The following is a 57671-nucleotide window of genomic DNA, read 5'->3' on the forward strand; positions in this document are numbered from 1 at the left end:
GGCTATAGCTCAGCTGGGAGAGCGCCTGCATGGCATGCAGGAGGTCAGCGGTTCGATCCCGCTTAGCTCCACCAATTCTGCCAGGGCCTGCGTAAGCAGCCTGCACGAAGGTTCACGTCCCCTTCGTCTAGTGGCCTAGGACACCGCCCTTTCACGGCGGTAACAGGGGTTCGAGTCCCCTAGGGGACGCCATTTTTACCCGCGTTTTGCGGGACTTCAAAGGCTCATTCGCATATTGAATGGGCCTTTTGTTTTTCTCCTTCCGAAAAACATCTGCTGCACGGCCGGCAGCAGATTTTGCTTGCCAATAAATATTACGAGCATAATATTACGCTCATAATGTTTTCGAGAGCCGGCCATGAGCGACAAGAAGAGCAAGACCCGCGAGCGCATCCTGGATGCGGCCTGCAGCGCCCTTATCCAGCACGGCCCCGCTGAACCGAGCGTGAGCCAGGTAATGAGCGCCGCAGGGCTGACGGTAGGTGGGTTCTATGCCCATTTCGACAGCAAGGATGAACTTATGCTGGAGGCGTTTCGCCAGTTACTGGGTGAGCGACGTGCATTGCTCGCCCAGGTGGACCCCAGCCTCGATGCCGAAGGGCGGCGGGCCCTGGTAGCGGCCTTCTACCTGTCGCGCAAGCACCGCGATGCCGAGGAGCATGCCTGCCCGCTGCCCAATGCCTTGAGCGAGATGCAGCGTTTGCCGGGTGCCTTCCGTGAGGTGCTGGCCGAGCACATCGAGCTGATCACCGCGCAGATGGTCGATCGGCCCGAAGACATCGACAAGGCCATCGCCGACCTCGCCTTGATGGTTGGCGGCCTGGCCCTGGCCCGAGCCCTGGGCGGTACCGAGCTGTCCGACCGGATCCTGCGTGCCGCCAAGTCGGCGGTGATCTGAACCACCTCCCCTGGAGCAAGCCATGACTACCCTGAGCTGGATTCGCGGCGTCAACGCAACCCTCGGCCGCCTGGCCCCCGAGCATGTCGCCGGGAGAATGCGCCGGGCCTTCATGACCCCGCGCAATTTGCCCCCGCGGCAGTGGGAGCTGCCGCTGCTGGCCAGGGCCGAGCGCATCACACTGCGTTTCGGCTTGTCGGCCCTGCGCTGGGGCAAGGGACCGACCGTGTTGATGATGCACGGTTGGGAAGGGCGTCCAACGCAATTCGCCGCGCTGATCGACACCCTGGTGGCCGCCGGGCATACGGTGGTCGCCCTGGAGGGCCCGGCCCATGGTCGCTCTCCAGGCCAACAGGCGCATGTGGTGCTGTTCGCCCGTGCCCTGTTGGAGGCCGCTGGCGAATTGCCACCGCTGCGGGCCGTGATCGGCCATTCCATGGGGGGCGCCAGCCTGCTGCTGGCTTTGCAATGGGGCTTGCGTACCGAGGCGGCGGTGAGCATCGCTGCGCCGGCGCAGCTATTGGGTGTTCTGCGTGGCTTCGCCCATCGGCTAGGGCTGCCGGCACGCGCCAGGGCGGCCTTCATTCGTCAGATCGAACAGGATGTCGGCGTGCAGATTTCGCGCCTGGACGTCAGCGGCTATCAGCTGGACGTGCCCGGGCTGGTGGTGCACGCCAGTGACGACCCCCTGGTGCCGGCCAGCGAGGCCCAGTTGATCCACAAGGCCTGGTTCGACAGCCGCCTGATGGTGCTGGAGGAGGGTGGGCACCAGCGTGTGCTGGCCGACCCGCGGCTGAACGAGGCCGTGCTCGAGCTGCTGGCCCGCACCGCGATCGGCGCACGGCAAAGCGCCTGAGATCCGGTACACTCTGCCCGTTCACTGACCAATGGGAGCGGGCATGAGCTGGGACCTGGCATCGCCATTCATCATCGACCTTCGCGTCGGCGCCGAGGACATCGACGGCCTCGGCCACGCCAACAACGCCGTCTACGTCACCTGGCTGGAGCGCTGCGCCTGGCGGCATTCCCAGCGCCTGGGGCTGGACCTGGCCGAATACCGGCGCCTGGACCGCGCCATGGCCGTGGTGCGCCACGAAATCGACTACCTGGCCGCCGCCTACGAGGACGACGAGCTGCAACTGGCCACCTGGATCATCGACTGGGACCAGCGCCTGCGCATGACCCGCCGCTTCCAGCTCAAGCGCCCCCGCGATGGTGTCACCGTGCTGCGCGCACAAACCACCTTCGCCTGTATCGAGCTTTCCAGCGGCAAGCCCAAGCGCATGCCAGCCGAGTTTCTCGACGGCTACGGCCCGGCGCTGATCGGCGCCTGAACGCGCTGTCTTTTTTGCTAGACTGCCGCCTTTTTGCGCTGAGACCCTGAAATGCAAATTGCCCTGGCCCCCATGGAGGGGCTGGTCGACAACATCCTGCGCGACGTCCTGACCCGGGTCGGTGGCATCGATTGGTGCGTCACCGAGTTCATCCGTGTCTGCGATCGCCTGTTGCCGCCTTCGTCGTTCGACAAGCTGGCGCCGGAGCTGCGCCAGGGCGCACGGACCGCAGCCGGGGTGCCGATGCGCGTGCAACTGCTCGGCTCCGACCCGGCGTGCCTGGCCGATAACGCGGTGCTGGCCTGCGAGCTTGGCGCGCCAGTGATCGACCTGAACTTCGGCTGCCCGGCCAAGACCGTGAACAAGTCACGCGGTGGCGCGGTGTTGCTCAAGGAGCCGGAGCTGCTGCACGCCATTGTTCGTGAAGTGCGCCGGGCGGTGCCGGCACACATTCCGGTAACGGCGAAGATGCGCCTGGGCTTCGACAGCCCGGACGGCGCCCTGGAATGCGCCACGGCCTTGGCCGAAGGCGGTGCCGGGCATTTGGTGGTGCATGCCCGGACCAAGGTCGAAGGCTACAAGCCGCCGGCTCACTGGGAGTGGGTGGCGCGGGTACAGGATGTGGTGAAGGTGCCGGTGTTCGCCAATGGCGAGATCTGGAGCGTGGACGATTGGCGTCGTTGCCGTGAAGTCAGCGGAGCCGAGGACATCATGCTCGGCCGGGGCCTGGTCTCGCGGCCGGACCTGGGCCTGCAGATCGCCGCTGCGCGCGATGGGCGGGACTATCAGCCCATGAGCTGGGACGAGCTGCTGCCGCTGCTGCGCGAATTCTGGCGCCAGGCCCAGGCCAAGCTGTCGCCGCGCTATGCGCCGGGGCGGCTGAAGCAGTGGCTGGCCATGCTGACCCGCAGCTATCCTGAGGCGGTGGCATTGTTCGCCCAGTTGCGGCGCGAGGATGACTGCCTGCGGATCAGTGGGCTGCTCGGGGTTGGCGTGCAGGCATTCGATGAGTGCGTTGCCTGACCGGCCCAATCCAAGGCAATTGCTTCACGGAGCTGGCGCACAAAAAATTTTGCTCATGCCTCTTGAAACCGTCTTGTCGGCCCCTATCTCTTGAGTACGCGATGCCGAAGTCGGGTCGCGTAGTGACTTAACTTGCTGAATCTCAGGAGTTCATGACCATGACTACCGCTTTCTCTCTCGCACCGCTGTTCCGCAATTCCGTCGGCTTCGACCGTTTCAATGACCTGTTCGAGTCCGCGGCACGTAACGAGGCGGGTAGCAGCTACCCTCCCTACAATGTGGAAAAGCACGGCGATGACCACTATCGCATCGTGGTTGCCGCAGCCGGTTTCCAGGAGCAGGACCTCGACCTTCAGGTCGAGAAAGGCGTCCTGACCGTCACCGGCGGCAAGCGCGACAACAGCACCGAAGGCGTTACCTACCTGCACCAGGGCATTGCCCAGCGCGCCTTCAAGCTGTCCTTCCGCCTGGCTGACCACATCGAGGTGAAGGCCGCGGGCCTGGCCAACGGCCTGCTCAGCATCGACCTGCTGCGCATCGTGCCGGAAGAAGCCAAGCCCAAGCGCATCCCGATCAATGGCGAACAGCCTGCGTTGAACTGAGTTCGGCTCAGTGAAGAAAGGGCACCTTCGGGTGCCCTTTTTGCGTTTCTGGGACGCGCCTCAATAATCCGCCGGGGTCTCGATCAATATCTGGCGGAACTCTATCAGCGGCAGTGGCCGACTGTGCAGGTAGCCTTGGTACAGGTGGCAACCCTGGCGCTCGAGGAATTCCAGCTGCCCGGACTGCTCGACCCCTTCGGCGATCACCGCCAGGTCCAGGCTGCGGGCCATGGCCACGATGGCCCGGACGATCTCGGCGTCGTTCGGGTCGTTGGGGGCGTCGCGCACGAAGGTCTGGTCGATCTTCAGGGCATCCACCGGCAGGCGCTTGAGGTAGGTCAGTGAGGAGTAGCCTGTGCCGAAGTCGTCCATGGCAAAGCTCACCCCATAGCGTTTGAGTTCGCGCATCTTGCTGATGGTGTCCTCCAGGTTCTGGATGACGATACCCTCGGTGATCTCCAGCGTCAGCATGCTCCGTGGCAGGCGGTAGTCGTCCAGGCTGCGCAGCACCCGTTCGACGAAATCGTTCTGGCGGAATTGCCGGGGGCTGATGTTGACGCACAGGCTGAAGTCGTCGGCATCGATCAGCCCGTCGGCCAGCATGCGTGCGCAGGCATCACAGGCTTCGTCGAGAATCCAGTTGCCAACTTCGAGGATCAGGCCGCTTTCTTCCAATACCTGGATGAACTGCGCCGGAGGTTGCTGGCCCAGCTGAGGGTGATGCCAGCGCAGCAGCACTTCGGCGCCGACGATGCGGTTGTCGCGGGCATCGACCTGGGGCTGGAAGTGCAGGGCAAGCTCGCCTCTGGCCAGGGCCAGGCGTAGGTCGGTCTCCATGCGCAGGCGCTCGCTGGCCGCCTTCTGCATGGTGGTATGGAACAGCTGTGTGGTGTTGCGCCCCGAGTCCTTGGCCCGGTAGAGGGCGATATCGGCACGTTTGAGCAGGTCGGCCGGGGTCGCGCCGTGGTCGGGAATCAACGCCACGCCGATGCTCGGCGTCACCTGCAGGCGCTGGCCGTCCAGGGACATTGGCTCGGCGAGCAGCTCGCGCAGGGTGTCGGCCAGGTCGCGGACCTTGTGCTCGACCTGTTCGCGGCTGCCCTCCAGGCCGCTGAGCAGCACCACGAACTCGTCGCCGCCCAGGCGCGCCACGGTGTCTTCCAGGCGAACGCTGGCCTCCAGGCGGGCGGTGATGATCTTGAGCACGGTATCGCCCACCGGGTGGCCGAGGGAGTCGTTGATGTGCTTGAAGTGGTCCAGGTCCAGGAACAGCAGGGCGCCGCGCAGGTTGTGACGCTTGAGCAGGGCGATCTGCTGGCTCAGGCGGTCCATCAGCAGGGCGCGGTTGGGCAGGTTGGTCAGTGGGTCGTGGTAGGCCAGGTGGCGGATCTGTGCCTGCGCATTCTTCAACTGGCTGACGTCCCGGGCGGTCAACAGCAGGCAGTCGGCTTCGTTGAGGCTGAGCGGTTCCACCGAGACCTCCACGGTCAGGATGTCACCGCGTTTGTTGCGCCCGAGCATTTCCCGGTGATGCACCCGGCCATGCTCCTTGAGCTCGGTCAACAAGGCGGCGCGTTGCTTCTCGTCGGCCCAGATGCCGATCTCATAGACGCTGCGGCCGATCACCTCGGCAGCGCTGTAACCGGTCAGTCGGCAGAAACCATCGTTCACCTCCAGGTAGCGGCCCGTCCTGCGTTCGGTGAGGGTGATGGCGTCGGGGCTGGAATGGAAGGCCTTGGCGAACTTTTCCTCGCTGGCCTTGAGCGCTGCCTCGGCGCGCTGCTGCTGGGTGATGTCACGCAGCGTCGTGACGCTGCAGGGGGCACCGTCGACCGTGATCAGGCAGCTGGAAATCAGGCAAGTGAGGGCGGTGCCGTTGCGGTGATTGACCACCACTGCCACGTTGCTCAGGGCTTTTTCGCGGATCACCCGCTCGATGCGCTGCGCGCGGGCGGCCGATTCGGCCCATAGGCCGATCTGCTCGGCAGTGCGGCCGATTACCTGGTCGGCGCTCCAGCCGAAGGTCTGGGTGAAGGCGCGGTTGATCTCGATGAACTGGCCACTGTCCTGGCGGGTCACGCAGATCGGGTCGGGGCTGACCTGGAACAGGCTGGCGAACTTTTCCTCCGAGGCCGTCAGACGCTGTTCACGTTCCACTTGATCGGTGATGTCGAGCAGGGTGCCGGCCATGCGCAGCGGGTTGCCTTGCTCGTCGCGGTACAGGCGGGCGCGGCTTTCGATATAGCGCGAGGCGCCGTTCTCCAGTTGCACGCGATAGGTGATCTGGTAGTTGCCCGCCGGCCCTTCGCGCAGGCTGCGGTAGGCCTGGCGCATGACGTTGCGCTCCTGCTCGGGCACGCCCTCGAAGAAGGCGTCGAAGGACTCGTGGAACGGCACCGGTTCCAGCCCGTGCAATTGCGCGGCGCGGGCCGAGCCATAGAGCATGCCGCTGGGGATGTGCCAGTCCCAGGTGCCCAGTTGCGCGGAGTCCAGCGCAAGGTCCAGGCGCTCCTGGCTGTCCTTGAGCGCCTGTTCGGCGCGCTTGCGTTCGCTGGTGTCGACGAAGGTGCTGAGCAGGTACGTCACGCCCTCGAGCTCGATGCTCTGGGTGCACAAGATGCCGTCATGGAGCTTGCCGGTACTGGCCCGGAACTGCACTTCCAGGGTCAGCGGGCCGCCGTTGCCGCGGGTATTGTCCAGCACTTGGTGGCGCAGGTCAGGGTTGACCCACAGGCCCAGCTCCAGGGTGGTCTTGCCGACCACCTGGTCGCCCGGCCAGCCGAACATGTCCTCGAAGTGCTGGTTGACCTCGTAGATCATGCCGTCGTGGCGGCGGGTCAGGAGAATGGCATTGGGGCTCAGGTGAAACAGCGTGGCAAAGCGCTTTTCCGAGTTGATCAGCGCGGTTTCCCGCTCCCGTTGGCGGGTGATCTCACGTACCACGCCGATCATCTGCGGGCGGCCGTGGTGGTCGTGGGTCAGGCTGCCATTGATCTCCAGCCAATGCAGGCTGCCGTCCGGCCAGCGGATGCGGTGGCGCATGGCCTGTTCCACCGGCTCGCCATTGACCACGGCCTGGAACACCTGGCGTGTGCGGGCGCGGTCTTCCTCGGGCAACAACTCGAGGTAGTCGATATCGCGGGGCATCGGCCGCTGCGGGTCGAAACCGAACAGTGCCTGGGTGGCGCGGGACCAACTGACCCGGCCGCTTTCGATATCCCAGAGCCAGGCGCCGAGACGGGCCCCATTGAGCGCGGCCAGCAGTTGCGGGGCGTTCTGCCAGGTCTGCTCCGACTCCTGGGGATCCGCCGCGTGGATGCGCGGCAGGCGCGGAAAACGGTTTGCTGATTTTGGCATCGATACCAGACCTTTGGCGGATGACGCGTCCTTGAAGAAGGCCGACCGACCCGGGGTCAGGCGGACCCCGCGTGACTGTCGAGCAAGGCCATGAACGCCCTGGCCGCATTCGACAGCGTGCGTTCCGTATGCAGAATGTAGCCTAGCTGGCGAGACAGCTGTATGCCGGGCAAGGCGATGGATGCAACCTGTTCATCGAGCATGGTGCGCGGTAGCACGCTCCAGGCCAGGCCGATGGACACCATCATCTTGATGGTTTCCAGGTAGTTGGTGCTCATGGCGATGTTCGGTGTCAGCCCCTGGCTTTCGAACAGCCGCTGGACGATGTGGTGGGTGAAGGTGTTGCCGCCGGGGAATACAGCCGGGTGGCGGGCCACATCGGCGAGGCCGACCTGCTGGTTGCTGGCCAAGGGGTGTTCCGGTGCTGCAACGAAATCCAGGGCATCGTCCCATACCGGCACTGCCCGAATCAGGTGATGAGGCTCGGGGGCAAGGGTGATCACGGCAATTTCCGCACGGCCATGGAGAATTTCATCGTAGGCCGCTTCCGAATCGAGGAACTGAATATCCAGCGCAACGCCGGGGTGCTCCCGGGTGAAGGCCCGTAACAGCGGGGGCAGGCGGTGCAGGCCGATATGGTGGCTGGTGGCCAGGGTCAGGCGACCCGTGACTTCGCCGGTCAAATTGTTCAACGCCCGTCGGGTATCATCCAGTACGTTGAGGATCTGGTAGGCGCGCGGCAGCAGGGCCCGGCCCGCCTCGGTCAGTGTCACTTCGCGGCCCAGACGGTCGAACAGGCGTACGTCCAGTTGCTGCTCGAGCCCGGCGATGCGCTTGCTGATGGCTGGCTGGGTCAGGTGCAGGCGTTCACCGGCCCCCGAAAAGCTGCCGGTCTCGGCGATGGCGATGAAAGCGCTGAGGTTAGCCAGGTCCACGGCATCGAATTCCTATTGGTTATCCAAAGCATAAAAATTATGAATTTGAGTTATTCAATCTAACGCCATAGCATCGACCGTACAAGCCAAGGGGTTATTGGCATAGAAATACGCTGATGAGGAACAGTCTGATGGCTGGCAAAACGCTCTACGACAAACTCTGGGAAGCACATGAAGTCAAGCGACGCGACGATGGTTCGTCCTTGATCTACATCGACCGTCACATCATCCACGAAGTGACCTCGCCCCAGGCCTTCGAAGGCCTGCGCCTGGCCAACCGCAAGCCGTGGCGCATCGATGCCAACATCGCCACCCCGGACCACAACGTGCCGACCACGCCCGAGCGCAAGGGCGGCATCGATGCCATCGTCGACCAGGTGTCGCGCCTGCAGGTGCAGACCCTCGACGAGAACTGTGACGAGTACGGCATCGTCGAATTCAAGATGAACGACGAACGCCAGGGCATCGTCCACGTCATCAGCCCTGAGCAGGGCGCCACCTTGCCTGGCATGACCGTGGTCTGCGGCGACTCGCACACCTCGACCCACGGTGCCTTCGGCGCGCTGGCCCACGGCATCGGCACCTCCGAGGTCGAGCATGTGCTCGCCACCCAGTGCCTGGTCGCCAAGAAGATGAAGAACATGCTGGTGCGCGTCGAAGGCACCTTGCCTGCCGGCGTGACCGCCAAGGACATCGTCCTGGCCGTGATCGGCAAGATCGGCACCGCCGGTGGCAATGGCCACGCCATGGAGTTCGCCGGCAGCGCCATCCGTGAGTTGTCCATGGAAGGCCGCATGACCATCTGCAACATGTCCATCGAAGCCGGTGCCCGTGTGGGTCTGGTGGCTGTGGACGACACCACCGTCGCCTACGTCGAGGGCCGCCCGTACGCGCCCAAGGGCGAGCAGTGGACGCAGGCGGTGCAGGCCTGGAAGGGTTTGGTCTCCGATGCCGACGCGGTGTTCGACACCGTGGTCGAACTGGACGCCTCGCAGATCAAGCCACAGGTCAGCTGGGGCACCTCGCCGGAGATGGTCCTGGCCGTCGACCAGCGCGTGCCGGACCCGGCCGCCGAGCCTGACCTGATCAAGCGCGGCTCCATCGAGCGAGCGCTCAAGTACATGGGCCTGGCCGCCAACCAGGCGATCACCGACATCAAGCTCGACCGCGTCTTCATCGGCTCGTGCACCAACTCGCGTATCGAAGACCTGCGCGCCGCTGCCGAGATCGCCAAGGGCCGCAAGGTCGCGGCCAACGTCAAGCAGGCGCTGGTGGTACCGGGCTCCGGCCTGGTCAAGGCCCAGGCCGAGCGTGAAGGGCTGGACAAGATCTTCATCGAGGCCGGTTTCGAATGGCGTGAGCCCGGCTGTTCCATGTGCCTGGCCATGAACCCGGACCGTCTGGAGAGCGGCGAGCATTGCGCCTCGACCTCCAACCGCAACTTCGAAGGCCGTCAGGGCGCCGGTGGCCGTACCCACCTGGTCAGCCCGGCCATGGCCGCCGCCGCCGCAGTGACCGGCCACTTCATCGATGTCCGCGAGTTGATCCAAGGGAGCGCAGCATGAAAGCCTTTACCCAGCACACCGGCCTTGTCGCGCCATTGGATCGCGCCAACGTCGACACCGACCAGATCATCCCCAAGCAATTTCTGAAGTCGATCAAGCGTACCGGCTTCGGCCCCAACCTGTTCGACGAGTGGCGCTACCTGGACGTGGGCCAGCCCTACCAGGACAACAGCAAGCGCCCGTTGAACAAGGATTTCGTGCTCAACCACGAACGCTACCAGGGAGCCAGTGTGTTGCTGGCACGGGAGAACTTCGGTTGCGGTTCGAGCCGCGAGCACGCTCCGTGGGCGCTGGACGAATACGGCTTCCGTAGCGTCATCGCCCCGAGCTTCGCCGACATCTTCTTCAACAACAGCTTCAAGAATGGCCTGCTGCCGATCATCCTCAGCGACGAGGAAGTCGACGAGCTGTTCAGGCAGGTCGAGGCCAACCCGGGCTATCAGCTGACCATCGATTTGCAGGCCCAGGCCGTGACCCGTCCGGACGGCAAGGTGCTGCACTTCGAGATTGACGCCTTCCGCAAGCATTGCTTGCTCAACGGCCTCGATGACATCGGCCTGACCCTGCAGGACAGCGACGCGATCAAGGCATTCGAAGGCAAGCACCGCGCAGCGCAGCCTTGGCTGTTCCGTGATGCCTGAAGTGTGCAGGTGACAGTACCGGCCTCTTCGCGGGTAGATCCGCACCCACAGGTACAGCGCAGGGTTCGACACCTGTAGAGGTCCTGTGGGAGCGGGTTTACCTGCGAAAGGGCCGGTGCAGGCAGCAAGAAACCCAAAGGATCGAGACATGACCAGCACCCAACACACCGATGTTGTCCAACGCCAGTTCGGCGAACAGGCCAACGCCTACCTCAGCAGCGCCGTGCATGCACAGGGCAGTGAATTCGCCCTGCTGCAGGCCGAGTTGGCGGGGCAGGGCCATGCCCGTGTACTGGATCTGGGCTGCGGTGCCGGTCATGTCAGTTTCCATGTCGCTCCGCTGGTGGCCGAAGTGGTTGCCTACGACCTCTCCCAAGCCATGCTCGACGTGGTCGCCCGTGCCGCTGCCGAGCGCGGCCTGGCCAATATCACTACCGAACGCGGCGCCGCCGAACGCCTGCCGTTCGCCGACGCCGCGTTCGACTTCGTCTTCAGCCGCTACTCGGCCCATCACTGGAGCGACCTTGGGCTGGCCCTGCGCGAAGTGCGCCGGGTGCTCAAGCCGGGCGGCGTAGCGGCCTTCATCGACGTCATGTCGCCAGGTAGCCCATTGCTCGACACCTACCTGCAAACGGTGGAAGTGCTGCGTGATACCAGTCACGTGCGTGATTACTCCGCCGCCGAATGGCAGCGCCAGGTCAGCGAGGCGGGCCTGCATGTACGCAGCCATACCCGTCAGCCGCTGCGCCTGGAGTTCGGCAGCTGGGTCGAGCGCATGCGCACCCCCGAGCCGATGCGCGTGGCCATCCGCCAGTTGCAGCAAGCCATGGGCGAAGAAGTGCGGCAGTATTACCAAGTCGAGGCCGATGGCTCGTTCAGCACGGACGTGCTGGTGTTGTGGGCCGAGCGTTAAGAACTTTTCGGTGTGGCCCGCTTGGCTGCACCGTGTGAATGGATAGAGGAAAGCATGAGCAAGCAGATTCTGATTCTCCCAGGTGATGGCATCGGCCCGGAAATCATGGCCGAGGCCGTCAAGGTGCTGGAGCTGGCCAACGACAAGTTCCAGCTCGGCGTCACCCTGGAGCACGACGTCATCGGCGGTGCCGCCATCGACAAGCACGGCGTGCCGCTGGCCGACGAGACCCTGGAGCGCGCACGCAAGGCCGACGCAGTGCTGCTCGGTGCGGTGGGCGGGCCGAAGTGGGACAAGCTTGAGCGCGACATCCGCCCCGAGCGTGGCCTGCTGAAGATCCGCTCTCAACTGGGCCTGTTCGCCAACCTGCGTCCGGCGATCCTCTACCCGCAACTGGCCGATGCCTCCTCGCTCAAGCCGGAAATCGTCGCCGGCCTGGACATCCTCATCGTCCGTGAGCTGACCGGCGGCATCTACTTCGGTGCTCCGCGCGGCCAGCGCGAACTCGAAGGCGGCGAGCGCCAGGCCTACGACACCCTGCCGTACAGCGAAAGCGAAGTGCGCCGCATCGCCCGCGTCGGCTTCGACATGGCTCGTGTGCGCGGCAAGAAGCTGTGCTCGGTGGACAAGGCCAACGTCCTGGCCTCCAGCCAGCTCTGGCGCGAAGTGGTCGAGGACGTGGCCAAGGACTACCCGGACGTCGAACTCAGCCACATGTACGTCGACAACGCCGCCATGCAGCTGGTCCGTGCACCCAAGCAGTTCGACGTGATGGTGACGGACAACATGTTCGGTGACATTCTGTCGGATGAAGCTTCCATGCTGACCGGTTCCATCGGCATGCTGCCGTCTGCGTCGCTCGATGCCAACAACAAGGGCATGTACGAGCCGTGCCACGGCTCGGCCCCAGACATCGCCGGGCAGGGCATCGCCAACCCGTTGGCGACCATCCTGTCGGTGTCGATGATGCTGCGCTACAGCTTCAACCAGGTGGCTGCCGCCGACGCGATCGAGCAGGCTGTCAGCCGGGTGCTGGACCAAGGCCTGCGTACCGGCGACATTTGGTCGGCCGGGTGCAGCAAGGTAGGTACGCAGGAAATGGGCGACGCAGTAGTCGCAGCGCTGCGGAATCTGTAATCTCTCTGGCCCGCCATCGTCTTCCCTTCGATGGCGGCCCACTTTTAGCAAAGGTGTAGTTGCGATGAAACGTGTAGGTCTGATCGGTTGGCGCGGTATGGTCGGTTCCGTGCTCATGCAGCGGATGCTGGAGGAGCAGGATTTCGACCTCATCGAGCCGGTGTTCTTCACCACGTCCAACGTGGGTGGCCAGGGTCCGAACGTGGGCAAGGACATTGCTCCGCTCAAGGACGCCTATAGCATCGAAGAACTCAAGACCCTCGACGTCATCCTGACCTGCCAGGGCGGCGACTACACCAACGAAGTCTTCCCCAAGCTGCGCGAAGCCGGCTGGCAGGGCTACTGGATCGACGCCGCCTCGTCCCTGCGCATGCACGATGACGCGGTGATCATCCTCGACCCGGTCAACCGCAAGGTCATCGACCAGCAGCTGGACGCCGGTACCAAGAACTACATCGGCGGCAACTGCACCGTCAGCCTGATGCTGATGGGCCTGGGTGGCCTGTTCGAGGCGGGCCTGGTGGAGTGGATGAGCGCCATGACCTACCAGGCGGCCTCCGGTGCCGGCGCGCAGAACATGCGTGAACTGATCAAGCAGATGGGCGGCATCCACGCGGCGGTGGCCGATGACCTGGCCAACCCGGCCAGCGCCATCCTCGACATCGACCGCAAGGTCGCCGAGACCATGCGCGGCGAAGCCTTCCCGACCGAGAACTTCGGCGTACCGCTGGCGGGCAGCCTGATCCCCTGGATCGACAAGGAGCTGCCGAACGGCCAGAGCCGCGAGGAATGGAAGGCCCAGGCCGAGACCAACAAGATCCTCGGTCGCTTCAAGAACCCGATCCCGGTCGATGGCATCTGCGTGCGTATCGGCGCCATGCGTTGCCACAGCCAGGCGCTGACCATCAAGCTGAACAAGGACGTGCCGCTGGCGGACATCGAAGGCATGATCAGCCAGCACAATCCTTGGGTGAAGCTGGTGCCGAACCAGCGTGACATCAGCATGCAGGAGCTGAGCCCGACCAAGGTGACCGGTACCCTGAACGTGCCGGTTGGCCGTTTGCGCAAGCTGAACATGGGCTCGCAGTACCTGGGCGCCTTCACTGTGGGTGACCAGCTGCTGTGGGGTGCTGCCGAGCCGCTGCGCCGCATGCTGCGAATCCTGCTGGAGCGTTGATCGCCCCCTCGGTGGATTGAACAAAAAACCCGTGCCCTGGTGGTGCGGGTTTTTTGTTTATGGGGGTACGGTTTGGGGAGCGGAAATCGCGCGCCGCCCCACCCCAAAACTCAAGCCAAGCACTTACCCTCAGCCGTCCAACCCAAGTAAAGTGCCCACCCCAAGTTCCACCAGAAGGATCCCACATGCCCCAGCCCATCGACATCGCCATCATCGGTGCCACCGGTAACGTCGGCGAAACCCTCGTCCAGATCCTCGAGGAACTCGAGTTCCCCGTCGCTACCCTGCACCTGCTGGCCAGCATGGAATCGGCCGGCAGTAACCTCATGTTCCGCGGCAAGAAACTGCGTGTACGCGAAGTCGACAGCTTCGATTTCACCCAGGCCAAGCTTGCATTCTTCGCCGCCAGCCCCGCCGTGACCCGCAGCTTCGCCCCCAAGGCCCAGCTGGCCGGCTGCATGGTCATCGACCTGTCCGGCGGCCTGGATCAGGCCATGGCTGTGGTGCCCGAGGCCAACGGCGACCAGCTCGCCAAGCTCGAGCAACCTGCTCTGATCGCCAGCCCCAGCGCTGCCGCCGTGGCCCTGGCCGTGGCCCTGGCACCGCTCAAGGGCCTGCTGGACATCGAGCGCGTGCAGGTCATGGCATGCCTGGCCGTCTCAGCCCAGGGCCGTGAAGCGGTCAATGAACTGGCGCGCCAGACCGCCGAGCTGCTCAACGCCCGGCCACTGGAGCCGCGCTTCTTCGACCGCCAGGTGGCTTTCAACCTGCTGGCGCGGGTAGGCGCTGCCGATGAGCAAGGCCACACCCGCCTTGAACGCCGCTTGGTCGATGAACTGCGCGTACTGCTCGACCTGCCGACCCTGAAAATCTCCGTGACCTGCGTCCAGGCTCCGGTGTTCTATGGCGACAGCTTCAGCGTGGCCGTGCAGAGCCGGCGCCCGGTCGACCTGGCCGCCGTCAACGATGCCCTGGAAGCCGCCGAAAGCATCGAATTGGTCGAGCCGGACGACTTTCCGACGGCCGTCGGCGACGCAGTGGGCCAAGACGTGGTCTATGTTGGTCGTGTACGCCATGGTATCGACGAACAAGAGCAGCTCAATTTGTGGCTGACCACCGACAACGTGCGCAAGGGCGCAGCGCTCAACGCCGTGCAAGTGGCCGCGTTGTTGATAAAAGACATGGCGTAAAAGATACTGGCGGGTACTTTTGTCCTGCACCATACGCAGGTTTCAGGACGATTCTTACAAGGGAAGAGGTCATGCTTCGAATTCGCAAACTGGTTCTGGCCATGGCGGCAGCCTCGGCGTTGTCGTCCGGCATGGCGAACGCCCTCGGGTTGGGTGAGCTGACCCTCAAGTCGGCACAGAACCAGCCACTGGATGCCGAGATCGAACTGCTCGATGTGCGCGACCTCACCGCGGCTGAAGTGGCGCCGAGCCTCGCGCCACCGGAAGAATTCGCCAAGGCAGGCGTGGCCTATCCCAGCTACCTTGAGGACCTCACCTTCACCCCGGTGATCAACCCCAACGGCAAGAGTGTGTTGCGGGTGACCTCCAGCCAGCCATTGCCGGCGCCGGTGGTGAAGTTCCTGGTCCAGGTGATGTGGCCCCAGGGCCGCCTGTTGCGTGACTACAATGTCCTGCTCGACCAAGCCAAGGCCCAGGGCGAGGCGCCGTCGGCGGCCAATGTCGAACCGGCAGTCAGCGGTGCGGGCAGCTACACCACCAAGCGCCGCGACACCCTGTGGCAGATCGCTGCGCGCAACACCCAAGGCGGCTCGATCCAGCAGACCATGCTGGCGATCCAGGCCTTGAACCCCGATGCTTTCATCGGCAATAACATCAACCAACTCAAGACCGGGCAGGTCCTGCGTCTGCCCGACCCGCAACAGGTCCAGAGCATTCCCCAGGGCGAAGCCGTTCGCGAGGTGGCCGAGCAGTATGCCGCCTGGCGTGAGGGGCGGCGCCTGGGGCCGCGTGCCCGGCAGCTGGACGCCACCCGGCGCGCAGCGGCCGGTGAGGCGCCGGAGCGTATTGCCCAGGGTGACAACCTGCGCCTGGTCAGCCCGGGCGGGCAGGGCGAAGCGGGGGAGACCAAGGCCCTCAGCGACAAGCTCGCGGTGGCCCAGGAAAGCCTGGACACCAGCCGCCGTGACAACGAGGAACTCAAGAGCCGCATGGCCGACCTGCAGAGCCAGCTGGACAAGCTGCAGCGGCTGATCGAGCTCAAGAACGACCAGCTGGCACGCCTCGAAGCGCAGGGGGCGGCGGCGCAAACCCCGCCGCCTGCCGCGTTGCCTGGCGAGCCGGCACCCACGCAACCGCCGGTCAATGCCCAGCTGCCGTCGGCCGAGCCGGTGGTCAAGCCAGCTCCGGCCGCCGTGGACACGGCCCCAGCCGAGCAAGGCGAGCAGGCCCAGAGCGTGCTCGACGAACTGATGGGCAACCCGTTGCTGTTGGGTCTGCTCGCCGGTTCTGCGTTCCTGGTGCTGCTGCTGTTGCTGTTGTTGCTTGCCCGCAAGCGCAAGGCCCAGCAAGAAGCCGAGAAGCACCTGCGCATGGCGCGTGCACTGGCCGAGGAGGGCGAACGCAGCCCTGACCTGAACGCGCCGCCCGGAAGCTTCGATGATCTGGATGTATCGGCGCCGAGCGTGAAGCTCTCGCCGGCGGTGGTCGCCGCTTCGGCCGCCGCTGCCACGGCTGCGGAAAAACCGCTTGCACCGGAGCCGGCGCCCGCGCCGGCAACGCCTGCACCTGACAAGGACCCGATGGCCAGCCTGCTGGCCGAGGTGGACCAGAGCCTGGCGCAAGGCCGCCTGAACCATGCCGCCGACCTGCTCGAGCCGGCAGTGGCTGCCGAGCCGCAGCGCAGCGACCTACGTTTGAAACTGATGGAAGTCTATGCCCGCCAAGGCGACCAGACCGCCTTTGCCGATCAGGAGCGTGCGCTTTCGCCTACCGACCAGAACAAGGCCCAGGTCGACACCTTGAAGGAACGCTTCCCGGCCATGCTCGGCGTCGCCGCCCTTGGCCTGGGGGCGGCGGCCCTGGCGGCCGAGATGGACAAGCAGTACGTCCACGATCTGCTGCAGGACGGCGAACAGGCGCCTGCAGACGCCGAGCCGGACCCGCTCGATACACCTATCGCGACCGAGCACTCGCCTGAGGCAGCGCTGGAGGCTGTCGCCGACGTCCCTGCCATCGAAGAAGATGATCTGGACGGCGCATTCGACCTGAGCCTGGACGATGACCTGCCGGTGGATGCCACGCTTGAGGCCGCGCCGTCGGAGCAAGCCGAAGTGGCCGAAGCTGCGCCACAGGAAGCCGAACCGGTTGCCACCGACGCCGATGCCGATTTCGAAGCCCTGCTGGAGCAAGCCCAGGCCGAGCCGCAGAGTCTCGATGACCTGTCCGATTTCGACCTGGATGTCGGTGAGCCACAAGCGCCGGCAGCAACGGAAGACGCCCCGGTCGACGTAGCTGCAGAGCTGGCGGCTTTCGACGAAATTCCGGAATTCGACCCGCTCTCGGAGCTGGAGCTGCCGGAAGACTTCGACCTGTCGCTGTCGCTGGACGATGAGTCGCCGGCCGACAAGCAGTTCGCCTCGGAGCTCGATGACGTCAATGCCGAGCTGGACAAGCTGTCCCAGAGCCTGGAGTCGCCGTCGCTGGAGCCGCACTTCACTGCCGCCGATGCCGCCCAGGAGCCGGACCCGCTGGACGACCTGGACTTCGACTTCTTCTCCGGCGCCGATGAGGTGGCCACCAAGCTCGACCTGGCGCGTGCCTACATCGACATGGGCGACCACCAGGGCGCCCGCGATATCCTCGATGAAGTGGTCAAGGATGGCGATGACGAGCAGCGCCAGGAGGCCGAGGACATGCTGTCGCGGCTGGTCTGAGATCCAGGCGTGCCCTGGGGGGAGGCCTGTGCAAGGGCTTGTCCCGCGATAGGTCGGCATTGTCCATGACGGGCTTTGCCAGCAACGGCAGTCCTCCCGGCTGCCGTTGCCGTTATAATGCCCGCCTTCCGTTTCACCCACAGGTTTCGCGCTCTTGGACATCAATGACATCGACCCGGCCGAATCGGCGGCCGAAGGCTACGCCCGCATCGCCCTGGGCGTGGAATACAAAGGTTCGCGCTACCGCGGCTGGCAGCGCCAGGCCAGCGGTGTGCCGAGTGTCCAGCAGGCCCTGGAACAAGCCCTGTCGACGGTGGCCAACGAGCCGATTTCGGTGATCTGTGCCGGGCGCACCGATGCCGGCGTGCACGGCTGCGGGCAGATCGTCCATTTCGACACCCGTGCCGTGCGCGACGAGCGAGCCTGGACCCTGGGCACCAATTTCAACCTGCCCCATGACATCAGCGTCACTTGGGCCAAGCCGATGCCGGCGCATTTCCATGCCCGCTTCAAGGCGACCGCGCGACGCTATCGCTACGTTATCTACAACGACCCGATCCGCCCTGCGCACCTGGCCGAGGAAGTGACCTGGAACCACCGTCCGCTCGACGTCGCGCGCATGGCCGAGGCCGCGCAGTTCCTTCTGGGTACCCACGACTTCAGTGCCTTCCGGGCCAGCCAGTGCCAGGCCAAGTCGCCGATCAAGCACATCCATCACCTACGGGTCACCCGCCACGGCAAGATGATCGTGCTGGATGTCCGGGCCACGGCCTTCCTGCACCACATGGTACGCAACATCGCCGGTGTGCTGATGACCATCGGGGCCGGCGAGCGGCCGGTCAGCTGGGCGCGTGAGGTGCTGGAGGGGCGTAACCGCCGGGAGGGCGGTGTGACCGCCCACCCCTATGGCCTGTATCTGGTCCAGGTGGAGTACCCCGAGGAATTCGCCCTGCCGGTCCGTTACATCGGCCCACACTTTCTGACCGGCTACGAGGCGCTGGCGGACTGACGGGCGAAACGTCATTTGCTAACATCCGGCCTTTCACCGATCACCCAAGGTTCGCTGTCCATGAGCAACGTTCGCAGCAAGATCTGCGGGATTACCCGTATCGAGGACGCCCTGGCGGCCGCCGAAGCCGGCGCCGATGCCATCGGCCTGGTCTTCTACGCCAAGAGCCCGCGAGCGGTGGATGTGCATCAGGCGCGGGCCATCATTGCCGCACTGCCGCCGTTCGTGACCACGGTCGGCCTGTTCGTCAACGCCTCGCGTTGCGAACTCAACGAGATTCTCGAAGCTGTGCCGCTGGACCTGCTACAGTTCCACGGCGATGAAACCCCAGCCGATTGCGAAGGCTACCATCGCCCCTGGGTCAAGGCCCTGAGGGTACGCCCTGGCGATGACCTCGAGGCGGCTTGCCAGCAGTACGCCGGCGCCCGTGGCATTCTCTTGGACACCTACGTGCCCGGCATCCCGGGCGGTACGGGCGAGGCCTTCGACTGGTCGTTGGTGCCGGCCTCCCTGAGCAAGCCGATCATCCTGGCCGGTGGCCTGTCGGCCGGCAACGTCGGCCAGGCCATTGCCCAGGTGCGTCCGTTCGCGGTGGATGTCAGCGGCGGCGTGGAGCAGGCAAAGGGGATCAAGGACGCCGCGAAGATCGAGGCGTTCATGCGTGCGGTGAAACAGGCGTGACGACGGATGTGACGGCTGCCCGCGCGCCATCGTCCATAGCTTTCGCAGCCCGGTGCTGTCAGGCCTGCCCATGGGGCGGGCCGTGCGGACTACCGGCATGACAGGTTGACGATGGCCCGGCCACCAGGCTGGCCCCGCATCGCGCGGGCCTCGGAGCCGGGCCGTCATCGTTTCATTGAAGAACATGAGCTCAAGGGCAGGGCATGGCCGGCCAGACCGGCCCCCGCCCACCGATACTGGAGAAAGAAAGCATGAGCAACTGGTTAGTCGACAAACTGATCCCTTCGATCATGCGTTCCGAGGTGAAGAAGAGCTCGGTGCCTGAAGGCCTGTGGCACAAGTGCCCGGCCTGCGAGGCCGTGCTGTATCGTCCGGAGCTGGAAAAGACCCTGGATGTCTGCCCCAAGTGCAACCACCACATGCGCATCGGCGCCCGTGCGCGTATCGACATCTTCCTCGACGCCGAAGGCCGTGCCGAGCTGGGCGCTGACCTGGAGCCGGTCGACCGTTTGAAGTTCCGTGATGGCAAGAAATACAAGGACCGCCTGACCGCGGCCCAGAAGCAGACCGGCGAGAAAGATGCCCTGATTTCCATGAGCGGTACCCTGATGGGCATGCCGATCGTGGTCAGCGCCTTCGAATTCTCCTTCATGGGCGGTTCCATGGGGGCCATCGTCGGCGAGCGCTTCGTACGCGCGGCCAACTACGCCCTCGAGCACCGCTGCCCGATGGTCTGCTTCTCCGCATCCGGCGGCGCGCGTATGCAGGAAGCGCTCATCTCGCTGATGCAGATGGCCAAGACTTCCGCTGTGCTGGCGCGCCTGCGCGAAGAAGGCATTCCGTTCATCTCGGTGTTGACCGACCCTGTCTACGGCGGTGTTTCCGCGAGCCTGGCGATGCTTGGCGATGTCATCGTCGGCGAACCGAAGGCCCTGATCGGCTTCGCCGGCCCCCGTGTGATCGAGCAGACCGTGCGCGAGAAGCTGCCAGAAGGCTTCCAGCGCAGCGAGTTCCTGCTCGAGCATGGTGCCATCGACCTGATCATCTCCCGTGGCGAGCTGCGTCCGCGCCTGGCTCGCCTGCTGGCGCAGATGACCGGCCAGCCGACCCCGGCAGAGGCCCTCGAGGTGGCTGCCGTCGCGTGATGAACCTTCATACCCTGGGCGACTGGCTCGCCTACCTCGAGCAGCTGCACCCTTCGGCCATCGACATGGGGCTGGAGCGGTCGCAGCAGGTGGCTGCCCGGCTAGGGCTGGGCAGGCTTGCGCCCCGAGTGGTGACGGTCACCGGCACCAATGGCAAGGGCTCGACCTGTGCGTTCGTCGCTGCGTTGCTCCGGGCCCAGGGCCTGAAGGTCGGTGTGTACAGCTCGCCACACCTGTTGCGTTACAACGAACGGGTGCGTATCGACGGTGTCGAGGCCAGCGATGAGCGCCTGTGCGAAGCCTTCGCGGCCGTCGAGGCGGCCCGTGGCGAGATTACCCTGACCTACTTCGAAATGGGCACCCTGGCGGCCTTCTGGCTGTTCCAGCGGTCCTCGCTGGACGCCGTGGTGCTCGAGGTCGGTCTGGGTGGTCGCCTGGATGCCGTCAACCTGGTCGATGCGGACCTGGCGCTGGTCACCAGCATCGGCGTGGATCATGCCGATTACCTGGGCGATACCCGCGAATCCGTGGCCTTCGAGAAGGCGGGGATCTTCCGTCAGGGCAAACCTGCCCTGTGTGGCGATCTCAACCCCCCACAGCCTTTGCTGGACAAGGCGCGCGAACTGGCTTGCCCGTTCCTGTTGCGCGGCCGCGATTTCGACCTGGCAACCACCGACCAGCATTGGCAATGGCGGGGCAGCCGGCCCGACGGTAGCAGCGTGGAGCTGCATGACCTGCCGCTGCTGGATCTGCCGATGGAGAACGCCGCTCTGGCGTTGCAGGCCTATCTGCTGATGGGCTTGCCTTTCGAGGCTGGGCAGATTCGCCAGGCGCTGCTCGATACCCAGGTGACCGGTCGTTTGGACCGCCGCACGGTGCGCTGGCAAGGCCGGCGCCTGGAGCTGTTGCTGGATGTGGGGCACAACCCCCATGCCGCCGAATACCTGGCTGCCCGTCTGGCCGCGCGCCCGGTCAAGGGGCGCCGCCTGGCGGTATTCGGCCTGCTCGCCGACAAGGACCTGGAGGGCGTGATCGCACCATTCAAGGGGTTGGTCGACGAATGGGCGGTGGCGCCGCTGGATACCCCCCGCAGCCGCCCGGCTGCGGAACTGGCGGCGGCCTTGACGAACCTCGGTGCGGCGGTGAAGTCTTACACCAGCGTCGGTGCAGCCCTCGAAGGGCAGTGCGCGCAGGCGACGGCAGACGATCAGATCCTGCTGTTCGGTTCGTTTTTCTGTGTTGGCCAAGCCCTGGAATGGCTAGAGCGGCAAGCTCCGGAGGAGTAGATGGCAGTGCTGGATAAAGGGATGAAGCAGCGCATGGTCGGTGCGTTGGTGCTGGTGGCGCTGGCGGTGATCTTCCTGCCTATGCTGTTCACCCGCGAGGACGAGATGCGCCAGGTGCGTGTCGAGGCGCCCGAGGCGCCGGCGATGCCGAGCTTGCCGCAGGTGGAGGTGACCCCTGTGCAGGTGCCGGAACCTCAGCCTTTGCCTGAGGTACCGGAGCAACCGCCGGTGGTGGTCAACGAGTCCACCGCACCCATGACCACGCCCAGCCAGCCGATCACCCCAGGGCCGTCCCAGCCAGCAGTCGCCCAGGCGCAGGTGCCCAAGCCGGCGCCGAAGGTCGAGGCCGCGCCGGCTGTGGCGCCCACCCCGACGGCCACCGCGCCCAAGCCTGCCGCGCCGTCCAAGGTCGATGCCAATGGCCTGCCGGTGAGCTGGTCGATCCAGCTGGCCAGCCTGTCCAATCGCGCAGGTGCCGACAAGCTGCAGAATACCCTGCGCAGCCAGGGGTATAACGCCTACGTCCGCTCGGCCGGTGGCATGAACCGCGTCTATGTCGGGCCACTGATCGAGCGTGCCGAGGCCGAGCGCTTGCGCGACGCGATCAACCGCCAGCACAACCTCAAGGGCTTCGTGGTGCGCTTCCAGCCCGAGCGCGGCTGAGCCTGTAGGGCTGCGCTTGCAGCCCCATCGCCGGCAAGCCGGCTCCCACCTGTTCTGCGCTGTTGTTAGAGACACCGCCAAACCTTCGGGAGCTGGCTTGCCAGCGATAGGGTCGGGGCAAGCAACCCAAGACAGTTGCTTCCACCATGCACCCCTGTGGGAGCCGGCTTGCCGGCGATAGGGCCCTCGCGAATCGCCTGACATTCCGCTTACCCCAAGCCCGCCGCTCTGGTAAAATGCGCCGCCTCAAACGTCGGCAGGCAGCACCGTGGCATTTACCTGGGTTGATTGGGCGATCATCGCGATCATCGCCATTTCCTCATTGATCAGTCTCAAGCGCGGCTTCGTCAAGGAAGCCTTGTCCCTGCTCATCTGGATCGTCGCCGGTGCGGTCGCCTGGATGTTCGGCGGCTCCCTTTCGCAGTATCTTGAAAGCTATATCCAGACGCCCTCGGCCCGCATCATCGCCGGTTGCGCCATTCTTTTCGTCGCCACCCTGCTGGTGGGGGCCATGATCAACTTCCTCATCGGCGAGCTGATCCGCGTGACCGGGTTGTCCGGCACCGATCGTTTCCTCGGCATGGCGTTCGGCGCCGCGCGGGGGGCTTTGCTGGTGGTGGTGGCCATCGGGCTGTTGAGCCTGGGGCCGGTACAACAGGACCCGTGGTGGCAGGAATCGCGCCTGATCCCACAGTTCCTCCTTGTCGCTGACTGGTCGAAGAACCTGATCCTGGGGTTCACCGGTCAGTGGATGTCCAGTGGAGTCAGCGCACCCGCTGATCTTCCGTTCAAGGAACAGTTGCTCGGGCCCACCAGGCCTTGAGCGCTTTTCAATCAAGTTTCATCAAAGTAGGGGTTGCGTCGCATGTGTGGCATCGTCGGTATCGTCGGTAAGTCGAACGTCAATCAGGCGCTGTATGACGCGCTAACCGTGCTCCAGCACCGCGGCCAGGACGCTGCCGGTATCGTGACCAGCCACGACGGCCGGTTGTTCCTGCGCAAGGATAACGGCCTGGTGCGCGACGTCTTCCAGCAGCGCCACATGCAGCGCCTGGTCGGCCACATGGGTATCGGCCACGTCCGCTACCCGACCGCGGGCAGCTCGACCTCGGCCGAGGCCCAGCCGTTCTACGTCAACTCGCCTTACGGCATCACCCTGGCCCACAACGGTAACCTGACCAACGTCGAGCAGCTGGCCAAGGAGATCTACGAGTCTGACCTGCGCCACGTCAACACCAACTCCGACTCGGAAGTGCTGCTGAACGTGTTCGCCCACGAGCTGGCCGTGCGTGGCAAGCTGCAGCCGACCGAGGAAGACGTGTTCGCCGCGGTCTCCCACGTGCACAGCCGCTGCGTCGGTGGCTATGCGGTGGTGGCGATGATCACCGGCTACGGCATCGTCGGCTTCCGTGACCCCAACGGCATCCGCCCGGTCGTGTTCGGCCAGCGCCATACCGACGAAGGCGTCGAGTACATGATCGCCTCGGAAAGCGTTGCCCTGGACGTGCTCGGCTTCACCCTGATCCGTGACCTGGCGCCGGGCGAAGCGGTGTACATCACCGAAGAGGGGCAGATGTTCACCAAGCAGTGCGCCAACAACCCGAAGCTGCAGCCGTGCATCTTCGAGCACGTCTACCTGGCCCGTCCGGACTCGATCATGGACGGCGTCTCGGTGTACAAGGCGCGCCTGCGCATGGGCGAGAAGCTGGCCGAGAAGATCCAGCGCGAGCGCCCGGACCATGACATCGACGTGGTCATCCCGATCCCGGACACCAGCCGCACCGCGGCCCTGGAGCTGGCCAACCACCTGGGCGTCAAGTTCCGCGAAGGCTTCGTCAAGAACCGCTACATCGGCCGTACCTTCATCATGCCTGGCCAGGCCGCGCGCAAGAAGTCGGTGCGCCAGAAGCTCAATGCCATCGAGCTGGAATTCCGCGGCAAGAACGTGATGCTGGTGGACGATTCCATCGTGCGCGGCACCACCTGCAAGCAGATCATCCAGATGGCCCGTGAAGCCGGCGCCAAGAACGTCTACTTCTGCTCCGCGGCCCCCGCGGTGCGCTATCCCAACGTCTACGGCATCGACATGCCGAGCGCTCACGAACTGATCGCCCACAACCGTACCACCGAACAGGTGGCCGAGTTGATCGGCGCCGACTGGCTGGTCTACCAGGACCTGCCTGACCTGATCGATTCGGTCGGTGGCGGCAAGATCAAGATCGAGCACTTCGATTGCGCGGTGTTCAACGGTGAATATGTCACCGGCGACATCGACGACGCCTACCTGGAGCGTATCGAGCAGTCGCGCAACGACGCGGCCAAGGCGAAGAACCAGGCCGTCAGCGCGATCATCGACCTCTACAACAACTGATTTGGGAGCGACGGCATGACGGATCAATGGGATGCCGGTCGACTGGACAGTGACCTCGAGGGTGTCGGTTTCGACACCCTGGCGGTGCGCGCCGGTCAGCACCGCACACCGGAAGCCGAGCACAGCGAAGCGCTGTTCCTGACTTCCAGCTATGTCTTCCGCACGGCCGCCGACGCGGCTGCGCGTTTCGCCGGTGAAACGCCGGGCAATGTCTATTCGCGTTATACCAACCCGTCCGTGCGCGCCTTCGAGGAGCGCCTGGCGGCCATGGAGGGCGCCGAGCAGGCCGTGGGTACTTCCACCGGCATGTCGGCGATCCTGGCCGTGGTCATGTCGCTGTGCAGCGCAGGCGACCATGTGCTGGTGTCGCAGAGCGTGTTCGGCTCGACCATCAGCCTGTTCGAGAAGTACTTCAAGCGCTTCGGCGTGCAGGTCGACTACGTGCCGCTGGTCGACATCGGCGGTTGGGAGAAGGCCATCAAGGCCAACACCAAGCTGCTGATCGTCGAGTCGCCGTCCAACCCGCTGGCCGAGCTTGTGGACATCACCGCCCTGGCCGAAGTCGCCCACGCCCGTGGCGCGCTGCTGGTGGTGGATAACTGCTTCAGCACGCCGGCCCTGCAGCAGCCGCTCAAGCTCGGCGCGGACATCGTGTTCCACTCGGCGACCAAGTTCATCGACGGCCAGGGCCGTTGCATGGGCGGCGTGGTGGCCGGGCGCAGCGAGCACATGAAGGAAGTGGTGGGCTTCCTGCGTACCGCCGGCCCGACCCTCAGCCCGTTCAACGCCTGGATCTTCACCAAGGGCCTGGAGACGCTCAAGCTGCGCATGCGTGCGCATTGCCAGAGCGCCCAGGCGCTGGCCGAGTGGCTGGAGCAACAGGACGGCGTGGAGAAGGTCCACTACGCCGGCCTGCCCAGCCACCCGCAGCATGAACTGGCCAAGCGCCAGATGAGCGGCTTCGGCGCGGTGGTGAGCTTCGAGGTCAAGGGCGGCAAGGAGGGCGCCTGGCGCTTCATCGACGCCACCCGGGTGATCTCCATCACCACCAACCTGGGTGACAGCAAGACCACCATCGCCCACCCGGCCACCACCTCCCACGGGCGCCTGACGCCTCAGGAGCGTGAGGCTGCGGGTATCCGCGACAGCCTGATCCGCGTCGCCGTCGGCCTGGAAGACGTAGCCGACCTGCAAGCCGACCTGGCCCGCGGCTTGGCGGCGCTGTGATCGACTGGAAGGGCGGCGAGCCCGGCCATAATGGCCGGGTGGCCTTGGTGACCGGTGCCGCCCGCGGCATCGGCCTGGGCATCGCCGCCTGGCTGATCTGCGAAGGCTGGCAGGTGGTGTTGGGTGACCTGGACCGCCAACGGGGGGCCAAGGTGGCCAAGGCCTTGGGTGGCAACGCTTGGTTCGTGGCCATGGATGTGGCTGACGAAGCCCAGGTCAGCGCGGGTGTTTCCGAGGTGCTGGGGCAGTTCGGCCGCCTGGATGCCCTGGTGTGCAACGCGGCCGTCGCCAACCCGCACAACGAAACCCTCGAAAGCCTTTCCCTGGCCCAGTGGAACCGCACCTTGGCGGTGAATCTGAGTGGTCCGATGCTGCTGGCCAAGCATTGTGCGCCGTACCTGCGCGCCCATGGCGGGGCCATCGTCAACCTTGCCTCCACCCGTGCCCGGCAATCGGAACCCGACACCGAGGCCTATGCGGCAAGCAAGGGCGGCCTGCTGGCCTTGACCCATGCGTTGGCCATGAGCCTGGGGCCGGAGATTCGCGTCAACGCCGTAAGCCCAGGCTGGATCGATGCCCGCGACCCGTCCGAGCGGCGCGCCGCCCCCTTGACCGACGCCGACCACGCGCAGCATCCGGCGGGCAGGGTAGGGACGGTGGAGGATGTCGCTGCCCTGGTGGCTTGGCTGTTGTCTCGCCAGGCAGGGTTCGTCACCGGGCAGGAATTCGTGATCGATGGCGGGATGACCCGCAAGATGATCTACGCCTGAGCGGCACGTCATAAGTTGCAGGAGGGGACCGTCAGGTCCCTTTTCGCTTTTAACCCTGTAGGCCATCCAATCGCCGGCAAGCCGGCTCCCACAGGCTCTGAAAACAGCGCAGGCCAGGTGGGAGCCGGCTTGCCGGCGATTGGGCCTGGTAGCCAAGCAAAATACCTGAGCAAGGCATCACTTTTCCCATCACCGGTTTTGCCCTTTTTGAAAAAAAATTCAATGGGGCTATTGACTTAGCTTCGGTACCTGCGTAAATTTCGCGGCCTCAGCGAAGCAAACGCAACAAGCAACACCGCGAGGGTGATTAGCTCAGCCGGGAGAGCATCTGCCTTACAAGCAGAGGGTCGGCGGTTCGATCCCGTCATCACCCACCACTTCCCGATGTTTTGCGCAGCGGTAGTTCAGTCGGTTAGAATACCGGCCTGTCACGCCGGGGGTCGCGGGTTCGAGTCCCGTCCGCTGCGCCATCTTCGCCTCGAGGCCCCTTGAACGCCTCGAAGCAACAAACGAAGCGATCAGCGAATCGCTTTTTTTGTGCCTGCCTTGCGAGCGAGCGTTTCGTAAGGTCAGATCCTCAAGTTTCAACCAGGCGCAAGCCTGGGCGATACGCAGCGGTAGTTCAGTCGGTTAGAATACCGGCCTGTCACGCCGGGGGTCGCGGGTTCGAGTCCCGTCCGCTGCGCCATCTTCGCCTCGAGGTCCCTTGAACACCTCGAAGCCTACGAAAAAGCGACCCTCGGGTCGCTTTTTCGTTTTCTGCACCCAGCCCGGCATGCAATGATGAATTTTGCTCGATCAGGCCAGCGCCGCAGTTTCAGTGAGCGTTCTTGTGTTGCACAATACACACCGTTTGTCCTTTTCTCCGGAATCCAAGATGTCCAGATCTTCCGTCTTCGGTGCGCTCGGGCTGGCCCTTGTGCTGGCGGGCGTGTCCGGTTGTTCCTCGAAAAAGCCCGCCATCTACGAGCACGAAAACTTCGATGATTCGGGCACCTTTTCGCGCAGCTTTCCGGTGAGCGAGGCGGGCTCCTGCGAGGCCGCCCGTCGTGCGCTGCTCAGCCAGGGTTACATCATCACCAGCAGCGGCCCCAACCAGATCGCGGGCAACAAGAGCTTCCAGCAGAACAGCGACAACCATCTGCAGATCAGCTTCAATGTTACCTGCGCACCGGACACCAATGACGAACAGCGTTCCACCATGTTCGCCAACGCCTTGCAGGACCGCTACGCCCTGAAAAAATCCAATACGTCGGCCAGCCTGGGGGTGGGGGTGCTGGGGTCGGTGTCCATGCCCATTGGTTCGAGCGACGATTCGATGGTCAAGGTGGCCAGCGAGACGGTCACTGCGCCGCAGTTCTATGAGCGCTACTTCGCGTTGGTGGAAAGCTACCTGCCCAAGTCGAAGAAGGTGGAGAAGGCCGAGCCGAAGGTGGAAGCGCCCAAGCCCGCGCCTGAGCAACCGGCGCCTGCCCTGGGGTTGCCTGAGCAGGCGTCCACTGCCCAGCCGGCCCCGGCACCGGTTGCCGTCGAAGCACCGGCTCCTGCGCCTGTGGTCGAGGCACCCGTCACGACTGCGCCTGCCAGCGAAGTACAGGCCGCTCCGGTCGTGGACGACAGCCAGGGCTCCCAGCCCATCGCCCCGCCTGCCGAGCCTGCGCCGATCGAAGTGCAGCAAGAGGCGCCTGTGACCGAGGCGCCACCCGCGCCGTTGTAATTGTCCATTCCTGTAGGGGCGGGTACTCATTGGCCTTTATGGGCGCGGGTAAATCCGTTCCCACAGTGCTCATCGTCTACCACGTTGTCATGATGCGTTCATCCAATGCGCTTAGCGTGGCGGCATGACCCGACCGATGAATGACTGACGAGGATGCAGCGATGGACGATTACCAGGAAGAACTGCTCGAATTCCAGGCCTACGAATTGGACCCGATGGAGCCGGCAGACGACGCTACCGAGCTCTGACCCTCCCGCCGCTGGTTGCGGCGAAACGCGCCGGGCGTGATGCCGGTCCAGCGCTTGAATGCGCGCTGGAAGGCCTCGGCCGAGGCAAACCCCAGCAGATAGGCGATTTCGCCGAAGGCCAGCTGCGTATCGCGGATATAGGTCTCGGCCAAGTCGCGGCGTGTATCGTTGAGCAGGTTGCGAAAGCGTGTGCCTTCTTCGGCCAGCTTGCGCCGCAGCGTCCAGGTCGGCAGCTGCAGGTGGCGCGCCACCGCTTCCAGATCCGGTTCCTGGCCGCCATTGAGTAGGGGGCCCAGCAGGTGGGTGATGCGTTCACCCAGGCTGCGCACGCGCGTGCGCTGGGCCAGCTCTGCTTCGCATAGCTGCAGCAGGTGGTGCCAGGTGCTGGGGCAATGCTCGGGGTTGGGCAGCTCGAGGGTCGCGCGGTCCAGCCGCAGCTGGTTGTTGACGGCTGCGAACTGCACGGGGTTCACGCACAGGGGTTGGTACTGCGCGGCATAGCTGGGCGCCTCGAACTCGATGTCCATCCGCTCGGCCTGTACCGGCACGCCCGCCAGCTGCGACAGCTGCGCCAGCCAGCCGGCCAGAAGCGAATCGACCACGAAACGGTTGTAGGCGTTGTAGGGGCTGATCGAGTAGAAGCGCAGCCAGGCGCCCTGGCGGTCTTCGAGAAAACTCGACTGGCCACGGTAGTTGGCCGCATATAAGGGTTCGAAGCGCAGCAGCGTGCGCGCGGCATCGCCCAGGGTCGGGGCCTGGGCCGCGGTTATGCCCGCCAGCCCCGCCTGGGCCAGGCGGCTCGCGCGGCCCATGCGCAGCCCCAGTGCCGGCTCGCCACACAGTTCGATAGCGGCATGGCCCAAGTGCATGTAGCGCGGAATCGACAAACGTGCACCGGCCTCGGCCAGGCGGGAGGCGTCCAGGCCGTAGCGGCGCAGCAAGGGCGCCGGGTCGTGCCCCAGCTGCTCCAGCGCCTCGCCCAGGGGCTGGACGAAGCCTACCGAGAGGTCACCCAGGCGCACGCGTGGCCGGGCCATCGATCACAGCCAGAGGTTGAGCAGACGGGCACCCTGGCTGGGGTTGCCGGCCAGGTGCTGGCCTGCCTGGTTGGCAAAGCCCTGGCCGTCGCTGCCCTGCTCCCAGAACTGGCCGCGCAGGAACACGCTCAGGCTGGGCGTGCTGGCGTTGGCAGTCAGGGTCAGGCGCTGCCAGGCAGCCTGTTCATCGACCTCGCCGCGCTGCAATGGCAGTGCACTGGCCGCATCCTGGTGGCGATTGCCACGCCAGGGAGCATTCCAGGTGTGCTTGCCGGTGAGGAACACCGGGTTGGCGATCAGCTCCACCGATTGGCGGGCCAACTGCTGGTAGTTTTCCGGGTACCAGCTGTCGCTGCCCACCAGCACGCCCAGGCGCCCGGCCGGGGTCTGGATGACCTGCAGCGGGTGCTGGCGGCCATCATGGATGTAGCGACGCACTTCGCTGTCGGGATACTGCTGGCGCTGCGGTTGGCCGAGCACGGTGCCGTCGGCGCCGAACACCAGGCTGCTGTTGAACAGCGGGCCGCTGCCAGGGTGCAGGATGCCGCGGTCCACGTATGGAGCGGGAAGTACGATGGAGCCTGCCACCAGCGTTACACCGAATTCCTTGGCCAGGCCACCGAACAGTTGTTGATAGTCGCGGGCCATCTGCTCGGCTTTCATGCGCAGGTGGGCGTCGGCGCGGCGGTCGTCGCCCGTGGCGGTGAGCATGGCCAGGCCGTAGCGCAGTGGGTTGCTCAGCTCCAGCCATTGCCAGGCTTCCCGGCGCTGGGTCACCTGGTACAGCTCGTTCTTTTCGCCGCGGGCCCACAGCCAGGTGCCGATGTGTTCGGGCAACACCACCACGGTGCGCGGCCCCACCAGGCCCTGGGCCCGGGCCTGCTCCAGGTAGGCCGACAGCTTGCGGTGCAAGCGCTGCAGGTTCTGGTAGTCGCCCGGGTAGAGCAGGGGTTCGACCCCCAGCAGGTTGCCATGCTCGCCCGGCACGCCATGGTTGAGCGCCAGTTCGATGCGCAGGTCGGACAGGTAGTGGCCTTCCGGCCGCTGCAGGGTCCAGAAACCGTAGCCGCAGAGCGCGGCGATCATTACCAGCGCCAGGGCGCTTGCCAGGAGTTTTCGCATGAGGCGGCCAGGGCACCTTTCTAATCAAGGGTGTCCTAGGGTAGACCTGCTGTATATCAGGATCAACAAGTTGTCACTTTCGATCATTGAGCACGATCAAACGCCCGTTTAATGTCAGGGCCAGACAAACGACGGGGCCTGCGAGGCGCCCGCATACCGTGATCACGCCTGATAGGGAGTTCATCCATGGCTGCCGACCGTTACCCGCACTTGCTGGCCCCGCTGGACCTGGGCTTCACCACCCTGCGCAACCGCACCCTGATGGGCTCGATGCACACCGGCCTGGAAGAGCGCCCGGGCGGCTTCGAGCGCATGGCGGCGTATTTCGCTGAACGTGCCCGCGGCGGCGTTGGCCTGATGGTCACCGGTGGTATCGCGCCGAACGACGAAGGCGGCGTGTATTCCGGCGCGGCCAAGCTCAGTACCGAGGAGGAGGCCGACAAGCACCGGATCGTCACCGAGGCCGTGCATGCCGCGGGTGGCAAGATCTGCCTGCAGATCCTCCACGCCGGGCGTTACGCCTATAGCCCCCGCCAGGTCGCGCCCAGCGCCATCCAGGCGCCGATCAACCCCTTCAAACCCAAGGAACTGGACGAGCAGGGCATCGAAAAGCAGATCGCAGACTTCGTCAACTGTGCCACGCTGGCCCAGCGCGCGGGCTACGATGGCGTCGAGATCATGGGGTCGGAAGGCTACTTCATCAACCAGTTCCTCGCCGCCCATACCAATCAGCGTACCGACCGTTGGGGCGGCAGCTACGAGAACCGCATGCGCCTGGCCGTGGAAATCGTGCGCCGGGTGCGTGACGCAGTAGGGACCGAATTCATCATCATCTTCCGCCTGTCGATGCTCGACCTGGTGGAAGGGGGCAGCACCTGGGACGAGATCGTGCAACTGGCCAAGGCCATCGAGCAGGCCGGGGCTACCTTGATCAACACCGGTATCGGCTGGCACGAGGCGCGTATTCCGACCATTGCCACCAAGGTGCCGCGCGCGGCTTTCACCAAAGTGACCGCCAAGTTGCGTGGCGCTGTGAGCATTCCGCTGATCACCACCAACCGCATCAACACCCCCGAGGTGGCCGAAGCAGTGCTGGCCGAGGGCGATGCTGACATGGTGTCCATGGCCCGGCCTTTCCTGGCTGACCCGGAGTTCGTCAACAAGGCCGCCGCAGGCCACAGCGACGAGATCAACACCTGCATCGGTTGTAACCAGGCCTGCCTGGACCACACCTTCGCGGGCAAGCTCACCAGTTGCCTGGTCAACCCTCGTGCCTGCCACGAGACCGAGCTCAACTACCTCCCAGTCACCCAGATCAAGCGCATCGCCGTGGTCGGTGCGGGCCCCGCAGGTCTGGCCGCGGCTACCGTGGCCGCCGAACGCGGCCACCAAGTGACGCTGTTCGACAGTGCCAGTGAAATCGGCGGGCAGTTCAATGTCGCCAAACGTGTGCCTGGCAAGGAAGAGTTCCATGAAACCCTGCGTTACTTCCGCAACAAGGTGGCGCGCACCGGTGTCGACCTGCGCCTGAATACTCGGGTCGGGGTCGATGAGTTGGTGGCGGGCGGTTTTGATGAAATCATTCTCGCCACCGGCATTAGCCCGCGTACGCCGGCGATTCCGGGCATCGAGCATGCCAAGGTGTTGACCTACCTGGACGTGCTGCTCGAGCGCAAGCCGGTGGGCAAGCGGGTGGCGGTGATCGGTGCGGGGGGGATCGGCTTCGACGTGTCCGAGTATCTGGTGCATGAGGGCGTGGCCACCAGCCAGGACCGCCAGGCGTTCTGGAAGGAGTGGGGCATCGATACCCGTCTCGAGGCCCGGGGCGGCGTCGCAGGCATCAAGGCCGAACCGCACGCGCCGGCCCGCCAGGTGTACCTGCTGCAGCGCAAGAAATCCAAGGTGGGCGATGGCCTGGGCAAGACCACCGGTTGGATCCACCGCACGGGCCTGAAGAACAAGCAGGTGCAGATGCTCAACAGCGTCGAGTACCTGGCGATCGACAACGATGGCCTGCATGTACGCATCGGTGAGGGCGAGCCGCACGTGCTGGCGGTGGACAACGTGGTGATCTGCGCGGGCCAGGAACCGTTGCGCGAGTTGTACGACGGGTTGGTGGCGGCGGGGCAATCGGTGCATTTGATCGGCGGCGCCGATGTGGCGGCGGAGCTCGATGCCAAGCGGGCGATCAACCAGGGGTCGAGGTTGGCTGCGCAGTTGTGATCGGCCGGTTGGAACGGGCCGCTGTGCGGCCCAATCGCCGGGCCAGGCTGTTGATATACTCGCCCGATGTCCGAAACCTTCGCCAACCTTCCCCAAGCTCCGTTGCAACCATTGCCCTTGCCCTGGCTCGACCAAGCCGGTGTCGAGGTCGCGGTGCTGCGCCTGGACCTCATCGACCCGCTGGTCAGTGGCAACAAATGGTTCAAGCTGCGCCATCACCTGCTCGAGGCCCAGGCCGCCGGCGCACCGGGCCTGATCAGCCTGGGGGGCAATCATTCCAATCATCTTCATGCCCTGGCAGCAGCAGGCAAGCGCTTCGGCTTCGCCACCGCCGGGCTGTTGCGTGGCCACGCGCAGGACACCCCCACGGTGCGTGACTTGCAAGCCTTGGGCATGGAGTTGCACTGGCTGGGCTATGGCGGTTACCGCGAACGTCACCAGGCAGGCTTTTGGGCGCCCTGGCAAGCACGTTACCCGGGCTGGCAATGCATTCCCGAAGGCGGTGCCGGGCTGGCCGGTGCCGAGGGCTGCCGGTTGATCGTCGAGCAGGCGAGGGCGCAGCTGGGAAGCATGGGCTGGGCAGGCCATGACGGGTGGTGGCTGGCGGTCGGCACGGGTACCACTCTGGCGGGCCTGGTGCTCGCCGAAGCTGGCGGCCGGACGGTACATGGCGCATTGGCAGTGCCGCGTGGCCATGGCGTCGAGCAGAACCTCGCCGGGCTGGTGTACGGCGGCCATGAACTGCACGACGCCTGCCGGGGCGGGTTCGGTCGCTTCGACGATGAACTGCTGGCCTTCATCGACGAGAGCGAGCGTCACAGCGGCGTGCCGCTGGAGGCCGTATACACCGGCAAGGCCTTGATGGCCTTGCGAGACCAGGTCGCGGCCGGGCGCTTTGCGCCTGGCACGCGCCTGATCTTCCTGCATACCGGTGGGCTGCAGGGGCGTCGCGGCTACCGGTGAGGCAGCATGCGCACCAGCGTGTTGTCGCGCTGGACGTAGTGATGGTAGAGGCCGGCCACGGCGTGCACGCCGATCAGCCAGTAACCCCAGCTACCGATGCGTTCATGCCAGCCTTTGATGAACTTGGCCAGGTCTGTATCCGGGGCGGTCAATGCCGGAAGCTCGAGGCCGTAGAAGGGGATCGGCTTGTCGGCGGCGCTCAGGATCAACCAGCCTGCCACGGGCAGGCCGATCATCATCAGGTACAGCAGTACGTGCACCAGGTGCGCCAGGCCCGTCTGCCAGGCCGGTGGCTTGGGCAGGATCGGCGGGGCAGGGCGGATCAGGCGCATGGCCAGGCGCAGCCAGACCAGGATGAACACCGTCAGGCCCAGCATGAAGTGCAGGTCCTTCATCAGGTTGCGTTCGGCGCTGTCCTTGGGAAACAGGCCGCGCAGCTCGATGGTGGCATAGACGGCGGCCAGCAGTACCAGCATGAGCCAGTGCAGGGTGATCGAGAGGCGCGCGTAGTGCGTCGAGGGGGCGGGTGAAACCATGGGTAGTCCTCATCATCAGGGCGGGGGAGCGCTCTTTGTGGCGCTTGATTGCAACTCTAATCGTTCGCTGAGGATTTTTCTTTGAGCCAGGTCTTTGAAATTGATCTTGGCAATGCTGGCCCAATCGCAGGCCAAGCCCGCTCCTACAGGAGCAGTGACAGCCATCAAGCCGGTAGGTAGGGCCAATCATCCGCGACCAGGAACAAGCGCTCGGCTTCCTCCCAGTTACCGTTTCCGGCGTCTTCCAAACGGACCAGCATGTGCGCCGGCGCCTGGCTATCCAGTTCGCCAAGCCAAGCGTCGAATTGCATAGGCGACCAGCACGCGTGCGCCTCGATCCGCGCAGGCGCCAGCCAGGCTTGCCGGGCCAGAGGCTGCCAGCGCCCGGCGGGGCTGGCTTGCCGGTAACTGTCCCAATCGCTTCGATGCAGCCAGCGCCCACGCAGATGGTGTGGATCGGCGCCGACCGGCGCTTGCGCATGCCTCGGCCAGGGGTAGAACAGGTAGCCACCGAGCCAGGCATGCGCATGAACCTCGCTCACGCCTAGCAGCGCCAGGGCCGTGCGGCTCTGGGCACTGGCCGAAATGGGCAGTTGGTGCCCGGCCAGGTGGTTCAGCTTGCGGTCCAGCCGGTCGTGGCAGCCCGGGCCCAGCCAATGCGCCGGGTCGTGGCCATCCCCGCCAGGTGGCCCGAGGTAGAGCTTGATGGCCAGTTCCAGATGGTGCACACCCTCTCGGTCACGCAGGATGATATCCAGCTCCCCGAGGGTATGCCCGCCTTCACGGATCGGCAGGTTGGCCGCCAGCAACTCGATGCCGGGCGCCTGGCCCAGGGCGAACTGCCACAGGCTTTCGTAGTACAGGCCCAGGCGGTGGCTGGTGAGGCGGGCGAGCCAGTCGCGCAGCGGCCGGTCGTTCTGATCCAGCGCCAGCAACCATTGGCGCAGGCGCGCGGGGTCATGCGCCCAGGCACTGGCGGCCAGCGGGTGGCGTTGCGCGCAGGGCGGCTGGCCGAGCAAAGGTGGCGACACCAATACCCATGCCAGGTCGCGCACCGCAGGGCGGCGCAGTTGGCAGGGCAGGGCGTGAAGATCGGCGAACGGCATCATCCCGCGAGCATAGCCGGTTTGCCGCTGGCCGGTCGTTTCGCCCATAATCCCCGAGGCCGCACCGGCCACCCGTCACCCGCCGCAGAGCCTCGCAGGAGCCCCATGGAGCAATTTCGCAATATCGGTATCATCGGACGCCTTGGCAGCTCCCAGGTGCTCGACACCATTCGCCGGCTGAAAAAATTCCTGCTCGAGCGCCACCTGCACGTGATCCTCGAGGACACCATCGCCGAAGTGCTGCCCGGCCATGGTCTGCAGACCTCCACGCGCAAGCTGCTGGGCGAGGTGTGCGACCTGGTCATCGTGGTCGGTGGCGACGGCAGCCTGCTGGGCGCAGCCCGCGCCCTGGCCCGGCACAACATCCCGGTGCTGGGCATCAACCGTGGCAGCCTGGGGTTCCTCACCGACATTCGCCCCGATGAGCTCGAGGTCAAGGTCGCCGAGGTGCTCGACGGCCATTACCTGGTGGAAAACCGCTTCCTGCTCCAGGCCGAGGTGCGCCGCCACAACGAGGCCATAGGCCAGGGCGATGCGCTCAACGACGTGGTGCTGCACCCGGGCAAGTCGACGCGGATGATCGAATTCGAAATCTACATCGATGGCCAGTTCGTCTGCAGCCAGAAGGCCGACGGCCTGATCGTCGCCACCCCCACCGGCTCCACCGCCTACGCGTTATCCGCTGGCGGGCCGATCATGCACCCCAAGCTCGACGCCATCGTCATCGTGCCGATGTACCCGCACACCCTCTCCGGGCGGCCGATCGTGGTGGACGGCAACAGCGAACTGAAGATCGTGGTGTCGCAAGACCTGACGATCTACCCGCAGGTGTCCTGCGATGGCCAGAACCATTTCACCTGCGCGCCGGGCGATACCATCACGGTGTGCAAGAAACCGCAGAAGCTGCGCCTGATCCATCCGCTGGACCACAACTACTACGAGGTCTGCCGCACCAAACTCGGCTGGGGCAGCCGTTTGGGTGGTGGAGGCGACTGATGCTCGATCCGGCGCGAAGTTTCGACATCATCGGCGATGTCCACGGTTGTGCCCTGACCCTGGAACGCCTGCTCGACACCCTTGGCTACAAGCGCATCGGCGGTGTCTGGCGCCACCCGTGGCGCCAGGCGCTGTTCCTGGGCGACATCGTCGACCGCGGCCCGCGTATCCGCGAGGCGCTGCACATCGTCCATGACATGGTCGAGGCCGGCCAAGGGGTCTGCATCATGGGCAACCATGAATACAACGCCCTGGCTTGGGTCACCCCGGCGTTGCCCGGCAGTGGCAAGGCCTACGTGCGCGAGCATACGCCCCGCCATGCCCGCCTGATCGACGAAACCCTGACCCAGTTCGCCCAGCACCCGGGCGACTGGCATGACTTCCTCGAGTGGTTCTACACCTTGCCGCTGTTCGTCGACGCTGGCCGTTTCCGCCTGGTGCATGCCTGCTGGGACCCTCGCCTGATCGAGCCGCTGCGCCGGGAATACCCCGACGGGTGCATCGACGAACACTTCATCCAGGCCTCGGCGGTGTCCGGCAGCTTCGCCGCCACCGTGTGCAACCGCCTGCTGCGCGGCACCGACATGCGCCTGCCGGACGGCCTGACGCTGACCGGTGGCGATGGCCTGACCCGTGCCTTCTTCCGCACCAAGTTCTGGGAAGAAGACCCACAGACCTACGGAGATATCGTGTTCCAGCCCGACGCCCTGCCCGAGGAAGTGGCCCGCACACCCTTGAGCCACAGCGAGAAGAATGCCCTGCTGCGTTACGGCGAGGACGAGCCTTTGCTGTTCGTCGGCCATTACTGGCGCAGCGGCCGACCCGCGCCGATCCGCGCCAACCTGGCCTGCCTGGACTACAGCGCGGTGCTCTACGGCAAGCTGGCGGCCTACCGCCTGGACGACGAAACCCGCATCGACCCGCACAAGTTCGTCTGGGTCGATGTCGACCGCCCGCAGGCCAACCAATGAACGTGGTCGAGGCGATGCGCCTGCCGCTGGCAGTGGACCTGGGCGGTTTCGTGCGGATGCTGCGGCGTCTGCAGGTGCCGCACCGGGTGGTCGAGGAGGGCCAGGAGCAGGTGCTCTGGGTGCCCGAGTCGCTGGCCGACGACGTGCGCCAGTTGTACCAGCGCTTCCCCGAAGGCAACGATGACCTGGACATCGAAGGTGCGGGCCTACCCGCGAACGGTCCGGCCCAGCCATCCCTCGCCGATCAGGCCCGCGCCTGCAAGGTCACTGCCGCCATATTGCTGTTGTGCCTGGTGGTGGCCGGCGTGACCGGCCTGGGTGACAACCTGTCGACCATCGGTTGGTTCACCTTCCTGGAATTCCGTGTGCAGGGCGAGTACCTGTACTTCACCCCGCTGGCCCAGGGCCTGGCCGAAGGGCAATGGTGGCGCCTGGTATCGCCCATGCTGCTGCATTTCGGCGTCCTGCACCTGGCGATGAACGCCCTCTGGTACTGGGAGCTGGGCAAGCGCATCGAACTGCGCCAAGGCCCATGGATGCTGCTGGGCCTGACCCTGGTGTTCAGCCTGGTCTCGAACCTTGCCCAGCACTACACCAGCGGCCCCAGCCTGTTCGGCGGTTTGTCCGGCGTGCTCTATGGCCTGCTCGGGCACGTGTGGCTGTACCAGTGGCTGGCGCCCAACCCCCTGTTCAGCCTGCCCAAGGGCGTGCTGGTGATGATGCTCATCTGGCTGTTGGTGTGCCTGACGGGTGTGGTCGGCCAGCTCGGCTTCGGCCAGGTCGCCAATGCCGCCCACGTCGGCGGGCTGCTCATCGGATGCCTGACCGGGCTCTTGGGCGGGGCGCTGGCACGGCGTAAACTGTCGGCCTGATTGAGGAGACGCTATGTCCACGTTCGCGCAAATGATCCAGAACATCACCCCCGAAATCTACGAAAGCCTGAAGCTGGCCGTGGAAATCGGCAAATGGGCCGACGGCCGCAAGCTGACCCCGGAGCAGAAGGAACTGTCCCTGCAGGCGGTGATCGCCTGGGAGATGAAGAACCTGCCCGAGGAGCAGCGTACCGGCTACATGGGCCCCCAGGAGTGCGCGTCGAAGTCGGCACCGGTCCCCAACATCCTGTTCAAATCGGACTCGGTACATTGATCGAACTCGCTCGTGGCTCTTTGAGCAAGATGGCGGTGCGCCTGGAAGCACCGGTCGTTCAATACAGTTTCCGCCTGGGTGAGGAGCAGGTGCCGGTCAACCCGCTGATCGGGTCCACCGTGCGCCTGGAATACCTTGGCGCCATCCATTGCACCCATTGCGGCAAGCGCACCAAGACCAGCTTCAGCCAGGGCTATTGCTACCCCTGCATGACCAAGCTGGCCCAGTGCGACGTGTGCATCATGGCCCCGGAAAAATGCCATTACGACGCCGGCACCTGTCGCGAGCCGTCGTGGGGCGAACAGTTCTGCATGACCGACCATGTGGTGTACCTGGCCAACTCGTCGGGTATCAAGGTCGGCATCACCCGTGCCACGCAACTGCCTACGCGCTGGCTCGACCAGGGCGCCAGCCAGGCCCTGCCGATCATGCGCGTGGCCACCCGGCAGCAGTCGGGCCTGGTCGAAGACCTGCTGCGCAGCCAGGTGCCGGACCGCACCAACTGGCGCACGCTGCTCAAGGGCGATGCCGAGGTGCTCGACCTGCCGGCCATCCGTGAGCAGATCTTCGATGCCTGTGCCGAGGGCCTGCGCGGCCTGCAGGCGCGCTTCGGCCTGCAGGCCATCCAGCCGGTACCCGATGCCGAGGTGGTCCAGATGCGCTACCCGGTCGAGGCCTACCCGAAAAAAATCGTCAGCTTCAACCTCGACAAGGACCCGGTGGCCGAAGGCACGCTGCTGGGCATCAAGGGCCAGTACCTGATCTTCGACACCGGCGTGATCAACATTCGCAAGTACACGGCCTACCAGTTGGCCGTGCACCAGTAAAAGGACCAGCACTATGCGTACCGAACAACCGCAAGTGATCTACCTCAAGGACTACCAGGCGCCCGAGTACCTGATCGACGAGACGCACCTGACCTTCGAGCTGTTCGAGGACCACAGCCTGGTCCATGCGCAGCTGGTCATGCGCCGCAACCCGGCGCGCGGCGCCGGCCTGCCGCCACTGGTGCTCGACGGCCAGCAACTGGAGCTGCTGAGCGTGCAGCTCGATGACCAGGCCCTGGCCGCCGGCGACTACCAGCTCGACGACGACAGCCTGACCCTGCAGCCCAAGGCCGAGCGCTTCACCCTCGACACCAGCGTGCGGATCCACCCGGAAAGCAACACGGCCCTCGAAGGCCTGTACAAGTCCGGCAAGATGTTCTGCACCCAGTGCGAGGCCGAGGGGTTCCGCAAGATCACCTACTACCTCGATCGCCCGGACGTGATGAGCACCTTCACCACTACGGTGATCGCCGAGCAGCATCGCTACCCGGTGTTGCTGTCCAACGGTAACCCCGTCGGCAACGGCCCGTCGGAAGATGGCCGCCACTGGGCCACCTGGGAAGACCCGTTCAAGAAGCCGGCCTACCTGTTCGCCCTGGTCGCCGGTGACCTGTGGTGCGTCGAGGACACCTTCACCCGCCAGTCCGGCCGCGATGTGACCCTGCGCATCTATGTCGAGCCCGAGAACATCGACAAGTGCGACCACGCCATGGTCAGCCTGAAGAAGTCCATGCGCTGGGACGAAGAAGTCTATGGCCGCGAGTACGACCTGGACATCTTCATGATCGTCGCAGTCAACGACTTCAACATGGGCGCCATGGAAAACAAGGGCCTGAACATCTTCAACTCCAGCTGTGTGCTGGCCCGGGCCGAGACCGCCACCGATGCCGCCCACCAGCGCGTCGAAGGCGTGGTGGCCCACGAGTACTTCCATAACTGGTCGGGCAACCGCGTGACCTGCCGCGACTGGTTCCAGCTGTCGCTCAAGGAAGGCTTCACGGTGTTCCGCGATGCCGAGTTCAGTGCCGACATGAACTCGCGTACGGTCAAGCGCATCGAGGACGTGGCCTACCTGCGTACCCACCAGTTCGCCGAGGACGCTGGCCCCATGGCCCACCCGGTGCGCCCGGACAGCTTCATCGAGATTTCCAACTTCTACACCCTGACTGTGTACGAGAAGGGTGCCGAGGTGGTGCGCATGGTGCGTACCCTGCTGGGCGCGGAGGGCTTCCGCAAGGGCAGCGACCTGTACTTCGAGCGCCACGATGGCCAGGCGGTGACCACCGACGATTTCATCAAGGCCATGGAAGACGCCAACGGTGTCGACTTCACACAGTTCAAGCGCTGGTACAACCAGGCCGGCACCCCGCGCCTGGAGGTCAGCGAAGCCTATGACGCCGCGGCCCAGCGCTACAGCCTGACCTTCCGCCAGAGCTGCCCGCAGACCCCGGACAAAGCCCAGAAGCTGCCGTTCGTGATCCCGGTCGAGCTGGGCCTGCTCGATGCCCAGGGCAACGACCTGCCACTGCGCCTGGCTGGCGAAGCCGCGCCACAGGGCACAAGCCGCGTACTGTCGGTGACCGAGGCCGAGCAGACCTTCACCTTCGAAGGCATCGCGGCCAAGCCGCTGCCCTCGTTGCTGCGCGGCTTCAGCGCGCCGGTCAAGCTGAGCTTCCCCTACGACCGCGACCAGCTGATGTTCCTCATGCAGCACGACAGCGACGGTTTCAACCGCTGGGAGGCGGGGCAGCAACTGTCGGTGCAGGTGTTGCAGGAGCTGATCGGCCAGCATCAGCGCGGCGAGGCGCTCAAGCTCGACCAGCGCCTGATCACGGCGCTGGGCACCGTGCTGGGCAACGCGTCGCTGGACGCGGCGATGGTCGCCGAAATGCTCTCGCTGCCAGGCGAGGCGTACCTGACCGAGATCAGCCAGGTGGCCGACGTCGAGGCCATCCACGCTGCCCGTGAGTTCGCCCGCAGGCAAATCGCCGAGCAACTGTTCGATGCCCTGTGGGCGCGCTACCAGGCCAACCGCGAGGTGTCGGCGAAAACCGCCTATGTCGCCGAGGCCGAGCACTTCGCCCGGCGCAGCCTGCAGAACATCGCCCTGTCGTACCTGATGCTCAGCGGCAAGCCAGAGGTGCTGGCGGCAACGCTGGAGCAGTTCGACCAGTGCGACAACATGACCGAGCGCCTCACCGCCCTGGCGGTGCTGGTCAACTCGCCGTTCGAAGCCGAGCGCGCCAAGGCCCTGGACGCCTTCGCCGAGCACTTCAAGGACAACCCGCTGGTCATGGACCAGTGGTTCAGCGTGCAGGCGGCCAGCCCCCTGCCGGGCGGCCTGGCGCGGGTCAAGGCGCTGATGCAGCACCCGGCCTTCACCTTGAAGAACCCGAACAAGGTGCGCGCGCTGATCGGTGCCTTCGCCGGGCAGAACCTGGTGAACTTCCATGCCGCCGACGGCTCGGGCTACCGCTTCCTGGCGGACCTGGTGATCGAGCTCAACGCCCTCAACCCACAGATCGCTTCGCGCCAGCTGGCGCCGCTGACCCGCTGGCGCAAGTATGACGATGCACGCCAGGCGTTGATGCGTGGCGAGCTGGAGCGGATCCTGGCGTCTGGGGCGTTGTCCAGCGATGTGTATGAAGTGGTGAGCAAGAGCTTGGCATAAGGCCCAGGGGCCGCTTGGCGGCCCTTTCGCGGGGCAAGCCCGCTCCTACAGTGGTACAGCGCGGCCTTCAGGGTGGTGCGGTCCGGTGTAGGCGCGGGCTTGCCCCGCGATGCTTTCGAGTGCTTAACAAAACATAACGTCCCGCTCGTTGTCTTCCCGCCGATAACCCCGATACGATGGCCCCAAAGCTATTGCAGGGCTCTGGAACAGGCTTTTCGCAGTACCTGGCAATAGATTGACCCACTACAAGAACACAACAGGGGGCGATCATGACGGATCGGGTGATGGCGCAAGCCAGGCGCGGTGCCTGGCCGCTGGCGGCCAGTGCGCTGCTGGCGTTGGCGTTGGCGACAGGAGCAGGGGGTGCACGAGCCGCGGCGGCCGAGGAGTATTCGGTGGAGTCGGCGCGGGCCAGCCAGAGCCTGCTGATCGATGTCGTCCATGCCGGCAAGCGGCTGGTGGTGGTCGGCGACCGGGGCCATATCCTGTTCTCCGACGACCAGGGCAAGACCTGGGCCCAGGCCCGGGTACCCACCCGTCAACTGCTCACCGCCGTGTTCTTCCTCGACGACAAGCGTGGCTGGGCCGTCGGTCATGACGCTCAGGTGCTGGCCAGCAACGATGGTGGCGCCACCTGGAGCAAGCAGTTCGAAGACCTCGCCCGCGAGGCGCCCCTGCTCGATGTCGCCTTCCTCGACGCCCAGCACGGTTTCGCCGTCGGCGCCTATGGCGCATTGCTCGAGACCACCGATGGTGGCCAGCATTGGCAGGACATCGGCGAGCGCCTGGACAACCCCGACCAGCTGCACCTGAACGCCATCGCCCAGGTCAAGGATGCCGGCCTGTTCATCGTCGGCGAGCAGGGCAGCATGTTCCGCTCCAGCGATAACGGCCAGAGCTGGTCCGTGGTCCAGAGTCCCTACGAGGGGTCGCTGTTCGGCGTGATCGGCACCACCCAGGCGCGCACCCTGCTGGCCTATGGCCTGCGCGGCAACCTGCTGCGCTCCACCGATTTCGGCGATACCTGGCAACCGATCCCGCTCAAGACCGCCCGCGGCCCATTCGAGTTCGGCCTGGCAAGCGCTACGCTTCTGGAAGATGGCAGCCTGGTGCTGGTGGGTAACAGTGGCAGCGTGTTGCGCAGCCAGGATGACGGCCAGAGCTTCTCGGTCTACAACCGCGCCGACCGCATCGCCTTGTCGGCTGCCACGGGTCTTGCCGACGGCGGCTTGCTGCTGGTCGGGCAGGGCGGGGTGCACCTGGCCACTGCCCAGGGCGCCGAGGAGGTGCAGCCATGACCAGCCGGGAGAGCTTCGACATGCACCAGCAACACCATCAGGACAAGGCCACCCTGCTCGAGCGGCTGATCTTCAACAACCGGCCGGTGGTCATTGCCCTGTGCCTGCTGGTGAGCATCTTCCTGTTCTGGCAGGCCACGCAGATCCGCCCGTCCACCAGCTTCGAGAAGATGATCCCGCTGCAGCACCCGTTCATCGAACAGATGATCGAGCACCGCAACGACCTGGCCAACCTTGGCAACACCGTGCGTATCTCGGTAGAGGCGGTCAATGGCGATATCTTCGACAAGGACTACATGGAGACCCTGCGCCAGATCCACGACGAGGTCTTCTACATACCTGGCGTCGACCGTGCGGGGCTCAAGTCGCTGTGGAGCCCGGCGGTGCGCTGGACCGAGGTCACCGAAGACGGTTTCGCCGGCGGCGAGGTGATCCCCAACACCTACAACGGCTCGGCGCAAAGCCTCGAGGAGCTGCGCGACAACGTGCTCAAGTCCGGCCAGGTCGGGCGCCTGGTGGCCAACAACTTCAAGTCCAGCATCGTCGACGTGCCGTTGATGGAGAGCTACCCGGACCCACAGGACCAGAGCAAGCAGGTCAAGCTCGACTACCAGCAGTTCTCCCACCAGCTGGAAGAGAAGATCCGCGACAAGTTCCAGGCCCAGAACCCCAACGTGAAGGTGCATATCGTCGGCTTCGCCAAGAAGGTCGGTGACCTGATCGACGGTCTGGTGATGGTGGTGATGTTCTTCGGCGTGGCCCTGGCCATCACCTGGGCCTTGCTGTACTGGTTCACCTGGTGCATCCGCAGCACCATCGCGGTCCTTATCACCACCCTGGTGGCGGTGGTCTGGCAACTGGGGTTGATGCATGCAGTGGGCTTCGGGCTGGACCCGTATTCGATGCTGGTGCCGTTCCTGATCTTCGCCATCGGCATCTCCCACGGCGTGCAGAAGATCAACGGTATCGCCTTGCAGTCCAGCGGTGCCGACAATGCCCTGACCGCAGCTCGGCGCACGTTCCGCCAGCTGTTCCTGCCGGGCATGATCGCCATCCTGGCCGACGCCGTGGGCTTCATCACTTTGCTGGTGATCGACATCGGGGTGATCCGCGAGCTGGCCATCGGTGCGTCGATCGGCGTGGCGGTGATCGTCTTCACCAACCTGATCCTGCTGCCGGTGGCGATCTCCTATGTGGGCATCAGCCAGAAGGCCATCGCCCGCAGCAAGAAGGACGCGACCCGCGAACATCCGTTCTGGCGCCTGCTGGCCAATTTCGCCAGCCCCAAGGTGGCGCCGGTGTCCATCGCCCTGGCCCTGGCGGCCTTCGCCGGTGGCCTGTGGTACAGCCAGAACCTGAAGATCGGCGACCTCGACCAGGGCGCGCCGGAGCTGCGTCCGGACTCACGCTACAACCAGGACAACAACTTCATCATCAACAACTACTCCACCAGTTCCGACGTGCTGGTGATCATGGTCAAGACGCCGTCGGAGAGCTGCTCGATCCATTCCACCATGGCGCCGATCGACGAGCTGATGTGGACCATGGAGAACACCCCGGGCGTGCAGTCGGCGATTTCCCTGGTCACCGTGTCCAAGCAGGTGATCAAGGGCATGAACGAGGGCAGCCTGAAATGGGAGACCCTGTCGCGCAACCCGGACGTGCTCAACAACTCCATCGCCCGTGCCGACGGCCTGTACAACGCCGACTGTTCCCTGGCGCCGGTGCTGGTGTTCCTCAACGACCACAAGGCCGAGACCCTGGAGCGCGTGACCTCGGTGGCCAAGGCCTTTGCCGACAGTCACAACAAGGATGGCCTGCAGTTCCTCCTGGCGGCGGGTAATGCCGGCATCGAAGCGGCCACCAACGAGGTGATCAAATCGGCCGAGCTGACCATCCTGGTGCTGGTCTACCTGTGCGTGGCGGTGATGTGCCTGATCACCTTCCGCTCATTCGCCGCGACCCTGTGCATCGTCCTGCCCCTGGTGCTGACCTCGGTGCTGGGCAACGCCCTGATGGCGTTCATGGGCATCGGCGTGAAGGTCGCCACCTTGCCGGTGGTCGCCCTGGGCGTAGGTATCGGCGTGGACTACGGCATCTACATCTACAGCCGCCTGGAGAGCTTCCTGCGTGCCGGCCTGCCGCTGCAGGAGGCCTATTACGAAACCCTGCGGTCGACCGGCAAGGCCGTGCTGTTCACCGGGCTGTGCCTGGCCATCGGCGTGTGCACCTGGATCTTCTCGGCGATCAAGTTCCAGGCCGACATGGGCCTGATGCTGACCTTCATGTTGCTGTGGAACATGTTTGGCGCGCTGTGGCTGCTGCCGGCGCTGGCGCGGTTCCTGATCAAGCCGCAGAAGCTGGCGGGCAAGGTGGGCGGGTCGATCTTCGCCCATTGATCCACACGGGGCCGCCTTGCGGCCCAATCGCCGGCAAGCCGGCTCCCACCGAGATTGCGCCGCTCTCAAGACTTGCGAAATCCCTGTGAGGCCGGCTTGCTGGCGATTGGGCTGCACAGCAGGCCCGGGGTTATACTGGCGCCCCACTTTTTACCTGGTGCTCCAATGTCTTCCCTCGCCACCGCCCTCGCAGCCTGCGACATGCTGCTGATCGACGGGCTCCACGCCTTCGACTTCACCTACGACGACTCAGGCCTTTCGATCGAATGCATGGACGGTCGCCAGCTGCGTCGCTGGCGCTTCACCCCCGAACAAGTGGCCGCTGCCATCGCCGAGGGCGACCAGTGGCGGCTCGCCGATGCCGAAGGCGAGCATCGGCTAGTCTGTATGGATGCCCTGCGCGCTTCGGAAGATGACGATGATGAAGACCTGGAAGAGCCTGCTGGCCGCTAGTCTCATGGGCCTGACAGTGAACAGTCATGCCGCGGTACTGCTCGTTGGCAGCTACACCGACGGTGCCAGCCAAGGGATCTACCGCTACCGCTTCGACAGCGGCCAGGTCGATGCCAAGCCGTTGCAGGTGGTCAAGAGTGTCAGCCCGTCCTGGCTGGTGCTGTCCGCCGACCAGCGCCTGCTGTTCGCGGTCAATGAAACGCCCCAGGGCCAGGTGAGCAGCTTTTCGCTGAATGACAAGGGTGACATCAAGCTGCTCAACCAAGTGGCCAGCCGTGGCGACGAACCGACCCACGCCAGCCTCAGCCATGACCAGCGTTACCTGTTCGTTGCCAACTATGCCGTCGCGCCGGAGCCGGGCGGCAGCCTGACGGTGCTCCCGGTGGCACGCGACGGCAAGCTCAAGGGCGTGGTCCAGCAATTGCGCCATGCGCCCAGCAAGGTCAACCCCGAGCGCCAGGCCGGGGCCCATGTGCATTCGGTGGTATTCTCGCCCGAAGGCCGTCACCTCTATGCCAGCGACCTGGGTGCCGACCAGGTGTTCATCTACCGCTACGACGGGGCCAGCCCCGAGCATCCGCTGAGCCCGGCGATTCCCGCGTCGGTCAGCCTGCCGCCAGGCAGCGGCCCGCGACATCTGCTGTTCGATGCCAAGGGCCGGCACGCCTACCTCACCCTGGAGATGAGCGCCGAGGTGGTGATGTTCGACGTGCAGGACGGCAACCTGGTGGAACGCCAACGCCTGCCCCTGACCGAGCGGCAGGAGGCCGCGGCCAAGGCCGCCGGCGGGCTGCACCTGTCGGCCGACGGGCGCTTCCTGTATGTCAGCAACCGCGGTACCAGCAACGAGATCGTGGCCTACGCGGTCGACAAGCACGATGGCCAGCTGACCCTGTTGCAACGCCGCTCCGTCGAAGGCGACCACCCACGGGAGTTCAGCCTCGACCCCAGCGGCAAATTCCTGTTGGTGGCCAACCAGAAGAGCAACCAGATCGTGGTCCTGCGCCGCGACCCGCGTAGCGGCAAGCTGGGCGAAACCGTGCAGAAACTGGCCCAGGATGCGCCATCGGATCTCAAGTTTCTCGAGTGACCCTCGATTGGATTGAAAAGGCTGGTAATAGCACAACGCCATGTGTTTGAATTTGACGCTGTATTTTTGACTCACGAGAGGTGAAGCATGATGTGGCGTATCGCGGCGGTGGTGCTGTTGCTGTTCTCTTCGCCGATCCTGGCGATCTGAAATGCTCGAAACGCCAGGGGGTATACCTATAGGGCTGTTCAGCGCGCCATGATGGCCTTGAACAACGCCGATTCGAGCCACCCTTGCAACCAGTTGCGCAACCGGGGGTAGGGCGCTTCGGCGAACCAGTCAGGTTCCACCCCGGCAAACTGGCGCATCAGCGGGAGCAGGGCGGCGTCGACCAAGCTCGGATGGTCGGCCAAGAGGTAGGGCCGGCCTTCGAGCAACCCTTCGAGCTCGACCAGCCACGGTTCGGCCTGCTGACGATAGAACGCCCGCGAGTGGTCGGGGTAACGCTCGGCGTACTTGTACAGGTTCACGTGTACTTTGAAGTCCCGGTCGTTACGCGCGATCAAGGCCTCGGCCTGTTGCGCGCCGCCCGGGTCGGCCTGCAGGCGCCAGTCCTGTGGGTCGTTCTGGGCCAGCGCCCAGCGCATGATGTCCAGGCTTTCCTCCAGCACCCCGGCACCGGTATCGAGCACCGGCACCGTGCCTTTGGGCGACAAGGCCAGCAGCTCGGCCGGCTTGTTCTTCATTGCCACCTCGCGGACCTCCACCGGGCAGCCTGCATAGCGTAATGCCAGGCGTGCGCGCATGGCCCAAGGGCAGCGACGGAACGAGTAGAGAATCACCCGCACACCTCCACGTCACTCAAGCCATTGCCCTGGCGACGCACCTGGATCTGCACTGGGATTCGCTCGTGCATTTCCTGCACATGGGAAATCACCGCCACCTTGCGTCCCTGGGCCTGCAGCCCGTCGAGGGCATCCATGGCCAGCTGCAGCGATTCGGGGTCCAGGCTGCCGAAGCCCTCGTCGATGAACAGCGACTCGATGCGCAAGGTGCTCGAGGCCATGGAGGCCAGGCCCAGGGCCAGGGCCAGCGACACCAGGAAGGTCTCGCCACCGGAGAGCGAATGCACCGAGCGCAGCTCGTCGCCCATTTCGGTGTCCAGCACCAGCAGGCCCAGGGCACTGCCGCCGCGCTTGAGGCGGTAGCGCTTGGCCAACTGGCGCAGTTGGCTGTTGGCGTGGTGCAGCAGCAGGTCGAGGTTGTAGCCCTGGGCGATCTTGCGGAACACGTCCCCCGAGGCTGAGCCGATCAGGGCGTTCAGGCGTGCCCAGCGTTGCCATTGCTGGTAGGCCTGTTCGATCTGTTCGGCCAGGGCCTGGTGGGCCTGCTGGCGGCGTTGATCGTCGGCCTGCCGGGCGCGCAGCTCGGCGCACTGCTGTTCCTGCAGGGCCAACTGCTGACCGATTTCGGCCAGGGCCTGATGCAGGGCTTCGGCAGCCAGATCGCCCTGGCCCTGCTCGGCATGTTGCTGCAGGCGTTGTTCGCGTTCCTGCAGCAGCACGCGGCTCTGCTCGATGGCCTTCTCCGCGGTTTGCAGGCGCAGGCGCAGTTCGCCGAGCTGGGCATCGTCGATGGCCAGCAGGCGTTCCAGGCCGGTGTCGTCCAGCTCCGGGTGCTCGCTGCGCCATTGGTTGATCTGACCCTGCAGCTGCTGGCATTCCTGCTCCAACGCCTGTTGCCGCTGGTTGTTGGCCTTGAGTTCGCTGGCCAGTTGCACGCCCTGGGTGTGCAGCGCCTGGAGGCGTTGGGCCGTTTCGGCCTCGACCACCCGGGCCTGTTCCAGCTGGGTGTCCATGTGCTGTTGCCAGGCTTCGGCACTGGCCTGTTCGCCGAGCAGTTCACTTAAGGTCGCCAGGGCCTGCTGGCGCTGTTCATCCAGCGTGGCGAGCGTGTCCCGGAGCTGCTGTTGGGCAGCCTGGCGGGCCTGTTGCTGGTCGCGCAGCTTGTCCAGCTGCACCTGGCGGGCCTGCTGCTCCTGCTGTTCGTCCTGGCGTTGCTCGAGCTGCTGGCGACGCTGGGCGATCTGCTGGTCGAGGCCGAGGAAGGCCGTGGCCGGGTCGTCGCGCAGGGCCTGGAGGATATCCTGGGGCAGCACGTTGGCCAGGTCGTTCAAGCCCTGTTGCAGTTGCTGCTCGTCGGTGGACAGGGCCTGGTGCTGCTGCTCGAGGTGACGCTGGGCCTGTTGCTGGGCCTCGCTTGCCGCCTGCAGCTGCTGGGTGAGACGGGCGGCGTCCTTCTGCAGGGCCAGCAGGGCCGCCTGGCGTTTTTCGTCGCGATCGATCTCTTCGCCCAGGCGACGCAGCTGGCCGTCGAGCCAGGTGCGGCGGGCATTGTCGTCCTGCGGGGCGAGGGTCGGCCACAGGGTATGCGCCTGGAGCTGTTCGGCAAGGGGTTGCAACTGCTCGCCCAGTTGCACCTGCTGTTGCTGGAAGTCCTTGAGCTGGGCATTGACCACGCCCAGCTCGGTCCGCAGCTCCACCAGGCGGGTGTTGAGGCGCTCGACCTGCGCACGGGCAGCGTCCTCTTCGGCCTGGTCATGGCGGCCGAGGCTCTGCAGCAGGGCGTCTGGCTGGTGGAACGGGTGCTCGGCACTTCCGCAGACCGGGCAGGGTTCGCCATCGCGCAATTGCCCGCGCAGTTCTTCCACGCTGCTGGTGCGTGCCAGGCGCTGGCGTTCCAGCAATTGGCGGGTCAGGGCCAGTGCCTGCTCGGCGGTTTCCAGTTCGGCCTTGGCCGCGGTGCCTTCGCCGATGAGTCGCTGGCGCTGCTGCATGGCCTGCTGCTGGCGCTCGCGCAAGGTCGCGACGCGCTGGCGCAGTTCCAGTTCGCGGGCCTGCAGGCGCGACAGCTCCTCGACCGTGCGTTGCTGCTTGCGGTTGTCCTGGAGCATGGCGCCGAGCAGGTCGATCTGCTCGGCCAGGGCGTGGGGTTCGGCCCCGGCTTCGCGGAACAGCAGCTCGAAGGCGTCACGTTGGCTTTGCAGCTGGGCGTTGGCCTGGCTGGCCTGGGCCTGCAGGCCGGGCAGCTCTTCACGGCCCTTGGCCAGGCGCGCCCCGATCTGCATCACCTGCTTGAGTTGCGGCAGGTAGGCCTGCCAGGCGCTGGCCAGGCCCGCCAGGTGCTCGCTGTCGGCCAGCGCCATGTCAATCTGCGCCAGGAGCTGCTGGCTGCGTTGCTGGTGTTCCTCGAGCTGCTGCACCTGCTGCTGGCCGTCGGCGACGTCCTGGTCAGCCTGCTGGGCGGCGCTGCGTTGGCTGGCCAGCGCCTGGTCGAGGCGTGCCAGGCTGTCCTGGGCGGCAAAGGCCTGGCGCAGGAGAGGGGCGTTTTCGCTGTGCTGGGCCTGGTGATGGGCCAGGGCCTGGCGGGCCGCCTCCAGCGCTTGCTCCAGTTCGCTGGTGCGGACCTGCAGGTCGGTCTGCTGGCGCTGCTGGTCGGCGAGTTCTGCGGCCAGGGGCGCCAGTTGTGCGGTCAATACCTGCTGGCGGTGGAACTGGTGGCGTTGGGGGGCCAGGCGTTCCAGACGTTGCAGGTCCAGGCGCTGCTCGGCGAGTTGTTCCCAGCCTTGCTCGGCCGCTAGCAAGGCGGCCTGGGCCTCGGCGTGCTGGGCCTGCAGCTTGCTGTGTTCGTCGAACCAGGCCCGCTGCTGTTCCAGTTGGCGCTGGCGCGCCTGGCCGGCCTTGAACTGCTGTTGGGCCTGCGCCAGCTGCTGGTCGAGCTCGGCGCGGGCTTCGGCGGCCATCGGCACCAGGTGCTCGGCCTGTTTCTTCAGGTCGTTGTGCGCTTCGCCGGCCTCGCGGGCTTTGCTGAAGGCGCGTTGGCCCAGGCGGGTGTAGATCGCCGTGTTGGTGAGTTTTTCCAGCAGTTCGCTGCGGTCCTTGTCGTCGGCCTTGAGGAAGGCGCCGAACTCGCTCTGGGCCAACATCACCGCGCGGGTGAACTGCTCGAAGTTCAGGCCCAGGCGCGCCTCGACCAGCTGCTTGTATTCGTTCTTGCCGCTGCCCAGCAATTGCTCGGCGTCCAGGTCGTACAGGCTCTGGCGACTGAGCTGCAACTTGCCGTTGGCTTTTTCACGGGCGCGGTTGGCTTCCCAGCGGGCGCGGTAGCGGTGCCCATCGATGCCCACGAAATCCACCTCGGCGTACGCGCTGCCGGTGCCGCGGCGCAGCAGGTTGCGCGGGTCGTAGGTGGCGATCTCGCCATCGGCGTCGGGCACCTTGGCTTCCCGGCCGATGTCGTTGAGCCGTGGCACGGTGCCGAACAGCGCCAGGCACAGGGCATCGAGCAAGGTGCTCTTGCCAGCGCCGGTGGGCCCGGTGATGGCGAACAGGCCAGCGCTGGCCAGGGGCTCGGCGGTGAAGTCGATGTCGATCGGGCCGGCCAGCGAGGCCAGGTTCTTCAGGCGAATGGCAAGGATTTTCATGGCTGTACCTCCTCCTGCTGTACGTCCTGCAGGAGCAGGGCGAAGTCGGCCAGGGCCTGTTCGTCGACGGGGTTGCCATAGGCGTGCTCCCAGGCGCGGCTGAACAGGTCCTGCGGGGTCATCTGCGACAGCTCGACGAACGCCCGTTCATCCTCGTCCTGGCTGCCGCGCCCAGCGTACTCGGCACTGATGCGCACCAGGCGCACGGCCTTGCCCTCCAGGGCGCCTTCGATCTGCTGGCGCAGGTCCGGCTGCGGCTCGTCCAGGCGCACCCGCACCTCCAGCCAGGGCTGGCGGTTGGGGTCTTCCAGCAGGTCGACCACCGGCAGGTCGGCCAATTGCTGCAGCAGCTCGCCCAGCGGTGCCGGGCCGATACGTTGCAGGGCCACCGCACGGGGTACCAGGCGGGCCTCGACGCTGACCAGCTCGGCGCCGTCGAGCTCCACTTCCAGCACCTGGTGCGGGTAGTTGATTTCGGCGAACGACAGCGGGATCGGCGAGCCGCTGTAGCGGATGCGTTCCTCGCGATTGACCCGCTGCGGCTTGTGCAGGTGGCCCAGGGCGACATAGCTGATGGCCTTGTCGAACAGGCGCGCCGGCAGGGCTTCGGCGTTGCCGATGACCAGGCTGCGCTCGGAGTCCTCGGACACTGCGCCGCCGGCCATGTGTGCATGGCTGATGGCGACCAGGGCCTGGTCCTTCTTGCGCTTGGCCTGGGCGGCTTCGATCAGTTGCTGGTGTACCTGGGTGATGCCTTGCAGGTAGTCGTCGCCCAGCTGCGGCCCGGTGACTTCCGCCGGGCGCAGGAAGGGCAGGGCCAGACACCAGGCGCAGACCTTGCCGCGTGCATTGGTCAGCGGGATCAGCAGTCGCTCGGCATCCAGCAGGCCTTCGTCGAGCCAGTGCACCCGCCCCAGCGCGTGGGTGCGCAGGCGCCGCATCAAGGCCGCGGGCAGCTCGATGCGCGAGCCGGAGTCGTGGTTGCCGGCGATCATCACGATGTCGAGCTTGGGCTGTTGCTCATGGGCCTGGACGATGAAGTCGTAGAGCCGCTCCTGGGCTTTGACCGGCGGGTTGACCGTGTCGAAGATATCGCCGGCGATCAACAGGGCATCGGGCTGGCGCAGACGCAGCTGGCCAAGCAGCCAGTCGAGGAAGCAGGCATGTTCGAAGTCGCGTTCCTGGCCGTGCAGGCTTTGGCCCAGGTGCCAGTCGGAGGTGTGAAACAGACGCATGGATGACCTGTCGAGTGGGGTCAAGCAAGCTTGTGCTTCGCTTGAATGATGAGCTTCTCAGAGGGGCGGCTATGGTAACTCAACACGGCGGGAGAGGGAGCAGGGTGAAGGCTGAGCCGTAGCGCCAGGTATCCGCCATTGGCGTTTTGGAACGCCAGTCCACGTTATGAAACACTTTTCTTCGCGTGTGTGTCGGGCGCGGTAGGCGCTGGCATGAGCAGGTCGGTAACCACTTCTACTGTGCGCTGACGCGTACCTGCAAACCCCTCTGCGGTAGGGCATTCAGCGAAAGCCGGTGCTATTTGGAAGGGGAAGAAATGCATGGGTGGTGCCAAATTGGCATCACCTGGCCACTCTACCTCGCCAATGGTTGACGGGCCGCAGCACGTTGACAGTGCAGCTTTTACCGGTGTTCTCTTTTGGCCTCTCTGCCGCGCGTGGCCTATCGGCGCGTGAACCCATCGTGCTGGCCGCTTCCGCTAGGCAGAGTGCGGGCTGGGATGTGCCCGCTGGATCGAAGCAGCTGAGCATCGCATAGGCGTGCTGGCCGTACTTTCAAGGAGATCTCGCATGACCATGGACCTGGCCGCAGCGCTGCTGTCGCCGCAGAACCGTCGCCTGTTCAAGTTTCACAACCTGGCCAACCCCGAACCGATCGAAGCAATCGCCACGGCGGTGACCGTGTCGATATCAACGAATAGGGCGTAGCGATGGCCACCAGGAGCATCTACGACAGGATTTCCCAAAAGCGTGAGGCTGCCGAAGCGCTCGCCCGGCGACAGGCCGAGCAGGAGCGTGAGGCCGCCCAAGCCCTGAGCGCGATGCCCGCTCCTGTCCAGGCATTGCCCTTGAATGCGCAGAGCAATGCGTTACGTATCGCTGGGCTCGATATGCGGGTACCTGCAGCCTTTAGCTTTCGAACTCTCGAAACCACGTTGGAGTTCGCCGGCTGCGAGGTCATGTTCAGGGCGTGCCTGAGAGGCGCACCAGATGACCTGGAACTGCCCACGGCCATCGACGCGTATGTGAAGAAACTGCGCGACTGCCATACCGAACTGACCTTGGTACGCCAGGCCGAATCGTTGTTGGCAGGGCACCCGGCAGTAGCACTCGACTATGAGTTCCAGCTTGGCCAAGCGCGCCGGCACGGGCGTACGGTGTGCACGATCATCGCCCACGAGAGCGACATCCGCCACTGGCTCGAGGTGTCTACCCAGATCGACCCAGCCCAGGCGCCCCTGGCCGATTGGCTGATTGAGTTCGATGCCATGCTGGCTGGGATGACTGCTCAGTAATTTTTTCTTTCAAATGGAATTTGAAACCCATGGACTATCAGCTTCAGGAAGGCAGCATCGCGTTGCCGGAAGGCTTCCAGGATCGGACGGTGAACATGTTCATCTTGGGCAGCAATATCCCCGCACCGTTGAACATCACGATTTCGCGAGACAACGTTCTGCCTGCCGAGAACCTCGATGCCTATATCGACCGCCAGGTAAAACTGATCGCGTCCAAGCTGCGTGGCTACACCGTACTCGCCCGCAAGCCCGCACAGTTATCGTCCAGCCAGCCTCTGATGGGCGTCCAGATAGAAGGTTATTACCTCAACGATGGCCGCCCCGTCTATCAACGCCAGGCCGCGTTCGAGGTTGCCCCAGGGCGCATCCTGGTTTTCTCGACGACCAGCCAGGCCGACTTCAACGGGGAGCAGAACGACAGTTGGCTTGCACTGTTGAACAGCTTCGAGCCTCGCCAGAGCAGCGCCACAGCAACCACACCGCAGGGTTGAACCATGTTCGAAGCTGCGCGTTGGGGTGATGAAATTGAGCATACCGGTGCTTTGGCCGGATTTCTTGCAGGGGCGGTGATTGGCTTGGTGATCGCTACAGCGGCGAGCTTCACCATTTGTACCGCCGGTTTTGGTGGTTTTCTGTTGGCAGCAGCCGTCGGTCTCGGTGCCAGTTTGATTCCGATGATGGGCGAGCGATATGGCTCTACGTTCAGTTCACCGGCTGGACAGATAGAACGGGCCGGATGCTCGACGAATGTGTTCATCAACCAGCGGAACGCGGCCCTCGCCACATCGAGTACTGCAAAGTGCGAGAAGCACCCTGCGACCGTGCGGGTGGCGGAGGGCTCCTCGAATGTGTTCATCAACGGTGTGGCTGCTGCGCGCAAGGGCGACAAGCTGACCTGCGGCGCCAAAATTTCAGACGGGTCGAACAACGTATACATCGGTGGCGGCACCACGCGCTATTTGCCGGTGGACGAGGAGGTGCCCGAATGGCTACGGGTGACCGTTGACATATTGATGGTCGTGGCGTCCATGGGGCGCTCGGTCTGGTCGGTCGGCCGTCTGGGCCTACAGGCGGGTCTCAAGGCCGCCGGCCCTTGTGCCTTACGAGTAGGGGCTACGATTGCGGCAAGCTACCTTGCCGGGCGCTACATCATTGGCCCCGCCGTGGAGCGAGCGATTGGTGGCTTTATCGGAAACCCGGTAGACATGACCAATGGCCGTAAACTGCTGGGCGACGAAACAGACTTCGTGTTGCCGGGGTTGATGCCTATCGAATGGTCTCGTTTCTACGCTAGCGATCTTGCCGTAGAGCGCGCGCTGGGGCGGGGTTGGATCTTGCCCTGGGAGCAGAATCTGCGCCGCAAGGGTGGCTTTGTCTACCTCACCGACAACCAAGGCCGCAGCGTTCCGTTCATTGATCTGGAGCCCGGCGAAAGCATCTACAACCCCCATGAACACATCCACCTCGTGCGTACCGCAGGTGGGCACTACATTCTGCAAACGCTGGACAATGTTTTTTTCTACTTTGGCGAAGTGCCGAACGACAATAGCAGGGTGCCTTTGCAGCGTTTGGAGAATGCGCTGGGCCATTATTTGCATTTTACCTACAGCGCAAATGGCAGCCTGACGGATATCACAGCACCAGGCGCTGTGCGTGTCCACTTGCACTACGACCATCCATTGGGGCGCCTTACCGACGTCAAACGCGTGGTGGGCGACAGCGCTGTGGAAACCCTGGTGCGCTATCGCTATGACGATAACGGCCAACTGATCGAGGTCATCAACCGCAACGGTGATTCCGTCCGGCATTTCCACTACGCCGACGGCCTGATGGTACGCCACAGCAATGCGCTTGGCCTGATGTGCGAATACCGTTGGCAAACCCAGGACGGTAAACCGCGCGTGGTCGAGCACTGGACCAGCGACGGCGAGCATTATCATTTCCGCTACGACTTCGGCCAACGTACCAGTTGCGCGACCGACGTGTTGGGCCGCGAACTGGAGATCCAGTACAACGAGGACAACCGCGTCATCGCCAGCCGGGATTTTGGTGGCGAACGCTACAAGATCGATTTCGACGCGTTCGGCAACATCGTCGGCCTCATCTTGCCCGACGGTAACCAGTTGGCGCTCAAATACGACGACTTTGGCCGCCTGGTCGAGGAAACCGACCCACTGGGCCGCAAAATCAGCTACAAGCACCACCTTGCGACGCCACTGGTGACTGAAACCCGTTTCCCGGATGGCAGCCTGTGGAAGTCCCGCTATGACGACAAGGGCAACCTGGTCGCCGAGATCGACCCGCTAGGCAACAAAACCGAATACCTCAACGGCGAAGATGGCCTGCCGCACACCATCATCGATGCGAACTTCAAGTCCAAGTACCTGTGGTGGAACGCCTACGCCCAGGTCGAACGCTTCGAGGACTGCTCGGGCAAAAGCACCTATTACCGCTACGACGAGCGTCAACACCTGGTCGCCGTCACCGATGCGCTGAACCAGACCACCACGCTGGAGCGCAAGCCGGACGGTGAGGTACTGAAGATCACCCACCCGGACGGCACCTCGGAAACCTTCACCTACAACCCCCTCGGCCAGGTAATCGCCCACACCGACGGCAAGGGCCAGACCACCCGCTTGCAGCGCACTTCAAGAGGCCTTCCCAGCGGCCGCCAGGATGCCAAAGGGCAGCGGGTGCGGTACGAGTACGACAAAGCCATTCGCCTGACCGCGTTGGTCAACGAGAACAACGCGACCTATAGCTTTGCCTACGATGCATCGGACCGCTTGGTCGAAGAAGTACGGGTGGACAACCTGACGCGGCGCTTCACCTACAACACGGGTGGCCATCTCACCCGACTGGATGAGATGGGCTACGGCGAAAATGCCGAACGCCCGGAACGGCACACGCTGTTCGAGCGTGACAGCATTGGCCGGTTGGTCGCCAAGATCAACCGCGATACGAGCCAGACCTTCGCGTACGACGACGGCGACCGGTTACTGAGCATCGAGCGGCAACCGACCGGGATCGGCAAGCAGCTTGGGGTCACGGAAGAGAAGCTGGAGTACGTCTACGATCTGCTGGGCCGGCTGACGAAAGAAATCACGCCCGCTGGCACGCTCAGTTATGAATATGACCCGCTCAGCAACCTGACCACATTGACCCTGCCAGATGGCCGCAAGGTCAACCACCTGTACTACGGCAGCGGTCACCTGCACCAGCTGAACCTGGACGGCCAGGTGATCACCGACATGGAGCGTGATGACCTGCACCGTGA

General features: G+C 64.9%; 45 protein-coding genes, 4 tRNA genes and 2 pseudogenes (1 of these 51 running past the window's edge). 42 read left to right on the forward strand and 9 right to left on the reverse strand.

All coding sequences use genetic code 11. The features are described from left to right. The first annotated feature begins 116 nt into the window (after positions 1 to 116). The 6 genes from AC1MHZ_RS06945 to AC1MHZ_RS06970 all read left to right on the forward strand — a co-directional run bounded on the left by AC1MHZ_RS06945 (position 117) and on the right by AC1MHZ_RS06970 (position 3857). Positions 117 to 192 (forward strand) — tRNA-Glu (locus AC1MHZ_RS06945). 166 nt (positions 193 to 358) lie between these two features. Continuing rightward, positions 359 to 898, forward strand: coding sequence for a TetR/AcrR family transcriptional regulator (locus tag AC1MHZ_RS06950; RefSeq protein WP_084855043.1), 540 nt, complete (start codon positions 359 to 361; stop codon positions 896 to 898). A 22-nt stretch (positions 899 to 920) separates the two neighbouring features. Beyond that, positions 921 to 1754, forward strand: coding sequence for an alpha/beta fold hydrolase (locus tag AC1MHZ_RS06955; protein WP_084855044.1), 834 nt, complete (start codon positions 921 to 923; stop codon positions 1752 to 1754). A 43-nt stretch (positions 1755 to 1797) separates the two neighbouring features. Beyond that, entirely contained in the window at positions 1798 to 2232 is a 435-nt protein-coding gene (locus AC1MHZ_RS06960; protein ID WP_084855045.1) for an acyl-CoA thioesterase, read from the forward strand. 51 nt (positions 2233 to 2283) lie between these two features. After that, the gene (locus AC1MHZ_RS06965; protein WP_084855046.1) at positions 2284 to 3255 is read left to right on the forward strand and encodes a tRNA dihydrouridine synthase; all 972 of its coding nucleotides are present in this window, start codon (positions 2284 to 2286) and stop codon (positions 3253 to 3255) included. Between the two features lie 158 nt (positions 3256 to 3413). Then, positions 3414 to 3857 carry an Hsp20 family protein gene (locus tag AC1MHZ_RS06970; RefSeq protein ID WP_084855047.1) on the forward strand — a complete coding sequence of 148 codons (444 nt, stop codon included), beginning with the start codon at positions 3414 to 3416 and terminating at the stop codon, positions 3855 to 3857. A 60-nt stretch (positions 3858 to 3917) separates the two neighbouring features. Here AC1MHZ_RS06970 and AC1MHZ_RS06975 read toward each other — a convergent pair whose 3' ends face one another. Together AC1MHZ_RS06975 and AC1MHZ_RS06980 are read right to left on the reverse strand one after the other, a co-directional pair. Next, positions 3918 to 7214, reverse strand: a complete 3297-nt coding sequence (locus AC1MHZ_RS06975) for a PAS domain S-box protein (protein ID WP_482966166.1) — start codon at positions 7212 to 7214, stop codon at positions 3918 to 3920. A gap of 56 nt (positions 7215 to 7270) precedes the next feature. Beyond that, entirely contained in the window at positions 7271 to 8149 is an 879-nt protein-coding gene (locus AC1MHZ_RS06980; RefSeq protein ID WP_084855049.1) for a LysR family transcriptional regulator, read from the reverse strand. 131 nt (positions 8150 to 8280) lie between these two features. On the opposite strand from AC1MHZ_RS06980, the gene leuC reads away from it, so the two are divergent. From leuC to AC1MHZ_RS07080, 20 genes and pseudogenes are all read left to right on the forward strand, one after another. Further along, entirely contained in the window at positions 8281 to 9714 is a 1434-nt protein-coding gene (gene leuC, locus AC1MHZ_RS06985) for a 3-isopropylmalate dehydratase large subunit (RefSeq protein ID WP_084855050.1), read from the forward strand. Continuing rightward, positions 9711 to 10355, forward strand: a complete 645-nt coding sequence (leuD, locus tag AC1MHZ_RS06990) for a 3-isopropylmalate dehydratase small subunit (RefSeq protein WP_084855051.1) — start codon at positions 9711 to 9713, stop codon at positions 10353 to 10355. Before leuC ends, leuD begins: the two co-directional genes overlap by 4 nt. Positions 10356 to 10503: 148 nt before the next feature. Beyond that, on the forward strand, positions 10504 to 11268 hold the full coding sequence (locus tag AC1MHZ_RS06995) for a class I SAM-dependent methyltransferase (protein WP_084855052.1): 765 nt from the start codon (positions 10504 to 10506) through the stop codon (positions 11266 to 11268). Positions 11269 to 11322: 54 nt separating this feature from the next. Next, on the forward strand, positions 11323 to 12405 hold the full coding sequence (leuB, locus tag AC1MHZ_RS07000) for a 3-isopropylmalate dehydrogenase (RefSeq protein ID WP_084855053.1): 1083 nt from the start codon (positions 11323 to 11325) through the stop codon (positions 12403 to 12405). A 64-nt stretch (positions 12406 to 12469) separates the two neighbouring features. After that, the gene (gene asd, locus AC1MHZ_RS07005) at positions 12470 to 13582 is read left to right on the forward strand and encodes an aspartate-semialdehyde dehydrogenase (RefSeq protein ID WP_084855054.1); all 1113 of its coding nucleotides are present in this window, start codon (positions 12470 to 12472) and stop codon (positions 13580 to 13582) included. Between the two features lie 185 nt (positions 13583 to 13767). After that, a complete protein-coding gene (locus AC1MHZ_RS07010) occupies positions 13768 to 14772 on the forward strand; it encodes an aspartate-semialdehyde dehydrogenase (RefSeq protein ID WP_482966167.1) in 1005 nt (334 codons plus the stop codon). Positions 14773 to 14843: 71 nt separating this feature from the next. Continuing rightward, the gene (locus AC1MHZ_RS07015) at positions 14844 to 17486 is read left to right on the forward strand and encodes a motility hub landmark protein FimV (RefSeq protein WP_482966168.1); all 2643 of its coding nucleotides are present in this window, start codon (positions 14844 to 14846) and stop codon (positions 17484 to 17486) included. Between the two features lie 154 nt (positions 17487 to 17640). Further along, complete coding sequence (truA, locus tag AC1MHZ_RS07020; RefSeq protein WP_416768257.1) at positions 17641 to 18495, forward strand: tRNA pseudouridine(38-40) synthase TruA; 855 nt, start codon at positions 17641 to 17643, stop codon at positions 18493 to 18495. A gap of 60 nt (positions 18496 to 18555) precedes the next feature. Then, positions 18556 to 19176, forward strand: a complete 621-nt coding sequence (locus AC1MHZ_RS07025) for a phosphoribosylanthranilate isomerase (RefSeq protein WP_084855058.1) — start codon at positions 18556 to 18558, stop codon at positions 19174 to 19176. A 251-nt stretch (positions 19177 to 19427) separates the two neighbouring features. Further along, the gene (accD, locus tag AC1MHZ_RS07030) at positions 19428 to 20321 is read left to right on the forward strand and encodes an acetyl-CoA carboxylase, carboxyltransferase subunit beta (protein ID WP_084855144.1); all 894 of its coding nucleotides are present in this window, start codon (positions 19428 to 19430) and stop codon (positions 20319 to 20321) included. After that, positions 20321 to 21624 (forward strand): annotated as a pseudogene (folC, locus tag AC1MHZ_RS07035) (bifunctional tetrahydrofolate synthase/dihydrofolate synthase). The gene accD and the pseudogene folC overlap by 1 nt, the downstream one beginning before the upstream one ends. Beyond that, the gene (locus tag AC1MHZ_RS07040; protein ID WP_084855059.1) at positions 21608 to 22270 is read left to right on the forward strand and encodes an SPOR domain-containing protein; all 663 of its coding nucleotides are present in this window, start codon (positions 21608 to 21610) and stop codon (positions 22268 to 22270) included. Before folC ends, AC1MHZ_RS07040 begins: the two are co-directional and overlap by 17 nt. A gap of 268 nt (positions 22271 to 22538) precedes the next feature. After that, positions 22539 to 23093 (forward strand): CvpA family protein, encoded by a 555-nt coding sequence (locus AC1MHZ_RS07045; RefSeq protein WP_084855060.1) that lies wholly within the window; start codon positions 22539 to 22541, stop codon positions 23091 to 23093. A gap of 42 nt (positions 23094 to 23135) precedes the next feature. Beyond that, positions 23136 to 24641: an amidophosphoribosyltransferase gene (gene purF, locus AC1MHZ_RS07050; protein ID WP_084855061.1), complete on the forward strand. Its 1506-nt coding sequence runs from the start codon at positions 23136 to 23138 to the stop codon at positions 24639 to 24641. A 15-nt stretch (positions 24642 to 24656) separates the two neighbouring features. After that, positions 24657 to 25868: an O-succinylhomoserine sulfhydrylase gene (locus AC1MHZ_RS07055; RefSeq protein WP_224458428.1), complete on the forward strand. Its 1212-nt coding sequence runs from the start codon at positions 24657 to 24659 to the stop codon at positions 25866 to 25868. Then, a complete protein-coding gene (locus AC1MHZ_RS07060; protein ID WP_084855063.1) occupies positions 25865 to 26638 on the forward strand; it encodes an SDR family oxidoreductase in 774 nt (257 codons plus the stop codon). Before AC1MHZ_RS07055 ends, AC1MHZ_RS07060 begins: the two co-directional genes overlap by 4 nt. Positions 26639 to 26939: 301 nt before the next feature. Further along, positions 26940 to 27015: transfer RNA gene (locus AC1MHZ_RS07065), tRNA-Val, on the forward strand. A gap of 16 nt (positions 27016 to 27031) precedes the next feature. Next, positions 27032 to 27108: transfer RNA gene (locus AC1MHZ_RS07070), tRNA-Asp, on the forward strand. 141 nt (positions 27109 to 27249) lie between these two features. Beyond that, a tRNA-Asp gene (locus AC1MHZ_RS07075) sits at positions 27250 to 27326 on the forward strand. Positions 27327 to 27515: 189 nt separating this feature from the next. Further along, positions 27516 to 28355: a DUF2242 domain-containing protein gene (locus AC1MHZ_RS07080; RefSeq protein WP_368829247.1), complete on the forward strand. Its 840-nt coding sequence runs from the start codon at positions 27516 to 27518 to the stop codon at positions 28353 to 28355. A gap of 199 nt (positions 28356 to 28554) precedes the next feature. On the opposite strand, the gene AC1MHZ_RS07085 is transcribed toward AC1MHZ_RS07080, so the two are convergent. Both AC1MHZ_RS07085 and AC1MHZ_RS07090 read right to left on the reverse strand, forming a co-directional pair. Then, positions 28555 to 29640 carry an AraC family transcriptional regulator gene (locus AC1MHZ_RS07085; protein ID WP_084855065.1) on the reverse strand — a complete coding sequence of 362 codons (1086 nt, stop codon included), beginning with the start codon at positions 29638 to 29640 and terminating at the stop codon, positions 28555 to 28557. A gap of 3 nt (positions 29641 to 29643) precedes the next feature. Then, positions 29644 to 30762 (reverse strand): carbon-nitrogen hydrolase family protein, encoded by a 1119-nt coding sequence (locus AC1MHZ_RS07090; protein WP_084855066.1) that lies wholly within the window; start codon positions 30760 to 30762, stop codon positions 29644 to 29646. A 186-nt stretch (positions 30763 to 30948) separates the two neighbouring features. Here AC1MHZ_RS07090 and AC1MHZ_RS07095 point away from each other — a divergent pair, with 186 nt between their 5' ends. Together AC1MHZ_RS07095 and AC1MHZ_RS07100 are read left to right on the forward strand one after the other, a co-directional pair. Beyond that, complete coding sequence (locus tag AC1MHZ_RS07095) at positions 30949 to 32985, forward strand: oxidoreductase (protein ID WP_482966169.1); 2037 nt, start codon at positions 30949 to 30951, stop codon at positions 32983 to 32985. 66 nt (positions 32986 to 33051) lie between these two features. After that, the gene (locus AC1MHZ_RS07100) at positions 33052 to 33948 is read left to right on the forward strand and encodes a 1-aminocyclopropane-1-carboxylate deaminase/D-cysteine desulfhydrase (protein WP_465001866.1); all 897 of its coding nucleotides are present in this window, start codon (positions 33052 to 33054) and stop codon (positions 33946 to 33948) included. Here AC1MHZ_RS07100 and AC1MHZ_RS07105 read toward each other — a convergent pair. Together AC1MHZ_RS07105 and AC1MHZ_RS07110 are read right to left on the reverse strand one after the other, a co-directional pair. After that, entirely contained in the window at positions 33939 to 34484 is a 546-nt protein-coding gene (locus AC1MHZ_RS07105; RefSeq protein ID WP_465001867.1) for a cytochrome b, read from the reverse strand. The two genes, AC1MHZ_RS07100 and AC1MHZ_RS07105, sit on opposite strands and share 10 nt — an antisense overlap. 164 nt (positions 34485 to 34648) lie before the next feature. Then, positions 34649 to 35638: a DUF1853 family protein gene (locus tag AC1MHZ_RS07110; protein WP_465001868.1), complete on the reverse strand. Its 990-nt coding sequence runs from the start codon at positions 35636 to 35638 to the stop codon at positions 34649 to 34651. 57 nt (positions 35639 to 35695) lie between these two features. On the opposite strand from AC1MHZ_RS07110, the gene AC1MHZ_RS07115 reads away from it, so the two are divergent. The 10 genes from AC1MHZ_RS07115 (at position 35696) to AC1MHZ_RS07160 (ending at position 47441) form a co-directional block, all read left to right on the forward strand. Next, positions 35696 to 36586, forward strand: coding sequence for an NAD(+) kinase (locus AC1MHZ_RS07115; protein ID WP_084855071.1), 891 nt, complete (start codon positions 35696 to 35698; stop codon positions 36584 to 36586). Next, positions 36586 to 37557 carry a metallophosphoesterase gene (locus AC1MHZ_RS07120; protein ID WP_465001869.1) on the forward strand — a complete coding sequence of 324 codons (972 nt, stop codon included), beginning with the start codon at positions 36586 to 36588 and terminating at the stop codon, positions 37555 to 37557. Before AC1MHZ_RS07115 ends, AC1MHZ_RS07120 begins: the two co-directional genes overlap by 1 nt. Further along, on the forward strand, positions 37554 to 38429 hold the full coding sequence (locus AC1MHZ_RS07125; RefSeq protein WP_465001870.1) for a rhomboid family intramembrane serine protease: 876 nt from the start codon (positions 37554 to 37556) through the stop codon (positions 38427 to 38429). Before AC1MHZ_RS07120 ends, AC1MHZ_RS07125 begins: the two co-directional genes overlap by 4 nt. A gap of 13 nt (positions 38430 to 38442) precedes the next feature. Beyond that, complete coding sequence (locus tag AC1MHZ_RS07130; RefSeq protein WP_084855074.1) at positions 38443 to 38703, forward strand: YeaC family protein; 261 nt, start codon at positions 38443 to 38445, stop codon at positions 38701 to 38703. Next, positions 38700 to 39530, forward strand: a complete 831-nt coding sequence (locus AC1MHZ_RS07135) for a DUF2797 domain-containing protein (protein WP_084855075.1) — start codon at positions 38700 to 38702, stop codon at positions 39528 to 39530. Before AC1MHZ_RS07130 ends, AC1MHZ_RS07135 begins: the two co-directional genes overlap by 4 nt. 13 nt (positions 39531 to 39543) lie before the next feature. Further along, entirely contained in the window at positions 39544 to 42201 is a 2658-nt protein-coding gene (gene pepN / locus AC1MHZ_RS07140; protein ID WP_465001871.1) for an aminopeptidase N, read from the forward strand. Between the two features lie 284 nt (positions 42202 to 42485). Continuing rightward, complete coding sequence (locus AC1MHZ_RS07145; protein WP_437176848.1) at positions 42486 to 43499, forward strand: WD40/YVTN/BNR-like repeat-containing protein; 1014 nt, start codon at positions 42486 to 42488, stop codon at positions 43497 to 43499. Continuing rightward, positions 43496 to 45898, forward strand: coding sequence for an efflux RND transporter permease subunit (locus AC1MHZ_RS07150; protein ID WP_084855078.1), 2403 nt, complete (start codon positions 43496 to 43498; stop codon positions 45896 to 45898). Before AC1MHZ_RS07145 ends, AC1MHZ_RS07150 begins: the two co-directional genes overlap by 4 nt. A gap of 165 nt (positions 45899 to 46063) precedes the next feature. Next, positions 46064 to 46351 (forward strand): DUF5629 family protein, encoded by a 288-nt coding sequence (locus AC1MHZ_RS07155; RefSeq protein WP_084855079.1) that lies wholly within the window; start codon positions 46064 to 46066, stop codon positions 46349 to 46351. Beyond that, a complete protein-coding gene (locus tag AC1MHZ_RS07160; protein ID WP_084855080.1) occupies positions 46317 to 47441 on the forward strand; it encodes a lactonase family protein in 1125 nt (374 codons plus the stop codon). Before AC1MHZ_RS07155 ends, AC1MHZ_RS07160 begins: the two co-directional genes overlap by 35 nt. A gap of 188 nt (positions 47442 to 47629) precedes the next feature. On the opposite strand, the gene AC1MHZ_RS07165 is transcribed toward AC1MHZ_RS07160, so the two are convergent. Genes AC1MHZ_RS07165 through AC1MHZ_RS07175 form a run of 3 tightly spaced genes read right to left on the reverse strand, consistent with a single transcriptional unit; the run spans position 47630 to position 53099 of the window. Next, on the reverse strand, positions 47630 to 48223 hold the full coding sequence (locus AC1MHZ_RS07165) for a glutathione S-transferase (protein WP_084855081.1): 594 nt from the start codon (positions 48221 to 48223) through the stop codon (positions 47630 to 47632). Continuing rightward, positions 48220 to 51864, reverse strand: coding sequence for an AAA family ATPase (locus AC1MHZ_RS07170; protein WP_084855082.1), 3645 nt, complete (start codon positions 51862 to 51864; stop codon positions 48220 to 48222). The genes AC1MHZ_RS07165 and AC1MHZ_RS07170 overlap by 4 nt, the downstream gene beginning before the upstream one ends. Beyond that, positions 51861 to 53099: an exonuclease SbcCD subunit D C-terminal domain-containing protein gene (locus AC1MHZ_RS07175; protein ID WP_084855083.1), complete on the reverse strand. Its 1239-nt coding sequence runs from the start codon at positions 53097 to 53099 to the stop codon at positions 51861 to 51863. The genes AC1MHZ_RS07170 and AC1MHZ_RS07175 overlap by 4 nt, the downstream gene beginning before the upstream one ends. A 570-nt stretch (positions 53100 to 53669) precedes the next feature. Between AC1MHZ_RS07175 and AC1MHZ_RS07180 the strand changes: the two are divergent. From AC1MHZ_RS07180 to AC1MHZ_RS07195, 4 genes and pseudogenes are all read left to right on the forward strand, one after another. Next, positions 53670 to 53750, forward strand: a pseudogene (locus AC1MHZ_RS07180) (Rhs element Vgr protein); the annotation flags it as partial. Between the two features lie 59 nt (positions 53751 to 53809). Further along, the gene (locus tag AC1MHZ_RS07185) at positions 53810 to 54394 is read left to right on the forward strand and encodes a hypothetical protein (protein ID WP_084855084.1); all 585 of its coding nucleotides are present in this window, start codon (positions 53810 to 53812) and stop codon (positions 54392 to 54394) included. A gap of 29 nt (positions 54395 to 54423) precedes the next feature. Then, positions 54424 to 54885: a DcrB-related protein gene (locus tag AC1MHZ_RS07190; protein WP_084855085.1), complete on the forward strand. Its 462-nt coding sequence runs from the start codon at positions 54424 to 54426 to the stop codon at positions 54883 to 54885. 3 nt (positions 54886 to 54888) lie between these two features. After that, a protein-coding gene (locus tag AC1MHZ_RS07195) for an RHS repeat-associated core domain-containing protein (protein ID WP_482966170.1) crosses the window boundary here: on the forward strand, positions 54889 to 57671 show its 5' portion. 1444 nt of this gene lie beyond the right edge of the window; 2783 of the gene's 4227 nt are visible here — the first part of the coding sequence; its start codon is at positions 54889 to 54891; the stop codon falls past the right edge of the window.

This window comes from Pseudomonas sp. FA-1 (genome assembly GCF_056856075.1).

Excerpts from the sequence above, each read along its gene's own strand:
- AC1MHZ_RS06950 (WP_084855043.1), top strand. The coding sequence starts at position 359 with ATGAGCGACAAGAAGAGCAAGACCCGCGAGCGCATCCTGGATGCGGCC.
- AC1MHZ_RS06955 (WP_084855044.1), top strand. The coding sequence starts at position 921 with ATGACTACCCTGAGCTGGATTCGCGGCGTCAACGCAACCCTCGGCCGC.
- AC1MHZ_RS06960 (WP_084855045.1), top strand. The coding sequence starts at position 1,798 with ATGAGCTGGGACCTGGCATCGCCATTCATCATCGACCTTCGCGTCGGC.
- AC1MHZ_RS06965 (WP_084855046.1), top strand. The coding sequence starts at position 2,284 with ATGCAAATTGCCCTGGCCCCCATGGAGGGGCTGGTCGACAACATCCTG.
- AC1MHZ_RS06970 (WP_084855047.1), top strand. The coding sequence starts at position 3,414 with ATGACTACCGCTTTCTCTCTCGCACCGCTGTTCCGCAATTCCGTCGGC.
- AC1MHZ_RS06975 (WP_482966166.1), bottom strand. The coding sequence starts at position 7,214 with ATGCCAAAATCAGCAAACCGTTTTCCGCGCCTGCCGCGCATCCACGCG.
- leuC (WP_084855050.1), top strand. The coding sequence starts at position 8,281 with ATGGCTGGCAAAACGCTCTACGACAAACTCTGGGAAGCACATGAAGTC.
- leuD (WP_084855051.1), top strand. The coding sequence starts at position 9,711 with ATGAAAGCCTTTACCCAGCACACCGGCCTTGTCGCGCCATTGGATCGC.
- AC1MHZ_RS06995 (WP_084855052.1), top strand. The coding sequence starts at position 10,504 with ATGACCAGCACCCAACACACCGATGTTGTCCAACGCCAGTTCGGCGAA.
- leuB (WP_084855053.1), top strand. The coding sequence starts at position 11,323 with ATGAGCAAGCAGATTCTGATTCTCCCAGGTGATGGCATCGGCCCGGAA.
- asd (WP_084855054.1), top strand. The coding sequence starts at position 12,470 with ATGAAACGTGTAGGTCTGATCGGTTGGCGCGGTATGGTCGGTTCCGTG.
- AC1MHZ_RS07010 (WP_482966167.1), top strand. The coding sequence starts at position 13,768 with ATGCCCCAGCCCATCGACATCGCCATCATCGGTGCCACCGGTAACGTC.
- AC1MHZ_RS07015 (WP_482966168.1), top strand. The coding sequence starts at position 14,844 with ATGCTTCGAATTCGCAAACTGGTTCTGGCCATGGCGGCAGCCTCGGCG.
- AC1MHZ_RS07025 (WP_084855058.1), top strand. The coding sequence starts at position 18,556 with ATGAGCAACGTTCGCAGCAAGATCTGCGGGATTACCCGTATCGAGGAC.
- accD (WP_084855144.1), top strand. The coding sequence starts at position 19,428 with ATGAGCAACTGGTTAGTCGACAAACTGATCCCTTCGATCATGCGTTCC.
- AC1MHZ_RS07040 (WP_084855059.1), top strand. The coding sequence starts at position 21,608 with ATGGCAGTGCTGGATAAAGGGATGAAGCAGCGCATGGTCGGTGCGTTG.
- purF (WP_084855061.1), top strand. The coding sequence starts at position 23,136 with ATGTGTGGCATCGTCGGTATCGTCGGTAAGTCGAACGTCAATCAGGCG.
- AC1MHZ_RS07055 (WP_224458428.1), top strand. The coding sequence starts at position 24,657 with ATGACGGATCAATGGGATGCCGGTCGACTGGACAGTGACCTCGAGGGT.
- AC1MHZ_RS07080 (WP_368829247.1), top strand. The coding sequence starts at position 27,516 with ATGTCCAGATCTTCCGTCTTCGGTGCGCTCGGGCTGGCCCTTGTGCTG.
- AC1MHZ_RS07085 (WP_084855065.1), bottom strand. The coding sequence starts at position 29,640 with ATGGCCCGGCCACGCGTGCGCCTGGGTGACCTCTCGGTAGGCTTCGTC.
- AC1MHZ_RS07090 (WP_084855066.1), bottom strand. The coding sequence starts at position 30,762 with ATGCGAAAACTCCTGGCAAGCGCCCTGGCGCTGGTAATGATCGCCGCG.
- AC1MHZ_RS07095 (WP_482966169.1), top strand. The coding sequence starts at position 30,949 with ATGGCTGCCGACCGTTACCCGCACTTGCTGGCCCCGCTGGACCTGGGC.
- AC1MHZ_RS07100 (WP_465001866.1), top strand. The coding sequence starts at position 33,052 with ATGTCCGAAACCTTCGCCAACCTTCCCCAAGCTCCGTTGCAACCATTG.
- AC1MHZ_RS07105 (WP_465001867.1), bottom strand. The coding sequence starts at position 34,484 with ATGGTTTCACCCGCCCCCTCGACGCACTACGCGCGCCTCTCGATCACC.
- AC1MHZ_RS07110 (WP_465001868.1), bottom strand. The coding sequence starts at position 35,638 with ATGGGCGAAACGACCGGCCAGCGGCAAACCGGCTATGCTCGCGGGATG.
- AC1MHZ_RS07115 (WP_084855071.1), top strand. The coding sequence starts at position 35,696 with ATGGAGCAATTTCGCAATATCGGTATCATCGGACGCCTTGGCAGCTCC.
- AC1MHZ_RS07120 (WP_465001869.1), top strand. The coding sequence starts at position 36,586 with ATGCTCGATCCGGCGCGAAGTTTCGACATCATCGGCGATGTCCACGGT.
- AC1MHZ_RS07125 (WP_465001870.1), top strand. The coding sequence starts at position 37,554 with ATGAACGTGGTCGAGGCGATGCGCCTGCCGCTGGCAGTGGACCTGGGC.
- AC1MHZ_RS07130 (WP_084855074.1), top strand. The coding sequence starts at position 38,443 with ATGTCCACGTTCGCGCAAATGATCCAGAACATCACCCCCGAAATCTAC.
- pepN (WP_465001871.1), top strand. The coding sequence starts at position 39,544 with ATGCGTACCGAACAACCGCAAGTGATCTACCTCAAGGACTACCAGGCG.
- AC1MHZ_RS07145 (WP_437176848.1), top strand. The coding sequence starts at position 42,486 with ATGGCGCAAGCCAGGCGCGGTGCCTGGCCGCTGGCGGCCAGTGCGCTG.
- AC1MHZ_RS07150 (WP_084855078.1), top strand. The coding sequence starts at position 43,496 with ATGACCAGCCGGGAGAGCTTCGACATGCACCAGCAACACCATCAGGAC.
- AC1MHZ_RS07155 (WP_084855079.1), top strand. The coding sequence starts at position 46,064 with ATGTCTTCCCTCGCCACCGCCCTCGCAGCCTGCGACATGCTGCTGATC.
- AC1MHZ_RS07160 (WP_084855080.1), top strand. The coding sequence starts at position 46,317 with ATGATGAAGACCTGGAAGAGCCTGCTGGCCGCTAGTCTCATGGGCCTG.
- AC1MHZ_RS07170 (WP_084855082.1), bottom strand. The coding sequence starts at position 51,864 with ATGAAAATCCTTGCCATTCGCCTGAAGAACCTGGCCTCGCTGGCCGGC.
- AC1MHZ_RS07175 (WP_084855083.1), bottom strand. The coding sequence starts at position 53,099 with ATGCGTCTGTTTCACACCTCCGACTGGCACCTGGGCCAAAGCCTGCAC.
- AC1MHZ_RS07185 (WP_084855084.1), top strand. The coding sequence starts at position 53,810 with ATGGCCACCAGGAGCATCTACGACAGGATTTCCCAAAAGCGTGAGGCT.
- AC1MHZ_RS07190 (WP_084855085.1), top strand. The coding sequence starts at position 54,424 with ATGGACTATCAGCTTCAGGAAGGCAGCATCGCGTTGCCGGAAGGCTTC.